Here is a 55,092-nt window from a genome sequence, read left to right as displayed (position 1 = left end):
ATCATGGCCCCGCATTCCATGACGCTGACCATGGTCGGTGCCTCGCTGCTCTGGGTCGGCTGGTTCGGCTTCAACGCTGGTTCCAACCTCGAAGCCAATGGCTACGCATCGCTTGCGATGATCAACACCTTCGTCGCGACGGCTGCCGCCGCCGTGTCCTGGTGCATCGTCGAAAGCCTGGCCCGTGGCAAGGCATCGATGCTGGGTGGTGCTTCCGGTGCTGTCGCCGGTCTCGTCGCCATCACGCCGGCGGCAGGTTTTGCCGGCCCGATGGGCTCGATCGTTCTCGGTCTCGTCGTCTCGCCGATCTGCTACTTCTTCGTCGACGTCGTGAAGAACAAGTTCAACTATGACGACAGCCTCGACGTCTTCGGCGTCCATTGCATCGGCGGCATCATCGGCGCTCTCGGCACCGGCATCCTCGTCAATCCGGCGCTGGGCGGTGCAGGCATCGTCGACTATTCGACGGCTGATTTCGCCGCTACCTATGCCGGAACGGCAACCCAGGTCCTGAACCAGGCGAAGGGCGTTCTCACGACCCTCCTGTGGTCGGGCATCGGTTCGGCGATCCTCTACAAGATCGTCGACGTCGTCATCGGCCTGCGCGTGAGCGTCGAAGCCGAGCGCGAAGGTCTCGACCTTTCGACCCACGGCGAAGCCGCCTACCACGCCTCCTGATCATAAAGTTTGCGGCGCCCGGCAGACGGGCGCCGCTTCACGGCCCGTCGCGGCCTATCTAACCATAAGCCGCATTTGGCCCGGACCTTCCAAGGTTCGGGCTTTTTTCTTTTCTGGGGCGGATGCGCCTCTCGGCACGCATGGTTAACATCGCTTTAACCCGGTTCTGGTTAGGTAGAGCGGACGCATTTTGGCATGGCGAAGCTTCGGTGATTCGCATGCCCTCAGGCAGTGGACGGGTTAGACACATGGCAAGAAGCACGTCGCCGGCGATAGATGGCCGTCCGGATCGGTTCTCCTTCTCGGCATTCATGCTGCGGCAGATCCAGGCGCTCATCGGCTTTGCGATCTTTCTGCTGCTGGCGTTCTGCGTCGCGGCGCTGGCGACCTGGAACGTCGCCGATCCGAGCTATTCCTACGCCACCGCCAACCTTCCGACGAATATCCTCGGCTACAGCGGCGCTGCCTTTGCGGATATCGTCATGCAGTTCCTCGGGCTTGCCAGCGTCGTGTCGATGCTGCCGATCGTCGCCTGGGCGCTGACGATGATCTCGGGCCGCAGCTTCAACCGCATTCCCGCCCGCATCGGCGCCTGGCTTGCCGGTTCGATTCTGTCTTCCGCCGTCATCGGCTGTTTCCCGCCGCCGCTCACCTGGCCGATCCCGAACGGCATCGGCGGCGTCGTCGGCGACATGATCCTGCGCTTTCCCGCACTCTTCGTCGGCGCTTATCCCACCGGCACCTTCGCCATGGCCGTTGGCTGCATTTTTGCTGTGCCGACCGCGTGGATGATGCTCTTCGCGTCAGGCCTCGTCGGCCGCAGTGACGCCGATGACGAAATCGAGGACGATTACGCCGAGACGATCAGCAAGGCGCGGGTGGTCGGAGACGAAGACGAGGACGAGGACGAATCGCGCTGGGTTGCGTTCAGCGGCGCCATGACGCATGCTTGGTTCATGAGCCAGGGCCGGCTGCGCCGGCTCTTCGGCATGGGACCGCGCCAGCGACGCCAGGGCGATTTCGAGTCGCCTTATGATTTCAACGACGATGAATTCGGCACGCTGAACGAACCGGTTCGCGCCAAAGCGCCGGCCGTCCGCGGCGAGCGCCTGGAGCCATCGATGGAGCCGTCAATGGCGGCAAGGGCGGCTTCGCCGCGGCGCGTCGTCGCTGCGCCGTCGCTTTCCATCGATGACGAGGATGAGGACGACGATCCGCCTTTCGATGCCGACATGCCGCCGCGTCCGGCCGACATTCTGCCCGACGACGATGACGACGACTGGATGATCCGTGCGCCGGCAAAAGCCACCGCCAAGCCGGAGCCTCGCGTTATCCCGGCGATTGCGCGTCCGAAGCCCGGTGCCCGTGTCGAGCGGGAAGCGCAGGGCTCGTTCATTCGTCCCGAGGGTTTCCAGCTTCCCTCGATGCACTTGCTCGCCGAGCCACGGAACGTGGTGCGCGATTCAACACTGTCGGCCGATGCGTTGGAGCAGAATGCCCGGATGCTCGAGGGTGTGCTGGAGGATTTCGGCGTCAAGGGTGAAATCATTCATGTCCGCCCGGGCCCCGTCGTCACGCTGTACGAACTGGAGCCGGCGCCCGGCATCAAATCGTCGCGCGTCATCGGCCTGGCCGACGATATCGCCCGCTCGATGAGCGCCATTGCCGCCCGCGTCGCCGTGGTGCCGGGCCGCAATGCGATCGGTATCGAACTGCCGAACCAAACGCGCGAGACCGTCTTTCTCCGCGAATTGATCGCGTCGCGGGATTTCGACGGCAGCAAGGCCAAGCTTGCCATGGCGCTCGGCAAGACGATCGGCGGCGAAGCCGTCATCGCCGACCTTGCCAAGATGCCGCATCTGCTCGTCGCCGGCACTACCGGTTCAGGCAAATCGGTCGCCATCAATACGATGATCTTGTCGCTGCTCTATCGCATGACGCCGGAACAGTGCCGGCTGATCATGATCGACCCGAAGATGCTCGAACTCTCCGTCTATGACGGAATTCCGCATCTGCTTTCGCCTGTTGTCACCGATCCGAAGAAGGCCGTCGTCGCGCTCAAATGGACCGTGCGCGAGATGGAAGAGCGCTACAAGAAGATGTCGAAGATCGGCGTGCGCAACATCGACGGCTTCAACACGCGCGTTGAACAGGCGCTGTCGAAGGGCGAGGTGATCTCGCGCACCGTGCAGACCGGCTTCGACCGCCATACCGGCGAAGCCATGTACGAGACCGAGGAATTCGACCTCAAGCCGATGCCCTATATCGTCGTCATCATCGACGAGATGGCCGATCTGATGATGGTCGCCGGCAAGGACATCGAAGGCGCGGTCCAGCGCCTGGCGCAGATGGCACGTGCGGCCGGCATCCACGTGATCATGGCGACGCAGCGTCCGTCGGTCGACGTCATCACCGGCACGATCAAGGCGAATTTCCCGACCCGCATCTCCTTCCAGGTCACCTCGAAGATCGACAGCCGCACCATCCTCGGCGAACAGGGCGCCGAACAGCTGCTCGGAATGGGCGACATGCTCTACATGGCGGGTGGCGGGCGTATCCAGCGCGTCCACGGCCCGTTCGTTTCGGATGTCGAGGTGGAAGAGATCGTCTCCTACCTGAAGACGCAGGGCTCGCCGCAATATCTCGATGCGATCACCGCCGACGACGACGAGGATGGCGATTATGGCGGCGGCGGTCCGACCGGCACGTCGAATCTTTCGGATTCCGAAGATCCCTATGATCAGGCCGTCGCCATCGTGCTGCGCGACGGCAAGGCTTCGACCTCTTACGTCCAACGCCGGCTTGGCATCGGCTACAACCGCGCCGCCTCGCTAATCGAGCGCATGGAGAAGGAAGGCATCATCGGGCCGGCCAACCATGCCGGAAAACGAGAAATCCTCGTTCCGACCGAGGGCGACATCCTCGACCGCTGAGACAAGCGCCATATATTTCTGATGTGGCCGCTTTGGTGGAAACGCGGAAGCATCAACGCCGTTGCTTTTGGCGCGCCGACTGCAACGCCTTGAAGACGCCGCCTTTCAGCGGCATGCAGATCGCATAAAGGAGATTTAGATGCGTAACTCCGATTCCTTCCTCTCCGGCTTGGCGATGACGCGCCGCGATCTTCTCAGCGTTTTCACTGTCGCTGCGATGGCGAGCGCCGTCCCCTTGAGCGCCATCGCACAGGCGGCGGCACCCGCTTCCGGCACGGCGCAGGCAATCGCCGATCATTTCTCCGGCGTCACGACGATGCAGGGCGAATTCGTCCAGTTCGGTCCGCGCGGTGAGCAGACCGGCGGCAAGTTCTTCATCCAGCGTCCCGGCAAGCTGCGCTTCAACTATGACGATCCGTCGCCCATGCGGGTAATCGCCGACGGCAAGAATGTCGCCATCGGCAATACCAAGCTCAAGACCTGGGATCTCTATCCACTATCGAAGACTCCGCTCAGCCTGCTCCTGGCGCAGCATATCGACCTTTCGGCCGGCATGGTGAAGGGTGTGAAGGAGGAGTCGGACCTGACGACGATCGCGCTCGGCAACAATACGGTGTTCGGAAACTCGACGATCACCATGATGTTCGATCCGAAGACGTATGATCTGCGCCAGTGGACGATCACCGACAATCAGGGCAAGGATACGTCGGTGATGATCTTCAACGTCAAGACGGGTGTGCAGTTCGATGACCGCGTCTTCCGGGTGCCCTACGAGAGCATTCCGGGCACGGCAGCTTCACGCGACTGAGCCTTTTCGGTTGATCTCCTGACGCTTTTGCACGCGGCCAGGTTCCCTCCGGTCCGCCTTTGTTCTAAAGCCCTTTCATGAAAGCGTGAAAGGGCTTGCCGCATGGGCTTTTCGATCACCACCTGGAACATCAACTCGGTGCGGCTGCGCATGCCGATCGTCGAGCAATTCGTTCTCAAACACAGGCCTGACATTCTCTGCCTGCAGGAAACAAAGGTCCCGAACGAGCTTTTTCCGGCGGCACCTTTGCGGGCGATGGGCTACGATCATATCATCATCCACGGCCAGAAGGGTTATCACGGGGTCGCAATCGCCTCTCGCATTCCGCTGATGGAGGATCACCGGCAGGATTATTGCGGCGTCGGCGATGCCCGCCACATATCGGCGGTGTTCGAGCGCGGCAACCGCCGTGTCCGGCTGCACAATTTCTACGTTCCGGCCGGCGGCGACGAGCCGGATCGCACGATCAATCCGAAATTCGGCCACAAGCTCGATTTCATCGAGGAGATGAAGCTCCTGAAAGCCAATGGCGAGGCGAATACTTCGGCCATCCTGGTCGGTGACCTCAACATCGCGCCGCTGGAGCACGATGTATGGTCGCACAAGCAGCTGCTGAAGATCGTCAGCCATACGCCTGTAGAAACCGACGGGCTGCTGGAGGTGATGAAGCGCGGCGCCTGGCTCGATCTCATGCGCCAGCACGTGCCGGCAAGCGAGAAGCTTTATACGTGGTGGAGCTACCGCGCCAAGGACTGGCAGGCGGCCGATCGCGGCCGCCGGCTCGACCACATCTGGTCGTCATCGGATCTCGGGCCGCATCTCCAGCGGATCGAGATCTTGAAGGAGGCGCGCGGCTGGGACCGGCCGTCGGACCATGTGCCGGTAACGGCGCATTTCGATTTCTGACGGCGATCAGCTGAAGCGGTGAAATTGGCTTGCCGCCTTGGCTGCAAGCTCGGCGAGGTTGTCGCGGATGCGGTTTTCGATCAGACGGGCCGCATCGGGATATTCCTCGAGCAGCCGATGGAAGAGGGCGCGGGTAATGCGGATGATGCTGGTGTCCTCGCGCGCGATCGCCGTGAATTTGCGCTCCACCAGGGTGACCAGCGCCAGCTCCGAAATCAGGGTTCCCGGTCCGGCAACCGCCTCCGCGCGCTGCATGCCGTCGCTGCTCGTCGTGCTGAGTTCCAGGCTGCCGCTCAAGACGACATAGGCGCTCTCGGCCGGCGAGCCTTGGCGGAACAGCATCTGGCCCGCGGCGATCATGCGCCGGTCGGCGCCGAAGGCGATCAGCCGCAGTTGGTCCTCGCTCATATCCTTGAACAGCGGAAGCTGGGAAAGCAGATGAATGTCGTCGGTCAGCGCCATGCCGGCTTTTTCGCCCTAGATCAATTCCAGCAAAAATGCCTGGCGTCTTTGCCAGGCAAAGCGTGAAACGCTTTTGCCGGGAATTGCGTGGAAACAAGAGATAGAACATCTCCGTGATCTGGAGAAAACGGAAATGCTCTAGGGTATGATCTTGTAGCCGCCGTTTTCCGTCACCAGAATTTCGGCGTTGGAGGGATCCCGCTCAATCTTCTGGCGCAGCCGGTAGACATGGGTTTCCAGCGTGTGCGTCGTCACGCCTGAGTTATAGCCCCAGACCTCTTCAAGAAGCACGTCGCGAGTGACGACCTTCTGTTCGGCGCGGTAGAGATAGCGGATGATCGCCGCCTCCTTTTCCGTCAGGCGGATCTTCTGGCCGTTGTCGGTGGTCAGCAGCTTCTGGCTCGGCTTGAAGAGGTAGGGGCCGACGGTAAAGGTCGCGTCTTCGCTCTGCTCGTGCTGGCGCAATTGCACGCGGATGCGCGCGAGCAGCACAGCGAAGCGGAAGGGCTTGGTGACGTAGTCGTTGGCGCCGGCTTCGAGGCCGAGGATCGTGTCCGAATCGGTATCGTGGCCGGTCAGCATGATGATCGGCGCCTTGAAGCCGCCCTTGCGCAGGAGCTTCACCGCTTCGCGGCCATCCATATCGGGCAGGCCGACATCCATGATCAAGAGGTCGACCGGCGTCGAACGGGCGGTCGCAACACCTTTGCCGGCGTTGGCTTCCTGCAGAACCGTGAATTCCTCATAAAGCGACAATTGCTCCGTCAGGGTCTGACGAAGGTCCTCGTCGTCATCCACCAGAAGAATGGTGCGTGCGGTCATGCCATTGCGTCCTCAAAGTTAAGTCCCCTAGTCCTACGCCAAATTGCAGCTTTGGCAAGGATCGGCCGGCGGGGCTGTTGCCGCGCAGCTTTTCATATGATTTCAATCAAGGCCTCAGGCAATGCAAGACATGCGAGAAAAATGGAAAAAGCAAGGCGGAGCCGGGGCATGCTGCCATCGACAATCGTGGTGCGCGCCGCTCCAGGGCGCAAGAGCCGCGCCATCGTCCGACTCGGCGCAATCATCATCCCTGCCGCGATCGGCCGTTCGGGCCGTACCATCCTCAAACGCGAGGGTGACGGCGCCACGCCGATCGCTGCGATGCGGCTGATTTCCGGTTTCCGGCGCGGTGAACGGAACGGCCAACTCATCACCTCGCTTCCCGTTCGCCGCATCCGCGCAGACATGCTCTGGTGCGACCAGCCCGGCAATGCCAACTACAACCGGCTCGTGCGCGCGCCATTCGGCGCAAGTCATGAGGAGATGCGGCGCAGCGACGGCCTCTACGATATCTGCCTGGTGATGGACTGGAACATTTCCTCGCGGGCGCGCCATCGCGGTTCGGCGATCTTCTTCCATCTCATCAAGCCGGGCTACGAGCCGACGGCCGGCTGCGTCGCTGTAAGTCTGCGTGACATGCGCCGCCTTCTGCCTCACCTTCGAAAGGGGACGATTGTCCGAGTCCTCTGATTGTCTTCAGGATGCCGCCACCTATATGGTTCCGGTGACCGGACGCTCCGGCTGAAATGCGTTCCGGGACGTCCGCAGGTGCGGGCGCAATTCATGCCTCGTCCAATTCTTCAAGCTCCCGGAGATATATTGTGACCGCACAACCCATCATCACTTTCCATGACGGACATTCCATTCCCCAGGTCGGTCTCGGTGTCTGGCAGACGCCGCAGGAGATTGCCGCGCCGACAGTACGCACTGCCATTGCCGCCGGCTATCGGCATATCGATACGGCTTCTGGTTACGACAATGAAGAGGGTGTCGGCGAAGGTATCCGCTCGTCCGGCCTCGACCGCAAGGATATCTTCGTCACCACCAAGCTCAGGAATACCGACCAGGGCTACGACAATGCGTTGCGCGCCTTCGACGGCAGCCTCAAGAAGCTTGGCTCCGACTATGTCGACCTCTATCTCATTCACTGGCCGTCGCCGCATCGCGGCCTCTACACCGAGACCTGGAAGGCATTCGTGCGCATCCGCGAAGAGGGCCGCGCCCGCTCGATCGGCGTATCGAATTTCTATCCCGAACATCTCGAGCGCATCATCGGCGAGACCGGCGTCGTTCCGGTCATCAATCAGATCGAGCTGCACCCCGACTTCCAGCAGAGGGCGGCCCAGGAAGCTCACAAGAAACTTGATATCATCACCGAATCCTGGAGCCCGCTTGGCCAGGGCAAATTCATCTCGAACGAGGTCATTGGGGCGATCGCCAACAAGCATCGGAAGACGCCGGCCCAGGTTATCATCCGCTGGCATATCGATACCGGCCTCGTCGTCATCCCGAAATCGGTCACGCCATCGCGCATCGAAGAGAACTTCCAGGTGTTCGATTTCAAGCTCGATGCCGACGACATGGCGGCGATCGCCAAGCTCGACACTGCCGGCGCCCGCATGGGGCCGGATCCAATGACAGCGGCTTTCTGATTGCCGTTGCTCAATAGCGTCGATCGGCTGTCGGCACTCCAATATAGAAACCGCCCGTTGCGCTGAGACGCATCGGACGGCTTTATCTTTCATTCCGCCGGAAGGGTCAGTTCCATTCGCGGATATCGACGAAGTGTCCGGCGATCGCGGCGGCGGCGGCCATGGTCGGCGACACGAGATGCGTGCGGCCCTTGAATCCCTGACGGCCTTCGAAATTGCGGTTCGAGGTTGAGGCGCAACGCTCGCCCGGCTTCAGGCGGTCGTCGTTCATGGCAAGGCACATGGAGCAGCCCGGCTCGCGCCAGTCGAAGCCGGCGGCCTTGAAGATCTTGTCGAGGCCTTCGGCTTCCGCCTGTTCCTTGACGAGGCCGGAGCCCGGAACGATCATCGCGTTGACAGTCGAGGCGACGGTCTTGCCCTCGACGACCTTGGCAGCGGCGCGCAGGTCTTCGATGCGGCCGTTGGTGCAGGAGCCGATGAAGACGCGATCGACAGCGATGTCGGTCATCTTCGTGCCCGGCTTCAGGCCCATATAATCAAGCGCACGCCACTTGGAGGCACGCTTCGTTTCGTCCTGGATTTCATCCGGATTCGGTACGATGCCCTGAACCGAGACGACGTCCTCAGGCGAGGAGCCCCAGGAGACGATCGGCGGCAGCTCGGCGGCGTTCAGTTTGACGATACGGTCGAAATGAGCGCCTTCGTCTGATTTCAGCGTCTTCCAGTAAGCGATCGCCTGTTCCAGCGCTTCGCCCTTCGGCGCGCGCGGCTTGCCCTTGATATATTCGAAGGTGATTTCGTCAGGGGCAATGAGGCCGGCACGGGCGCCGCCTTCGATTGACATGTTGCAGATCGTCATACGGCCCTCCATCGAAAGCGAACGGATCGCTTCGCCGGCATATTCGATGACGTAGCCGGTGCCGCCTGCGGTGCCGATCTCACCGATGATGGCCAGAACGATATCCTTGGCGGTGACGCCTGCCGGCAACTGGCCGTCGACCTGCACCAGCATGTTCTTGGCCTTCTTCTGGATCAGCGTCTGGGTGGCGAGCACGTGCTCGACCTCCGACGTGCCGATGCCGTGGGCGAGCGAGCCGAAGGCGCCATGGGTGGAGGTGTGGCTGTCGCCGCAGACGATCGTCATGCCCGGCAGGGTGAAGCCCTGTTCCGGCCCGATGATGTGGACGATGCCCTGGCGCTTATCGTTCTCGGAATAATATTCGACGTTGAACTCGGCAGCGTTCTTGGCGAGTTGCTCGACCTGGATGCGGCTTTCCTCGTTCTTGATGCCGAGATGACGATCCGGCGACGTCGGAACGTTGTGGTCGACGACGGCGAGCGTCTTTTCCGGCGCGCGAACCTTGCGGCCGCTCATGCGCAGTCCTTCGAAAGCCTGCGGCGAGGTGACTTCGTGGACCAGATGGCGGTCGATGTAGAGAAGACAGGTTCCGTCGGCCTGTTCGTCGACCAGATGGTCGTCCCAGATCTTGTCGTAGAGGGTGCGCGGTGCGCTCATGGCGGTAAGTCCGTTTTTGAAAGCTTTGGAAAATCGGAAAAAAGCGGATCAGGCTCCGCCGGCCGTCATTCGATCAACGAAGTCGGCTGTTGAGCGCACCGGAGACGCATGCGAAAAACCGCGCCGGCAGGCGATAATGATCCTGCAGCACGAAAATATGCGCGCCAGTGCATCTGAACTTGGATTCCATGGCGCTGGATATAGCGATTTTTGATCGAAACGGCAATTCGAATCGTAAGGCGGCTCAGCGCCGCGGCATCTGCTTCATCTTCTTTTCGATCCGCCGCAGAAAAAGCGACAGGCCGATCGTCAGGATCAGGTAGATATAGGTGACGATCGAATAGGTCTCGAAGAAGCGGAAGGAGCCGGAGGCGTAGACCTTGCCCATCTGGGTAATATCGGCCACCCCGAGGACGGAGACGAGCGATGAGTCCTTCACCATCGAGACGAAGTCGTTGGAAAGCGGCGGGAAGATAACCCGGATCGCCTGCGGGAAGACGACGAGCCGGAAGCGGCGGTAGCGCGACAGGCCGAGAGACTTGGCCGCTTCGATCTGGCCGATATCGACCGACTGGAAACCGGCACGGAAGATTTCGGCAATGAAGGAGGAATAGCCGATCATCAGCGCGATGATGGCGCGCCACATCAGGGACAGGTCGCGCACGAGGATCGGTTCAGCGACGCCGCTCTTCACCAAGGGCGTGATGACGAAGTTATAGGATGCAACAAAACCCGGTGCACCGACAAAGGCGACGTAGAAGAGCAGCACGAGCATCGGGATGCCGCGGATGATCTCAATGTAGAAACGGGCGATCTGGCGCAGCACGATGCTGTCGGCCAAGCCGAGCAGCGCGATACCGAGACCAAGCACCGTTGCCAGCATGAAGGCGACGAGCGTCACGAACACGGTGACGCCGACGCCGTTCACTACGGTTCGGAAGACCTGCGTGTAAATGTCGTTGGTGGTGATGACGACGGCGAGGAGGATGCCGATCAGGATAAGGACGCCCAGCCACCAGGGACGGTCGTCCTTCTCATGCCGCAGGAATGGTTGTGGCGCCATCTGCGATCGCTCGGCTTATTCGCCCATCTTGTAGTCGAGGAACCACTTCTTGTTCAGCGCATCGAAGGTGCCGTCCGCCTTCAGCTCTGCGATGGCAGCATTGATCGGACCGACGAGATCGGAACCCTTCGGGAAGATGAAGCCGAAGTCCTCGGTGCCAAGCGGTTCGCCGACCACTTTCAGCCCGCCATTCGAGGAATCGACATAGCCCTTGGCAGCGACGCTGTCGGTCAGGACGAGATCGACGTCGCCTGTTTTCAGCGCCTGCACGGTTGCGCCGAAGGTTTCGAAAAGCTTGATGCGCGGGTTCTGTTCGTTGCCATCGAGGATTTCATAGACGGCGGTATAAAAAGGCGAAGTGCCGGGCTGGGCGCCGATCAGACCGTCGTTGAAGGCGGCAAAGCTCTTGGCGTCGGTGAAACGCTTCTCGTCGCCGCGCACCAGCATGAACTGTTGCGAACGCATATAGGGATCGGAGAAGTCGACTTTCTGCTTGCGGTCGTCCTTGATGGTGATGCCGGTCATGCCGATGTTATACTGGCCGTCGGACACCGCCTGGATCATCGCGTCCCAGCTGGTGTTCTGATATTCGACCTTGAAGTTCAGCCGCTTGGCGATCTCGTTCATCGCATCATATTCCCAGCCGATCGCCTTGCCGGATTTCGGATCGACGAACTGGAGCGGCGGATAGGCATTCTCGGTGACGACGACGACGCTCTTGCCGCCGAGATCGGGCAGTTCGGCAGCCGATACGGCCAGGGGCGAAAGCGTAAGAGCGGCGAAGCTCGCAAGAACGGTGCGGCGAAACAGCATGGGATGGGCTCCAAAATTGACAGCGAAAATTGTCACGGATGATAGGTTCGAGGCAAGGCCGCCGGCTGCTCGGGCGCGCAAAAAAGAGAAAAGGCGATCCGAAGACCGCCTTTCCAGAAACAGAATTTTTCGCAGATCTTATTCTGCTGCCGTTTCAGCGGCTGCTGCTGCTTCAGCGGCGGCCTTGGCTTCCGCAGCTTCTGCCGCTGCCTTTTCGGCGGCGAGCGCCTGAGCGGCTGCAACCTTTTCAGCGTCGATGCGTGCCTTTTCCTCGGCAACGGCGGCGCGTTCGGCGTCGTTGAGCTTGCGGGCGCGAACGCCGGTGTCTTCAACGATACGAGCAGACTTGCCGCGACGGTCACGCAGGTAGTAGAGCTTGGCGCGACGGACCTTACCGCGGCGGACGACGTCGACGCTTTCGATCATCGGCGAGTAGACCGGGAATACGCGCTCGACGCCTTCGCCGTAGGAGATCTTGCGAACCGTGAAGTTTTCCTGCAGGCCGCCGCCGGAGCGGGCGATGCAGACGCCTTCATAGGCCTGAACGCGGGTACGATTGCCTTCCGTGACCTTCACGTTGACGCGGACGGTGTCGCCCGGGGAGAATTCGGGGAGGGTGCGCTTGGCTTCGATCTTGGCGGCCTGTTCGGCCTCGAGCTGCTGAATGATGTTCATCGTCTTAACCTTTGGTTCTTCTGAAACAGCCAGAGCGCTCGACACGGATCCTTTGGGCCAGCCTCAGGATTTTGCCCTTCAAGGGCGGGAGCGGATTCGCCATTCTTTGTTTGCTGGCAGACGGGGCTAACCCCATTTCCGCGTGCGCCAATACACGAAAGGCCGGAGCTTGTCATCCCTCGCACGACATTTTTGTGAAGAGGAGGGTGGAATCAGCCGTTTTTCTCTGATTCAACCTTTTCGAAGAGATCCGGCCGCCGCTCCCGCGTCAGCCGCACCGCCTCCTCGTGGCGCCACTTTTCGATGGCGCCGTGGTTGCCGGATGTCAGAATGGAGGGGATTTCCCGGCCTTCCCACTCCTGCGGCCTCGTATAATGCGGATGTTCCAGCAGTCCGCCTTCGAAGCTTTCATGCAGGCCGGAAAGATCGTTGCCCATCACGCCGGGCAGGATGCGGATGATCGCATCGAGCACGATCAGCGCCGCCGGCTCGCCGCCCGACAGCACGTAGTCGCCGACCGAGACCTCTTCCAGTCCGCGCGCTTCGATCACCCGCTGGTCGACGCCCTCGAAGCGGCCGCAGACGATAACGACGCCGTCACCCGCCGCAAGCTCGCGCACGCGCTGCTGCGTCAGCGGCCGGCCACGCGGGCTCATCAGCAGGCGCGGGCGGGGGTCATTTTCACCGGCACTGTCGATCGCGCGGGCGAGAACGTCAGCCTTCAGCACCATGCCGGCGCCGCCGCCGGCCGGCGTGTCATCGACGGTGCGGTGTCTGTCGGTGGCGAAATCGCGAATCTGCACCAGATCCAGCGACCATTGCCCACGCTCCATCGCCTTGCCGGCGAGCGAGAAGCCAAGATGCCCCGGAAACATTTCCGGATAAAGTGTCAGTACGCGCGCCCGGAAAGCCATTACTTCTTCTTTTTCGGCTTGCCCGCAGTGAACTGCGAAAGCTCGGGGTCGTCGACCAGTCCCGCCGCAAGCGGATCGATCAGGAGCGTGCCGGCTTCGAGATCGATTTCCAGCACAGAGGCTTCCGAGAAGGGAATGAGAACGGGGCGCTTGCCCGGTCCCTTGAGCTCCAGGAGATCGCCGGCGCCGAAATCGAAGACGCCGGTGACCGTTCCGTAGCTGACGCCCTTGTCATCAAGCGCTTCGAGCCCTTCGAGATCGGCATAATAGAATTCGTCGTCCTCGAGTTCCTCGTCCGGCAGGTTATCTCGCTCGATGTAGAGTTCAAGTCCGTTCAGCGCTTCGGCGGCGTTGCGGTCGTTGATGCCGCGGAAGCGGACGACGACGACGTTCTTCATCTCGCGGATTTCGAGGATTTCGAAGCTGCGTCCGTCCGTGCTGTGCAAAAGGCCGTAATCGCCGAGCGCGGTGGGATCGGCCGTGTAGGCCTTGGCGCGCACTTCGCCGCGCAGCCCCTGCGCGCCGCCGATCGTCGCCATCAGAACGGGGTTTTCAAGCTTTGTCATGGGTTCCTTCATGTGAAGCCGGAAAGACAGGTTTCTCATAAACGAAGTGCGGGTAATTGGAAATGAAAACGGGCGGCATGTCGCCATGCCGCCCGTTCGATTGGGGAAGCCCCCGATTATTCTGCGGCGTCGGCAGCAGCAGCGGCGTCAGCGGCCTTCTGAGCCTTTTCGGCGGCGCGTTCCTGGGCGCGCTTGCCGGGCTTTGCCTTGATCGGGTTGTTCTTGGCTTCGCGCTTGGCAACGCCGGCTTCATTGAGGAAGCGCAGAACGCGGTCGGTCGGCTGGGCACCGTTGTCGAGCCAGTGCTTGATGCGCTCGGCGTTCAGCTGAACGCGCTTCTCGTCGTCCTTGGCGAGCATCGGGTTCCAGGAACCGAGGTTTTCGAGAAAGCGGCCGTCACGCGGGCTGCGCGCATCGGCGAGAACGACGTGGTAGTACGGGCGCTTCTTGGAGCCACCGCGGGCGAGACGAATTTTCAGTGCCATGTTCTTTACTCCTTAGGCTTTTCTTGACCGCTTTGTGAGGCGGTAGGGTTATCGGGCTGCGGCGCTCTGTTCAGCGTGATCCGCAGCGATCTGCTCATGATGCCGGATGACTTCCTTGATGACGAAGTTCAGGAACTTCTCGGCGAAATCCGGATCCAGATTGGCGGCCTTCGCCAGCTGGCGAAGGCGTTCGATCTGGTATTCCTCGCGCGCCGGATCGGCCGGCGGCAGATTGTATTTGGCCTTCAGCACGCCGACCTCTTTAGTGCAGCGGAAGCGTTCGGCCAGCATGTGCACGAGAGCGGCATCGATGTTGTCGATCGACTGACGATAGCTCGCGAGCTGGGCTTTGACGTCTGGATCAATCATGGGGCAAGCGATCCTTTCACTTCTTCTTCGGCAAACCGGGCAATCCCGGGAAACCACCGCCGAGGCCCGGCAGCTTGGCGCCGCCGAGGCCAGGCAAACCACCCGGCAGACCGCCGAGACCGGGCATACCCCCACCCGGCTTTCCAAGCCCCGCCGCTTCGGCCTGCTTCTGCAGGGCTTCGAGCTGCCGGGGATCGATATTCGAGAGATCGGGCATGCCGCCACCCATGCCGCTGCCAAGCCCCATCTTGCCGGCAAGGCCGCTCATCATCTGCTTCATCATGCCGCCTTTGCCCTTGCCGCCCATCATCTTCATCATGTCGGCCATCTGGCGGTGCATCTTCAGAAGCTTGTTGATGGCGGCGGCATCGGTGCCGGAGCCGGCGGCGATGCGCTTCTTGCGCGAATGCTTGAGGAGGTCGGGATTGGCGCGCTCGGCCTTGGTCATCGACTGGATGATGGCAATCTGGCGGCCGAACAGCTTGTCGTCGAGGCCGGCGGCAGCCATCTTGTCCTTCATGCCCGCCATGCCGGGCATCATCCCCATGATGCCGCCCATGCCGCCCATCTTCTGCATCTGGCGCAACTGATCGGCGAGGTCGTCGAGATCGAACTTGCCCTTGGCCATCTTGGCGGCCATGGCGGCCGCCTTCTCGGCGTCGATGTTCTCAGCCGCGCGCTCGACGAGCGAGACGATGTCGCCCATGCCGAGGATGCGGTCGGCGATGCGGCGGGGATGGAATTCCTCGAGCTCGCTCATCTTCTCGCCGACGCCGATCAGCTTGATCGGCTTGCCGGTGACGGCGCGCATCGACAGGGCAGCACCGCCACGGCCGTCGCCGTCCATGCGGGTCAGCACCAGACCGGTGATGCCGACGCGTTCATCGAAGTTGCGGGCGAGGTTGACGGCATCCTGGCCGGTCAAGCTGTCGGCGACCAGCAGGATTTCATGCGGGTTCGAGCGCTTCTTGATGTCGGCCATCTCGACCATCAAGGGCTCGTCGATATGGGTGCGGCCGGCGGTATCGAGGATGACGACGTCATGGCCGCCGAGCTTGGCCGCCTGCACCGCACGGGCGGCGATATCGGTCGGCGACTGGCCAGTGATAACAGGCAGCGTGTCGATGCTGGCCTGGGCGCCGAGCTGGCGAAGCTGCTCCTGGGCTGCCGGACGGCGCGTGTCGAGCGACGCCATCAGCACTTTCTTCTTCTCGCGCGTCGACAGGCGATGGGCGATCTTGGCAGTTGTCGTCGTCTTGCCGGAGCCCTGCAGGCCGACCATCATCACGACCACGGGCGCGGGCGCATGCAGATCGATGCCGACACCTTCGCCGCCGAGCATCTCGATCAGTTCGTCATGGACGATCTTGACGACCATCTGGCCGGGCTTGATCGACTTCAGGATCTCGGCGCCGACAGCCTTTTCACGCACGCGGTCGGTGAAGGAGCGCACGACATCGAGCGCGACGTCTGCTTCGAGCAGCGCACGGCGAACCTCGCGCAGCGCTGCGGAGACATCGGCTTCCGAAAGCGCGCCACGGCCTGTCAGTCCATTCAGAATGGATCCAAGACGGTCCTGGAGGTTTTCAAACATCGGCTCTTCCTTGATACGTTTCGGGCGGGTTCGATCTGCCCGGAAACGTCGTGCTTTTCCTTGACGAAAACAAGACGCAAAGCCAAAAAGCACCCGAGGGCGCATCGCGCTGTCGGGTGTTGACCTCCGGGATCTCAGGTCCCGGTCGGCGGCTCGGAGTCATGCGGCTCGTCGCGGATTGGGCGCGATAAACAGGAAAGCGGCGGGAAAGTCAAGGCGAATGCGGGCGGATGATTCCACTGCAGGCTTTTCGGAAGCGGTGCCACGTAGGGGCGAGCGGTTAAATTCCCGCCCACAGTTCAAATTCGCTATTCAGGCGAGTTGCAAAATCTTCTGCTTGTGATTCTATTTTCTACTTAAGTGCGTCCTGTAAAATGATTCGTGAATATCCTTGATGCCGGATGATCCGGCGGAGATATCGAATGATCAATGCTGATATTGAAAGTTGGGCGCTGGCACGGGCCCATCATATTGTCCTCAACGAAGGCCTTAGTCTTGCAAAAGCGGCACAGGATCTGGATCGCAAACGGTCCCGCTCGCTGGTCTACGAGCTGAGAAAGGTCATCACCGCCGCTATCGTCGAGGCGCATGCGGCGTCGTTCGAGCCCGACGGCGGGCAGCGGTAGAAGCCGGACGGCCCGCAACCTCGGTCGGCTGCAACGCGCGCATGGCACTCACCCACTGGTAATTCCCTCGCGTTTCCGCCATATACAGCGGAAAGACGGACGGAATGATATCATGAGCGCAACGGTCGAATTCGCGAGGATGAACGGGCTTGGCAACAAGATCCTGGTCGTCGACATGCGCGGTCGGTCCGACAAGGTGACGCCGGCGGCGGCGGTCGCGCTCAATGCCGATCCGCAGACGGAGTTCGACCAGATCATGGCGATCCATGATCCGAAGGCGGACGGCACCGATGCTTTCATCGACATTTTGAATTCCGACGGCTCGAAGGCGCAGGCCTGCGGCAACGGTACGCGCTGCGTCGTGCAGGCGCTCGCCGCCGAGACCGGGCGAAAGGCCTTCACCTTCCAGACGGTCGCCGGGATCCTCAATGCCATCGAGCACGAGGACGGGACGATCTCCGTCGATATGGGCAAGCCGGTCTTCGATTGGGACAGAATCCCGCTCGCGGAAGAATTCCATGACACCAGCCGCATCGAGCTGCAGATCGGCCCGATCGACAATCCGCTGCTGCATTCGCCGTCGGCCATGTCGATGGGCAATCCGCATGCGATCTTCTGGGTGGACAAGGACGTGATGTCCTATGATCTCGCCCGCTTCGGGCCGCTGCTGGAAAACCATCCGATGTTTCCCGAGCGCGCCAATATCACGCTGGCGCAGGTGACCTCGCCGACAACGATGACAACGCGCACTTGGGAGCGCGGCGCCGGCCTGACGCTTGCCTGCGGTTCGGCCGCCTGTTCTGCCGCCGTCAGCGCCGCGCGCACCGGCCGCACCGGCCGCAAGGTAAAGATCAATGTGGCAAGCGCCAAGCCGCCGGCCATGCTTTCGATCGAGTGGCGCGAGCGCGACGACCACGTCATCATGACCGGCCCGGCCGAATGGGAGTGGTCGGGCAGGCTCGATCCTGCGACCGGTTGCTGGTCGCGAGATGATGCCCGAGAGGTCGAGGCGCAGTGAGCGGCATCGAGGTCATTACCTTCGGCTGCCGCCTCAACACATATGAATCCGAAGTGATGAAGGCGCAGGCCGAGAAGGCCGGGCTCAACAATGCCGTCCTGGTCAATACCTGTGCGGTGACCGGTGAGGCCGTGCGTCAGGCCCGCCAGGCGATCCGCCGGGCGCGGCGCGACAATCCGCATGCCCGCATCATCGTTACCGGTTGCGCCGCGCAGACTGAGAAAGAGACCTTCGCCGCCATGGCAGAGGTCGACGCCGTGCTTGGCAACGAGGAGAAGCTTTCGAGCGCCTCCTATCGCAGCCTGCCTGATTTTGGGGTTTCGGCCGAAGAGAAGCTGCGGGTCAACGATATCATGAGCGTGAAGACGACGGCGCCGCAGATGATCAGGCATATCGATGGCCATGTGCGCGCCTTCATTCAGGTGCAGAGTGGGTGCGACCATCGCTGCACCTTCTGCATCATCCCCTACGGTCGCGGCAATTCCCGCTCCGTGCCGATGGGAGCCGTCGTCGACCAGGCCCGCAGGCTCGCCGACAGCGGTTACCGCGAGATCGTCCTGACCGGGGTCGACGCCACCAGCTATGGCAGCGATCTGCCGGGAACCCCGACCCTCGGGCTTCTCGCCAAGACGCTCTTGAAGCAGATTCCGGATATCCGCCGCCTCAGGCTTTCCTCGATCGACAGCATCGAGGCCGACGCCCATCTGATGGATCTCATCGCCGAAGAACCGCGCTTCATGCCGCATCTGCATCTGTCGCTGCAGCATGGCGACGACATGATCCTCAAGCGGATGAAGCGCCGGCATTCGCGCGCCGATGCGCTGCGTTTCATTGAGGACGTACGCCGTCTTCGCCCGGAGATGAGCTTCGGCGCCGATATGATCGCCGGCTTCCCCACCGAAACCGAAGAGATGTTCGCCAATGCCGTGCGGCTAGCCGAAGAGGCCGGTATCGCGCATCTGCACGTTTTCCCCTACAGCCCGCGTCCCGGCACGCCGGCCGCCCGCATGCCGCAGCTCGACCGGTCGCTCGTCAAGGATCGAGCCGCGCGGCTCCGCGACACTGGACATAGGCTGCATCAATCCCATCTCGATGGCATGGTCGGAACCCGGCAGTGGCTGCTTGTCGAAAACAACGGCCTGGCGCATACGGAAAACTTCACGCTGGTCGCGGCCGCCGACCTTCGTCCCGGCGAACTTGTGCCGGTGACGATCACCGGCCACAATGGCAAGCATCTCGACATGCAATTGACGGCCGCAGCGGCCTGACTTTCACGGAATCCCCATGGCGCTCAGTTTCATCAAAAAGGTCTTCACCTTCGGCAAGCCGGCTGAAGAACCCGTGCCTGATGCCGTTGAAAGAGAGCTCGAGCCGCGCTCGCGCGACGAAGATCTGCCGATCGTGGACGATCCCGTTCTTCCCCAGGAAATGGATACGGCCGGCGGACCGGCAGCGGATGTCGGCGAGGGTGGGGCCGAGGAATCGGACCTCCCTGATGAGGCCTTGCCTTTGCCTCCCGCAGATCAGATGAGCGATTTCGGCTTGGTGCCGCTTTCACTGCTGGAAGCCGAGGCTGAAGCAGAAACGCCGGCAACTGCAGAGAGCGAGGTGGAAGAAACCCTCTCTGTCCCTTCGGGACATCTTCCCCACCAGCGGGTAGATCGTTCGCAGGCCGACGCGCCAGTTTCGATCGAAGAGACCGTTGAGGTAACAGAAGCGCTCTCGGAAGAAATTCCTGCTGAGATGGATGTGAAACAAGACATCTCCATTCAGCCGATCTCTCCCCCTTTGGGGGAGCTGCCCGGCAGGGCAGAGGACGGTATCTCCTCCGAACCTGCGGCGGAACAGCCAAAGCCGGAATCTCCCATCCTCCCCAAAGGTTTTGCCACTGGCCCGGCAATCATCGAACCGCAACCCATTGCCCCGCAGCCGAAACTCAGCTGGTTCCAGCGGCTGCGCAATGGGCTTGCGCGCACCTCCTCGCAGCTCACCAACCAGATCACCGCTCTCTTCACCAAGCGCAAGCTCGACGACGAAACGCTGCAGGATCTCGAAGACCTGTTGATCCAGGCCGATCTCGGCGTCGAGACGGCGCTGCGCGTCACCGACACACTCGCCTCCGAGCGCTACGGCAAGGACGTTACCGGCGAGGATGTCAGCCGCATCATGGCGTCCGAAATCGCCAAAGTCCTGAAGCCGGTCGCCAAGCCGCTGCAGCTCGACCTCTCGCACAAGCCGCATGTCATCCTCGTTGTCGGCGTCAACGGCACCGGCAAGACGACGACGATCGGCAAGCTGGCGGCGAAGCTTTCCGGTGCCGGGCTGAAGGTGATGCTGGCGGCCGGCGATACCTTCCGCGCGGCAGCGATCGAGCAGCTGAAGATCTGGGCCGAGCGGACGAACTCGGAATTCGTCGGCACCAAGCTTGGCGCCGATGCTGCCGGCCTTGCCTATGATGCCTTCGAACAGGCGAAAGCGAAAAAATGCGACGTGCTGATCGTCGATACCGCCGGCCGTCTGCAGAACAAGGCCGAGTTGATGGCGGAGCTCGAGAAGATCGTGCGCGTGCTCGGTAGGCTCGATCCCGATGCGCCGCACACCGTGCTGCAGACGCTCGACGCCACGACGGGCCAGAATGCCCTGAGCCAGGTCGAGATCTTCCGCAATGTCGCCGGCGTCAACGGGCTGATCATGACCAAGCTCGACGGCACGGCGCGTGGCGGCATTCTCGTCGCGATCTCCGCCAAGCACAAGCTGCCGGTCTATTTCATCGGTGTCGGCGAGGCCGTGGACGATCTGGAGCCCTTCGAGGCCGAGGATTTTGCCCGTGCCATTGCCGGGCTTCCCCAATGATGCCACAGATATGCCGCCGAAAGCCTGCAAGGGACGGTCGGGAATCAGGTTTTCAGGAATAGCAGGTTCGAAGAACGCATGACCACCGAAAGCGATATCACGCCGAGCGCGGCCGACCGCCATCATCCGATGCTGAAACTGGCGCTGGAACTCGGGCCGCTGTTGATCTTCTTCTTCGCCAATCTGCGTGGCCAATGGCTGGTGGAAAAATTTCCCGCCCTTTCCGAACTGGGCGGGCCGCTGTTCGTAGCGACCGGGCTTTTCATGGCGGCGACGGTGATTTCGCTTGTGGTTTCGAAGATCGTGCTAGGTCATCTGCCGATCATGCCTTTCGTGTCCGGCATCGTCGTGGTCATCTTCGGCTCTCTGTCGATCTGGCTTCAGAACGAGACCTTCATCAAGATGAAGCCGACTATCGTCAACACGCTCTTCGGGGTGGCGCTGCTCGGCGGCCTCGCCTTCGGCCGGTCGCTGCTCGGCTATGTCTTCAACGCCGCCTTCCAGCTCGATGCCGAAGGCTGGCGCAAACTCACCATTCGTTGGGGCGTCTTCTTTCTGTTCCTCGCTGTGCTGAACGAAGTCGTCTGGCGCAATTTTTCCGACGATACCTGGGTCGCATTCAAGGTCTGGGGCACGATGCCGATCACCATCATCTTCACGTTGGCGCAGATGCCGCTGGTGCTGAAACACAGCCTCAATCCCGAAATGGACGGCGAAAAGTGAGCGCTGCAGACGTCGAATATCGGGTCAGGCATCAGGCCTTCTGGTTCGTCGCGTGTCTTGCGGTCCTGGTCGCCCAGATCATCGCCGAATATCTGATGGGCCGCGTGCCGATCTGCGCCTGCGGTTACGTCAAGCTATGGGAAGGCGGGGTCAATACCAGCGGCAATTCGCAGCATCTTTCCGACTGGTATACGCCGTCGCATATCATTCACGGCTTCCTTTTTTACGGGCTTGGATATCTCATCCTGCGCCGCAAGCCGCTGGCGGCACGGCTGCTCTTGGCGCTGATGATCGAATCCGGCTGGGAGCTGCTGGAGAATTCGCCCCTAATCATCGACCGCTACCGCACGGCGACGATGGCGCTCGATTATTACGGCGACAGCATCCTGAATTCGGCGATGGACACCGTCTTCATGTGCCTCGGCTTCTTCTTTGCAGCGCGGGCGCCGGTGGCGCTGACGGTCGTGATCGCCATCTTCTTCGAGATTTTCACCGGCTATGTGATCCGCGATAATCTGACACTGAACGTGCTGATGTTGATCTGGCCGGTGGAGGCGATCAAGGTCTGGCAGGGTGGGCTATAGCCCGAACCCCTCCCCACAGGGGGGAGGGACTAACGAGTTGCGCCGACTGCGGCCACCAGCTGCCTTTCTGCGGATGAAAAGTTGAGATGGAAATTAAGTGGGAGCGGTATTCAAGCCCCTCCCCCTTGTGGAGAGGGGTTGGGGAGGGGCCTTAACCGAGATGAAATTTACGAAGCCGGCTTCGCCAGCGCCTTTTCGATTGCCGGAAACAGCCCTTCCTTCAGGCTGATATCGTCGAAGGGGCCGACGCGTTTGTAGAGGATCGTGCCGTCGGTTGCGACCAGGTAGCTTTCCGGTATGCCGTAGACGCCCCAATCGATCGCCGCCTTGCCGTTCGGATCGACGCCGATCGCCCGATAGGGATTTCCGAGTTCGCCGAGGAAGCGCAGGGCGTTGTCGTTCTTGTCCTTGTAGTTGATGGCGACGATGTTGAGCCGACCGTCCTTCGCCAGTTCCTTCAAGATCGGGTGTTCGTCGCGGCAGGGGATGCACCAGGAGGCGAAGACATTGACGAGGGTCAGCTTGCCCTTGATCGCCGCATCGGTCAGCGCCGGCAGGTTCGCGCCGTCGAGCGGCGGAAGGTTCAGTGCAGGCGCCTTGGTACCGATCAGGGCCGACGGGATTTCGGCGATGTTTTTGCCATGGAAATCCTGGTCGTAGAGCATCTTTGCGGCCGTCGCGGCAATGGCGCCGAAGACGATTAGCGGCAGAAGCGCCAGGGCGTAGCGGCTAAGTCCGCCCGGCTTGCCGGGGTTGCTTTCGGGTGTTCCGCTCATTCGCCGTCCCTCGCGGGCGCCGAGCGGCGGCGAATGCCGGCGGCTTCGAGGGCTGCGAGTTCACGCCGGCGCGCCCGGCCGTCGGCCCAGGTCCAGAGCGTGACCGCGATAGTCACGAGCGCCGCAAAGCCGTAGGAGGCGTAGACGTAGAAGGCATGCGTCATGATCTACTCCTCCCGGCTCGCCATCCGGGCGGCAATGCGGCGCTGTGCGGCGATGCGGCGGCGCCAGATCTCGTTCCTCATCGCCATGATGTGCAGGGTAAAGAAGAGGAGGGTGAAGGCGATTGCCATGACGAGCAGCGGGCGCAGGAATTCCGGGTCGATCGCCGGACCGCCTATCCTGAGCACGCTGGCCGACTGGTGCAGCGTGTTCCACCATTCGACCGAGAACTTGATTATCGGAATGTTGACGAAGCCGACGAGGATGAGCACGGCCGAGACTCGCGCCGCTCTCGACGGATCGCCGATGGCGCGGCTCAGCGCAAGCAGGCCGAGATACATCAGAAAGAGCACGAAGACCGAGGTCAGGCGCGCGTCCCACACCCACCAGGTACCCCACATCGGCTTGCCCCAGAGCGAACCGGTGACCAGCGCGAGCAAGGTGAAGGCGGCGCCGAGCGGGGCTGCGGCCTTGGCGGAGACGTCGGCCAGCGGATGGCGCCAGACCAGCGTGCCGATCGCCGAGATGCTCATGATCGTGTAGCACATCATCGAAAGCCAGGCCGCGGGCACATGGACATACATGATGCGCACGGTCTCGCCCTGCTGGTAGTCGCCTTCGGTGGAAAAGCTGAGATAGAGGCCGACCGCGAAACAGAGGGCGGTGATGCTGGCCAGCCACGGAATAACGCGCGCCGCCAGCGCCAGAAACCGCGTCGGGTTGGCGAGATCGCTGAATTTACTGATGGCAAGGCTCGGTTCGCTCATGACCGCTTCCTTATCTTGATCCGGCTTTTCCCGCAATCGAATGCCAATCAATCCGCCGTGTTTCGCAGCGCAAGGGCGGCGGCAGCCGGGCCAATGACGGCGAAGAACAGCGTGAGCGCGATAAGGATGAGAAAGGGCGGCAGGAACGGTGCGGGATCCTCCACCGCGGCATAGATGGCGCTGACGCCGAAGATCAGAACCGGGATGGTCAGCGGCAGGACCAGGATCGAGACCAGCAGGCCGCCGCGGGGGAGCGCCACGGCAACGGCGGCCCCGACGGCGCCGATGAAGGTGATGGCCGGCGAGCCGACAAGAAGCGTCAGCATGGTCGCGCCGATCGCCGCCTCGTCCATGTTCATGAAGAGGCCGAGCAGCGGCGAGGCGATGACCAATGGCAGGCCGGTGGCGGTCCAATGGGCGAAGCATTTGACCAGCACGGTGAGGACGAGCGGCGTTTCCTGCATCAGCATCAGGTCGAGGGATCCGTCGTCGCGCTCGGCCTGGAACAAGCGGTCGAGGCCGAGAAGGGCGGAAAGCAGCGCGCCGATCCAGACGATGGCGGGGCCGATGCGCGAGAGCAGCTTGAGATCGGGGCCGACGCCGAACGGGATGACGGCGACGACTGTCAGGAAGAACAGCACCCCGATCAGCGCGCCGCCGCCGGCGCGGATCGAGAGTTTGAGATCGCGGAGGAAGAGGGCGGTCATGCGGGGCGCTCCGTGTCGAGGCCCAAGTAAGACCCCGCCCCAACCCCTCCCCACAAGGGGGAGGGGCTAAACCGCGGCCCGCAATGGCCGCCAAAGGCAAAGGGTTCGCCGGCTGTTACCGTTCGGCCGACTGTGACGGTGAGGTTTGAGCGAGACAGCACGGCATTATAGCCCCTCCCCCTTGTTGGGAGGGGTTGGGGAGGGGTCTTAGATCCCTGTAAGTATCCGCAGACCATCATCCCCACACCCCCCGATCCACGCCGGCAAAGCCCGTCATCTTCAATTCCTGCGCATTCTTCAAGCCCAGCGGCTGATGCGTCGCCGCCAGGACGATGCCGCCTTTTGCCAGATGCGCTTCGATCAACCCGGCAAACAGCCGGTCGGCGCTGGCGTCGAGTGCGGCTGTGGGTTCGTCGAGAATCCAGACGGGGCGGTGGGCGACGAGCAGTTTGGCGAAGGCGAATCGGCGCTGCTGGCCGGCGGAGAGATAGCCAAAGGGAAGATGGGAAATTCCCGACAAGCCGACGGCCTCAGTGGCGTCCTCGACGGAGAGGTCGGCAGAGCTGCAGGTACTTCGGAGAAAGTGACGCCAGAAGTCCAGATTTTCTGCAACCGTAAGTTCATTTTTCATTGCGTTGCGATGGCCGAGGTAGTGGCTGACCTCGCCGGGATGCTGGCCTTCCGGGCTCTCTTTATCGCCGAAGATCACAGTGCCTTTTTCCGGCTTGAGAAGGCCGGCGACGACGCGCAGTAAAGTGGACTTTCCCGATCCATTTCTCCCCGTCAGCACAAGCGCCTCGCCAGCTGCCAAGTAAAAGGAAATGTTAATGAAAATCATATCCTCACCGCGCCTTGCGGCCAGATTTTCGGCGGTGAGATGCATGTATCGGTTCTTTCTTCGTTGCGGCTTCGGGCGGGCTCAAAAAATCTCGGATTTTGACTGTGCACGGGTATGGCAAGTTTTTAGGAAATTATCTATAAGACCTGCAACCACGCCAGCGGTCGGCGTGAATTTCATCCTTGCGCCGAACTTGGAGCATCTCTCCACGTGCGGACAGCGGAAATGGCCGTACCCGCATCCTGATGTGCATTAAGTGCATAGGCGTTCGCACGACTGTGTTGGCTATCAGAAACGGGGCCTCTCGTGTCTAAATCTCTTGACAGTTTCAATTGTCGTTCCACGCTTTCGGTGAACGGGAAGGATTATGTCTATTACAGCCTGCCCAAGGCTGAGGCAAACGGCCTGCCCGGCGTCTCGAAGCTTCCCTATTCGATGAAGGTGCTGCTCGAAAATCTGCTGCGCTTCGAAGACGGCCAGTCGGTCACCAAGGAACACATCCTGGCCGTCGCCGCGTGGCTGAACAACAAGGGTGCCGTCGAAAACGAAATCGCCTATCGCCCGGCGCGCGTGCTGATGCAGGACTTCACCGGCGTTCCCGCCGTCGTCGACCTTGCAGCGATGCGCGACGCGATGGTGTCGCTCGGCGGCGATCCCGAAAAGATCAACCCGCTCGTTCCCGTCGACCTCGTCATCGACCACTCCGTCATCGTCGATGAATTCGGCACGCCGCAGGCTTTCGCCAAGAACGTTGAGCTCGAATATCAGCGCAACGGCGAGCGTTACCGCTTCCTGAAGTGGGGCCAGCAGGCCTTCAAGAATTTCCGTGTCGTTCCTCCGGGCACCGGCATCTGTCACCAGGTCAATCTCGAATATCTCGGCCAGACCGTCTGGACGAAGGAAGAAGACGGCGAGACGATCGCCTATCCCGATACTTGCGTCGGCACCGACAGCCACACGACGATGATCAACGGTCTCGGCGTTCTCGGCTGGGGCGTGGGCGGCATCGAAGCGGAAGCGGCGATGCTCGGCCAGCCGGTCTCGATGCTGCTGCCGGAAGTCATCGGCTTCAAGCTGACCGGCAAGCTCAAGGAAGGCGTGACCGCGACCGACCTCGTTCTGACCGTCGTGCAGATGCTGCGCAAGAAGGGCGTCGTTTCAAAATTCGTCGAATTCTTCGGCCCCGGCATGGACAACATGCCGCTCGCCGACCGTGCGACGATCGGCAACATGGGTCCGGAATACGGCGCCACCTGCGGTTTCTTCCCGGTCGACGGCGAAACCATCAACTATCTCACCATGTCCGGCCGCACGCATGACCGGATCGCGCTGGTCGAAGCCTATTCGAAGGCCCAAGGCATGTGGCGTGAAGGCGACGGCTCCGATCTGGTCTTCACCGACACCCTGGAACTCGACCTCGGCGACGTTGTGCCGTCGATGGCCGGCCCGAAGCGTCCGGAAGGCCGCATCGCGCTCGAAAACATCGCTTCCGGTTTCGCCGGCTCGATGGATGCCGATTACAAGAAGCCCGGCCAGCTCAACAACCGCTATGCGGTCGAAGGCACGGATTTTGATCTCGGCCATGGCGACGTGGCGATTGCCGCCATCACCTCCTGCACCAACACCTCCAACCCGTCGGTGCTGATTGCCGCCGGCCTTCTCGCCCGCAATGCCGTTGCCAAGGGCCTGAAGACCAAGCCGTGGGTCAAGACCTCGCTGGCGCCGGGATCGCAGGTCGTCGGCGAATATCTCGCCAAGTCGGGCCTGCAGGCCGATCTCGACAAGCTTGGCTTCAATCTCGTCGGATTCGGCTGCACCACCTGCATCGGCAATTCCGGCCCGCTGCCGGCGCCGATCTCGAAGACGATCAACGACAAGGGCCTGATCGTATCGGGCGTGCTCTCCGGCAACCGTAACTTCGAAGGCCGCATCTCGCCGGACGTTCAAGCAAACTACCTCGCTTCGCCGCCGCTCGTCGTCGCCTACGCGCTTGCCGGCACGGTGCAGAAGGATTTGACGAAGGAGCCGATCGGTGAAGACCAGAACGGCAATCCAGTCTACCTCAGGGATATCTGGCCGACCTCGCACGAGGTGCAGGAGTTCATCCAGAAGTATGTGACCCGCGAGCTGTACGAATCCAAATATGCCGACGTCTTCAAGGGCGACGTCAACTGGCAGGCCGTTCAGGTCCCGCCGGGCCAGACCTATGCCTGGGACGACAATTCGACCTATGTTCAAAACCCGCCTTACTTCGTCGGCATGGGCAAGAAGGGCACCGGCGTCGCGGATATCAAGGGCGCCCGCGTCCTCGGTCTCTTCGGCGACAAGATCACTACCGACCATATTTCGCCGGCCGGTTCGATCAAGGCGGCATCGCCGGCAGGCGCCTACCTCATCGGCCATGACGTCGCGGTTGCCGACTTCAACCAGTACGGCACGCGCCGCGGCAACCACGAAGTGATGATGCGCGGCACCTTCGCCAACATCCGCATCCGCAACCACATGCTCGGACCGAACGGCAAGGAAGGCGGTTACACCATCCATTACCCGTCGAAGGAAGAGACCTCGATCTACGACGCCGCCATGCAGTACAAGACCGAAGGCGTGCCGCTCGTCATCTTCGCCGGGGTCGAATACGGCAACGGCTCGTCGCGCGACTGGGCGGCCAAGGGCACCAACCTGCTCGGCGTCAAGGCGGTGATCGCTCAGTCCTTCGAACGTATCCATCGCTCGAACCTCGTCGGCATGGGCGTTATTCCCTTCGTCTTCGAAGAGGGCACGACCTGGCAGAGCCTCGGTCTCAAGGGTGACGAGCTCGTCACCATCGAAGGGCTTGATAAGATCAAGCCACGCGAGAGGAAGATCGCCAAGATCACCTATGGCGACGGCACCGTGAAGGAAGTTCCGCTGCTGTCGCGCGTCGATACGCTCGACGAGGTGATCTACCTCAACAATGGCGGCATTCTGCAGACTGTTCTGCGCGATCTCGCTGCCTGATTTATAAGAGAGTTGATTGATAATGGCCGCCGGAGAGCAGTTTCCGGCGGCTTTTCTTTGCGGCGACAGTCTTTGCCGGAGGCTCACGATGATTTGTTTCAGCTGCGTTCCGGTCGAGCTGCGGTCTCACCCCTTCGTGATTTTTCGTTTGGACTGGGAAGGATTATTCGTACTCTGATATCTCAGAGCCTTCGGTTCCAAAACGCCGGCGCTGAAAAAGAGGTGCAGGTGAATGTCCCCCCGTTTCTTGATTTCGCTGATCGCCGGCGTTGCTTTTGCTGGCTCGCTGCATGCCGAAGACGGCAAGCCCAAAGGCGTCGTCGAGCTTTTCACGTCGCAAGGCTGCTCCTCCTGTCCTCCCGCTGATGCCGCCTTCCGCAAGCTGGTGAACCAAGGCGATGTTATTGCGCTCGCCTACCACATCGATTACTGGAATTATCTCGGCTGGGCCGATACGCTGAGCTCGAAGGAAAATACCGAGCGGCAATATGGCTATGCCAGGACGATGGGCCGCAGCAACGTCTATACGCCGCAAGCCATCGTCAACGGACGCGGCCATTTGGCCGGCGCCGATCTGAACGGCATCAACAGCAAGATCGACACTTACAGCAGCGAAGGCAACGGGCTGACCATCCCCGTCAGCGCGGCAATGCGCGGCGACGAGTTGGAGATCAAGATCGGCGCCGGGCAGGGCAAGGCCAATGTTGTGATGGTCTATTTCGACAAGGAAAAGACGATCGACGTCGAAAAAGGCGAAAACAGCGGCAAGAAAATCTCCTATCTGCACAGCGTCACCAATGTCGAAACCGTCGGCATGTGGGACGGCAAGGCGACCAGTCTGACGCTGCCGGCGAGCGTCCTGCAGCGACCGCAACTCGAGGGCTGCGCGATTCTGCTGCAGTCGGCGACGGCCGACGGCGATCCGGCAGCGATTCTCGGCGCAACCGTGGTGATGGCGGGAAAAAATATCTGATATTTCGCCCGATGACGGGTGAAATGCCGGGCGGCCCGGCCGAGCGTATTCGGGGCTGGGGTTAAGGTCGATACGCTCCGCCGGGCCCTTTGGCGCGCTGGCGCCAAACCGGGATGCATAAATCCCCTGCAAATGAGGCGCTGTTTTGACTGAAATGCGGCACAGGGGAGAAAGCATTGCTTGGTCCCCAACGAAGGTGCCTGGACGTGCGGCGCTGCGGTACGGCCAAATGTGAGGGGCCGCACTCTTGCAATTTGCGGCGGCTCGGGCAAACTGTCACTCTCCTGTCACAAGCGGAGGCCTTGGAGACCTGATGACAGATCAGCCGGATTTGCGACACGGCGAAAGCCGCTCCGTCGACAATAGTTCCTCGGTCGTCGTCGATCTCAGGGAGTACAAACAAAGCAAGGACCCGCTTCCGGTGACCTTCCAACGGCGTGAGCTGGACGCGATCCTCTGGATCTACGGCCGCATGGTCGGCGAGGGGGAATGGCGCGATTACGCCATCGACCATCTGAAGGACAGAGCAGTCTTTTCCGTCTTCAAGCGCTCCGGCGAGATGCCGCTCTTCCGGATCGAAAAGAACCCGAAGCTTGCCGCCAAACAGGGCGCCTATTCTGTCATCAACGTCAACGGCATGATCCTGAAGCGCGGGCACGAGCTGAATCAGGTCCTCAAGGTGTTCGACAAGGCCTTGAAACTCGTCGATAAATAGCTCTCATCAGCCCATAAACAGCGTACCGGGATAGGTAGAGGGATCCGGATCGGTCGTCATGCCCGCGCCGAGGCCGCGCTGCATCAGCATCGTGTCCAGCCAGCGGCCATGCTTGTAGCCGGTGCCCTTCATCAGGCCGACCTCCACAAAACCTGCCTTCAGATGGAGCGCGATCGAGGCCGGGCTCGCGCCGCCGATGACGGCTACCATCTGACGAAAGCCAAGCGCGGTGCAGCGGTCGATCAGCTCGGCCATCAGTGCCTTGCCGACGCCACGGCCGCGGGCTTCGGGCGCCAGGTAGATCGAATCCTCCACCATCCAGCGATAGGCGGGGCGGGTGCGGAAGGCCGACGCATAAGCGTAGCCCAGGAGTTTCCCGTCAGCATCGGTTGCGGCGACATAGGGATATTGCTGGCTGACGATCGCGGAAAAACGCTGGGCCATTTCGGCCTCGTAGGGCGGCGCAATCTCGTAGCTTGCAACGCCATTCAAGACCGAGTCACGATAGATCTCCGTAATGGCGGGGATGTCGGCTTGGGAGGCGTCGCGCAGGAGGAAGGACATCGGGCGGCAGGTCCATCGAAAGAGCAGGCTCCTCTAAAATCACTCCCGCGAAACCGGCGCAACAAAAAAGGCGGCCGAAGCCGCCTTTTCGATCTCAATGCGCCTGTTATCTGCGGTTGCCCATGAACTGCAGCAGGAACATGAAGAGGTTGAGGAAGTCGAGATAGAGCGTCAGTGCGCCCATGATCGCCTTGCGACCGGCGACAGCGACGTCATCGGCTTCATAATAGAGTTCCTTGATCCGCTGCGTGTCGTAGGCGGTGAGGCCTGCGAAGATCAGCACGCCGATCACGGAGATCGCGAACTGCAGCGCGGACGACGCCAGGAAGATGTTGACGAGCGAGGCGATGATCAGGCCGAAGAGACCCATGATCAGGAACGAACCCATCGCCGATAGGTCGCGCTTCGTCGTATAGCCGTAAAGCGACAGCGCGCCGAAGGAGGCGGCGGTGACGAAGAAGGTCTGAACGACGCTCTGGCCCGTATACACCAGGAAGATCGACGAGAGCGACAGCCCCACCAGGGCGGCGTAGATCCAGAAGGTGGTCTGGGCGGCGGACACGCTCATCTGATGAATGCGGAAGCTCAGGAAGAAGACGACCGCAAGGGGGGCAAGGATGACGACCCAGCGCAACGGCGACTGGAACAGAAGCACGCCGAACTGGGTGAGCTGGCCGTCCTGGACCGCGAAGTTGAAGCCGAGATATGCGGCCACGCCGGTGATCGCCAGGCCCAGCGCCATCAGGTTGTAGACCTTGAGCATATAAGCGCGCAGGCCTTGATCAATCATCTCGCCGGTCTGGACGCGGCTTTGATAGTTACGAAGATCAGCCATAGTTTCCTCTTACAAGCTCCGAAGGAGATACGGTGTCGGGGTTCTCGACCCGGGCGCCGCTGCGGAGCTCCAGCATGCCTGCAGACAATATGAGGCTTTCGCGCGGGGCAAACAAGGGGTTTGCAAGGGCTCGGCCGGTTAAATCGCCGTAAGGTGAATGCTGTTTGGCGGCGCTATCTACCTAAAGCTCACGAAGGACAGGCGCCGCCTTCTGACCGAGGATGCGCCAGGTGCCGATGAGGCCGATGCCGACGGTGAGGACGAGTGCCGTCACCAGCGTCAACCCTGCCACATCAGGCAGGAAGGTGGACGGCAGCCGCATGATGCGGGCGACGATAAACCAGGCGGCGATACCGCCGGCAATAAGCGCGAAGATCGCAGTCGCCAGCCCGAGGATCAGATATTCGTAGCTGAAGGCACGAATCAGCATCGCGCGGGTGGCGCCCAGCGTCTTCAGCACCACCGCGTCGTGGGTGCGCGCCCTGTTGCCGGCGGCGAGCGCCCCGGCAAGGACAAGAATCGAGGCGATCAGGGCCACCGATGCTGCGGCACGGATCGCGGTCGCAAGCTGCGCAACGAGCTGGTTGACGATATCGATCGCGTCCTTGACGCGCACGCTGGTGATCGTCGGATAGGTGTTGGTGACGGATTTGAGGATCGCCGCATCTTCGGCCGGCGTCGAGGCAGGATCGGTCAGGGTTGCGAGCCAGGCATGCGGGGCGCCGCGGAAGGTATTCGGCGAGAAGACCATAACGAAATTGATCGACAGTGATTCCCACTGGACGCGACGCAGATTGGCGATCTTCGCCGTGATGTTGCGTCCGAGCACGTTGACGGTGACGGTATCGCCGATCTTGAGGCCGAGCTCGTGCGCCTCTTCCGAGGAGAAGGAGACGAGCGGCTCGCCGCTGTAATCCTTGTCCCACCAGCTGCCTTCGGTGAGCGCGGCATTTTCCGGCAGCGTGTCGGCGTAGGTGATGCCGCGATCGCCGTTCAGCACCCAACGGCCGGCAGCCGGCACGTTCATCTTGGTGACGTCCTCGCCGTTGAAGGCGACGATGCGGCCGCGCAGCATCGGCACCTGCATGAGCTTGCCCTTCGGCGCTTGCGCCTGGACGAGGTTGCGGAAGGCGTCGACCTCGGCGCTCTGAATATCGACGAAGAAGAAGTTCGGCGCTCCCTCGTTCATCCGGCCGGTCAGCTGCTGGCGCAGGTTTCCGTCAATCAAGGTCAGGGTCACCAGTAATGCCAGGCCGAGGCCGAGCGACAGCACGACTGATGGCGTCAGCGCGCCCGGGCGGTGGATGTTGCCGATCGCAAGCCTGAGCGCCGGCGAGTTGACGCGCGGACTGCGGCGCGCGAGCCAGGCGATCAGAGCGGCGACGAGGCGCAGCACGACAAAGGCGAAGACGATCGCGCCGACGAAGACGATGGCGATGAAACGATCATAGGCGGTGAGGACGGCAAGGCCGGCAAGTGTTGCCATGAAAAGGGCGGCCAGCAGGATATAGGGCCAGGACGGCAGGCGGCGGGCCTCGAAGCCCTGCTCGCGGAAGAGCGCCGTCGCCGGCACTTCGCGGGCATGGCCGAGCGGCAGGATGGCGAAGGCGAGCGTCGTCAGGATGCCGAAGAGCGCCGCAAGCAGCAGGGCGCCGGGATAGAGCGTCGGCGCTGTGGACACCGGCAGGAATTGCGCCAGGAACTGCGCGGCGAAGATCGGCGAAAGGGCGCCGACGACGAGGCCGATCATGACGCCGCCAAGGGCGATGATGCTGATCTGGAAGAGATAGATCAGCACGACGACGGCGGCCGGCGCACCGAGGCATTTGAAGCTGGCGATGGTGGTGCGCTTGGAATCGAGGAAGGCACGCACCGCGTTGGCGACGCCGACCCCGCCAACGATCAGCGCGGTGAGACCGACCAGCGTCAGGAATTGCGAGAAACGGGTGATGTTTTCGGTAAGCGAGGGGGCCGCCCGGTCGCTGGTGCGAATCGCCCAGCCGGCGGAAGGGAATTCCCTGGATGCGCGCGCCTGAATGCCGGACATCGCGCTCTTGTCTTCCAGCCGGATCTTGTAAGCATGTTCGACGAGGCTTCCGGTCTGGATCAGCCCCGAAGCCTCGAGTGCCCGGCGGCTGACGAGCAGGCGCGGCGCAAAGCCGAAGCCCTCGGAGAGGGCGTCCGGCTCGGTCTTGACGGTGCCGGTGATGCTGAGTTTGACATTGCCGAGCAGCAATTCGTCGCCCACCGCAAGGCCAAGCCGATCGAGAAGCAGCGGGGCTGCGACCGCGCCATAGGTGCCGCTTTGGGCCGAAAGCAGGGCTGCAAGCGGATAAGCCGGCTCAGCCGCGAAGCTGCCATAGAGAGGGTAAGCGTCGTCGACCGCCTTGACCTCGACCAGCGCTTGGTCGGAACCATCAGGCTTGCGGGCCATCGACCGCAGACCTGTCGACACCGAGACGGTGCCGAGACTTTCGAGGAACCGCATTTCCTGCGGTGTGGTCTCGCGGTTGTTGAGCTCGAAGCGGACGTCGCCGGCCAAGAGCTCCTGCCCCTGCGAGGCGATCGTGTCGGTGATCGACTGCGAAACCGAATTGACGGCGGCAATCGCGCCTGTGCCGAGCGCGATGCAGGCGAGGAAAATGTAAAAGCCGCGAATGCCGCCGCGCAGCTCACGGAGCGCCAGGCGAAAAGCAAGCGCGGTGCGCGGCGCGATCATCCTCATGCGATTGCCGCCTCGCTGCGGCGGGCGGCGCTGTCGCCTTCGATCCGGCCGGAGCGAACGCGGATCTGGCGCGAGCAGCGGTTCGCAAGCGAGACGTCGTGAGTGACGAGCAGCAGGGTCATGCCGCGTTCGGCCTGTTTGGCGAAGAGAAGGTCGGCGATCTGGCGGCCGGTCTCGGTATCGAGATTGCCGGTGGGCTCGTCGGCGATCAGCAAAGCGGGCGAGGGGGCCAGCGCCCTTGCGATCGCCACGCGCTGCTGTTCGCCGCCGGAAAGTTGGCCCGGATAGTGGTTCAACCGTTCGCCCAGGCCGACGGAATTCAGCTCGCGATGGGCGATTTCGAAGGCGTTGCTGATATTGGCGAGTTCCAGCGGCACGGCGACGTTTTCCAGCGCCGTCATATTGGCAATCAGGTGGAAGGACTGGAAGACGATGCCGATGTTGCGGCCGCGGAAATCGGCGACCTCGTCCTCGCTGAGCGCATGGAGCGGCGTGTCGTTGATGTTGATTTCACCGCTGTCGAGCTTCTCCAATCCAGCAAGCACCATCAGCAGGGTGGACTTGCCGGAACCCGATGGGCCGACAATGCCGACGGATTCGCCGGCTAATATATCGAGGTCGATGCCCTTCAGCACATGGACGGAAGCGGCGGCACTGCCAAGGGTCAGATCGGCGCTCTTCAACTCGATGATGGTTTTTGCCAACGGAAATCGCCCTATATTAATCTCTAAGCGAATGGCCGCATGACGGCACCTCGCCAATCTAGGGAAGCCAGAATGAGATTTAAAGTTGCCGCCCTTCAATTCACCGTCATCGCCGTCTCGCTGATTTTTGCAAGTGCCGCCGCTGCCCGAACGATCAATCTCGTCGGGTTGGGGGACAGCCTGATGGCCGGCTATCAGCTGGCGCCCGGCGAAGGTTTCCCCGAAAAGCTGCAGGCGGCCCTGAAGGCGAAGGGGCTCGATGTTGCCATCGCGAATGCCGGCGTGTCGGGCGACACGACGACAGGGGGGCTTGCCCGCATCGACTGGTCGGTGCCTGACGGGACCGACGGCGTCATCCTGGAGCTCGGCGCCAACGATGCGCTGCGCGGCATTCCGCCCGAAGAGAGCGAGAAGAACCTCGACCGTATGATTAGTCGCCTGAAGGAGCGCGGTATCGCTGTGCTCCTCGTCGGCATGATGGCGCCGCCGAACATGGGTGCGGACTATGCGGAGCGCTTCAATCCAATTTATCGGAAACTTTCGGAGAAATACGAAGTTCGGCTGTATCCCTTCTTCCTCGATGGGGTGGCGCTCGATGCGGGGCTGAAACTCGATGACGGGATGCATCCAAATGCGAGAGGTATCGACGTCATGGTCGAAAAGATGGAAGCCGATGTCACAAATTTCGTCGGGACGATTTCTAGTGTGAAGAAATAGGGGCTTGCGCGCTCATTGATTGCGTGATTCCGTGTAAGCACCTGCAAAAGATTCGGGGAGTGCTCGTTATGCCGAGACTGTTTACCGCCCTCGAAATTCCGCGCAATGCGGCGATGAGTCTTTCATTGCTGCGCGGTGGCCTCCCCGGAGCACGATGGATTGATGTGGAAAATTACCACATCACGCTGCGCTTCATCGGTGATGTCGACGGCCGCACGGCCGATGAAATCGTCGAACGCCTCGACCGGATCGACCGGCCTGAATTCCAGTTCCGCCTCGAAGGCATCGGTTCCTTCGGCTCGAAGAAACCGCATTCGGTCTGGGCCGGCGTCTCGCAATCACCTGAGATGTACGCCCTGCAGGGTGAGATCGAGCGCATCTGCCAGCGGATCGGCCTGCCGCCGGATGCGCGCAAATTCATGCCGCATGTGACGCTGGCACGGCTCAAATCCTCGCGGCTCGACGATGTCGTGCAATATCTGGCCGGACGCGGCAACTTCCACACCGCGACCTTCACGGCGCCACGATTCGTGCTGCTTTCGTCGCGCGAATCGGTTGGCGGCGGACCCTACCTGACAGAGGAAGTGTTCCCGCTGCATGAGGCACGTTCGACGCCAAGCGCTTCGAGCAGGCTGCTGCAGCCGGTCAAGAGCCTGGTATAGACCAGCTCGAAACCATCAGGGCCGCCATAATAGGGGTCGGGAATATCCTCTCCCGTTCCTAGCGCGGCATCGCCGAAGAGTCGGATATTCGCCTCCGGCGGCGCGATCTTGCCAAGCGTCGCCAGATTGTCGCGGTCCATGGCGAGGATCAGATCGAAACCGTTGAAATCAGTTGGCCTGATGCGGCGCGCGCGCTGCCCCGCTATGTCGATGCCATGGCTTTGCGCGGTGGCGATCGAACGCCGGTCGGGTGGCTCGCCTTCATGCCAGCCGCCGGTGCCGGCGGAATCGACGGTGAAGCGGCCGGTGAGGCCAGCCTCGGTGACGAGATGACGAAAAATTCCCTCGGCGAGCGGAGAACGGCATATATTGCCCATGCAAACGAAGAGGATACTGATAGGCGTCATCGGTAGACCTGTCGGAAGAACGAGAGGAACATGGCATGAAATCGGAAAGACTGGAACGGACAGCAGTCGAGGCAGAGCTGGCGGGGCTTGCTGGCTGGGCGCTCAATGACGCGGCCTCCTCGATCTCGAAGACATTCAAGTTTTCGAATTTCATCGAGGCCTTCGGCTTCATGACGGAGGCAGCGATCACGGCTGAGAAGCTCAACCATCATCCCGAATGGTTCAACGTCTATTCCAGGGTGGATGTGACGTTGAATACGCATGATGCCGGCGGGCTGACGGAGCTGGATTTCAAGCTCGCCAGGGCGATGGAGAAGGCGGCGGCGCGACGTCTGCGCTGAAGGCGAACCTCGGGGTCGATTGGACGATTGAAAGCCTGGGCGCCATCACCATATGTTCGCAGGGACGAAAGGATGTCAGGGATGGACGAGGTCAAATTCGGGGAAATCCTGCTGCCGGGCGACGAAGACACCCAGAGCCGGCGGGAGAAGACGGTGCGGCAGAAGTTCTGGCCGACTTTCCGCCGGGCCGTGCGGCAGATCCCGTTCTCGCGCGACGTCGTCGCCGGCTTCTACTGCGCGCTCGATCCGCAAACGCCGACCAAGGTGCGCGGTGTGCTGCTCGCAGCACTCGCCTATTTCGTCATGCCGGTCGACATCATCCCGGATATTTTCGCCGTCATCGGCTTTTCTGACGACGTCGCCGTGCTATCCGCCGCCTTCGCCATGGTGCGTGGACATATCCGGTCAGGCCATTATGACGCGGCGGACCGCGTCCTCGCCGACCCACCTGCGGATACGATGAAAACGATTTGAAGGGCCGGCGCGGTTCAGCCGAGTTCCTGCTCCAGCACCTGGCGGAGTTTGCCGAAGGCAAGCCGGATACGCGATTTCACCGTGCCGAGCGGCAGCCCGGTCGTTTCAGCGATCTCGGCGTGCGATTGGCCGAGAAAAAAGGCGGCACGCAGCATGTCGCGCTGTTCCTCCGGCAGTTGGCCGACGGCGACACGGATCTTGGCGTCGCGATCTTCGTTGACGATGATTTCCTCGGCGCCGATGTCGGCCGGCGGCTGCAGAGCCGGGTCCGTTTCGTCGAAGATGCGGGTGTTGGCGCGGCGCTGCAGGTCGATGCGGCGGTTGCGGGCAATGCGAAAGAGCCAGGTCGAGAGTGAAGACCGCGTGGCGTCGTAGAGATAGGCTTTGTGCCAGAGCACGATCATGATTTCCTGAACCAGCTCCTCGGCCTCGCCTGATGTCATCTTCCGGCCCATCAGCCAGGTCTTCAGACGCGGGGCGAAATAGTCGAACAGGATGGAGAAGGCCTGCTGGTCGCGATCGTCTGCGACAGCCTTTGCGAGAGCTGCGAAACGCCGTCTTTCCTCGGCATCCATGTCGTCTCACAAGCCCCCTGCAGCGAATTTCGTCCCGGATTTCCAAAGTCTTAATGAGGTGCAACGGATTTTTGAAAGGTCAAACTCTTGCCTGAATCTTTGTGTCTTAGATTCACCCGAACGGCCGGCCGGTGCCATCGGCGCACCGGCATCGCAGCCGATTTCAGCAAGGGGCAAGAATCGTGGTCGAGCTGAAATGACACAGGCACATACAAATCGCAGCTATTGTTGACCATTTGGTAACCTGAATTAAGTCAAAATAAAGCAGATCGTGATTATGCGCCGCCCGCTATGATCGCTTCGGGCCTTGAATCGCAAGAACCGGCAGGAATCCATGTTTGTAAAAAGTATCGTATCCGCCCTCGCACTCACCCTTGGTATGGCCGGAGTTGCGACAGCGCAGCAAGCCGCGCCGACCCGCATTCAGCAGTTTCAGGCATGGGGCGCCTATTCCTACAAGTCGGGCGCCAGCACCGTCTGCTACGTGCTGTCCGTGCCGACGGCAAAGCAGCCGGCAAGCGTTGACCACGGCGACAACTTCTTCATCGTCTCGCAGCGCCCTGGCCAGAACATTTCGTACGAACCGCAGGCGATGATGGGCTATACTGTGAAGGAAAATTCGAAGATCAATGTCGTCATCGACAACAAGACCTTCGTGATGTTCACCAAGGACAAGGCCGGCTGGGTCGAGAACGCGGCTCAGGAGCCGGCCCTCGTCGCGGCCATGAAGACCGGTCATTCGATGACGGTCAACGCGGTCTCGCGCAAGGGCACGGGCACGTCCTACAGCTATTCGCTTTCGGGCATCTCGGCGGCGCTGAAGCAGATCGAAAGCTGCAAGTAGGCGGGACTTCCAGTCACAAAGTCTCAAGAGCCGGCCTTGTGCCGGCTCTTGCCATTTCCATCTATAGTGACGCGCGGGCAAAATGATGCTAAAGGCCGCGCAAACAGCGGACAGATCGCGATATCAGTCGCCGTCCGCCATCAATTTCTGCCAATGTGCCGTCATGCCTCCGCAAGTCTTCCGGATCAAATCCTGAAGTCCGCGGCTTGCGGAACGGTTACGTGTTTGAATTCGAGGTCAGAAGCCTATGTCCGTCATGGATGCGATCGTCGTCAAAAAACCTCAGGCCGCGCGCCCCTCTTCCGGCGCCGAGAAGCCGTCGTTGATCGGGCTCTCCCGCGAGGAAATGGCGGCGGCGCTCCGGGAAAAAGGTGTACCCGAAAAGCAGATCAAGATGCGCGTCTCGCAGCTCTGGAACTGGATCTATGTGCGCGGCGTCTCCGATTTCGACCATATGACCAATGTCGCCAAGGACATGCGCGAAATGCTGAAGCAGCATTTCACCATTGCGCGTCCCGAGATCGTCGAGGAGCAGGTCTCCAACGACGGCACCCGCAAATGGCTGCTGCGCTTTCCCGCGCGCGGTGCCGGCCGGCCGGTCGAGATCGAAGCCGTCTATATTCCGGAAGAGGGCCGCGGCACGCTCTGCATTTCCAGCCAGGTCGGCTGCACGCTCACCTGTTCGTTCTGTCATACCGGCACGCAGCGGCTGGTGCGCAACCTGACGGCCGAGGAAATTCTGTCGCAGCTGCTGCTCGCCCGCGACCGGCTCGGCGATTTCCCCGATCGCGAAGCGCCGCAGGGCACGATCATGCCGGCCGAGGGCCGCAAGGTCAGCAATATCGTGATGATGGGCATGGGCGAGCCGCTCTATAATTTCGATGCCGTCAAGCAGGCCCTGCTGATCGCCACCGATGGCGACGGCCTGTCGCTGTCCAAACGTCGCGTGACGCTCTCCACCTCCGGCGTCGTGCCTGAGATCTTCCGCACCGGCGAGGAGATCGGCGTCATGCTGGCGATCTCGCTGCATGCTGTGCGCGACGACCTGCGCGATATCCTCGTGCCGATCAACAAGAAGTACCCGCTGAAGGAGCTGATCGACGCCTGCAAGGCATATCCGGGCCTTTCCAATGCGCGGCGCATCACCTTCGAATATGTGATGCTGAAGGATGTCAACGACAGCCTCGAAGACGCGAAGGGTTTGATCAAGCTCCTGAAGGGCGTGCCGGCGAAGATCAACCTCATTCCGTTCAATCCCTGGCCCGGCACCAATTACCAGTGTTCGGATTGGGAGCAGATCGAGAAATTCGCCGATTTCATCAATTCGGCGGGTTACGCTTCGCCGATCCGCACCCCGCGCGGCCGCGATATTCTTGCCGCCTGCGGCCAGCTGAAATCGGAATCCGAACGCATGCGTAAGACCGAGCGCCTGGCCTTCGAGGCGATGATGATCGCCAATCACGGTGCCGACGACTGATCAGCAAGTTTGATCTTCGCTACAATTCTCCTGCATTGATTTAAGCATGCGCTTTTCCTAATAGTGCCGCCAAAATCATTCAGGAGGACACCCATGCGCCCGATTTTGCTCGCTCTTGCCGCCACTTTGGCCTTTTCCCTGCCCGCAAAGGCTGACGACGTGACGGTTGCCGTGACGGCGATCGTCGAGCATCCGGCGCTGGATGCCGCCCGCAAGGGGGTTCTCGACGTGCTGACGGCCGCCGGCTACAAGGAAGGCGAGAACCTGAAATTCGTGTTCGAATCGGCGCAGGGCAATCCGGCCACGGCGGCTCAGATCGCCCGCCAGTTCGCCGGCGATGAGCCCAATGTCATCGTTCCGATCTCCACGCCGTCGGCTCAGGCCGTCGTCTCCGCTACGCATGACATTCCTGTCGTCTTCACCGCCGTCTCGGACCCGCTCGGCGCCCAGCTCGTCAAGAACATGGAAAAGCCCGGCGGCAATGTCACCGGCCTTTCCGACATGTCTCCCGTCGCCGAACATCTGGCGCTGATCAAGGAAATTGTACCGAAGGTCAAAACAATCGGTTACCTTTACAATTCTGGTGAGGCGAATTCGGTTTCGCTGCTCGCAGTGTTGAAGGCCGAAGCCGAAAAGGCCGGCTTGACGGTCGTCGAATCAGCGGCCACCAAATCGGCCGAGGTTCAGGGTGCTGCGCGCGCCCTCGTTGGCCGCGCCGATGCGATCTACATCCCGACCGACAACACCATCATCTCCGCGCTCGAAGGCGCCGTCGCGGTTGCCGAAGAAAGCAAGCTGCCGCTCTTCACCGCCGATACGGATTCAGTATCGCGCGGTTCGATCGCCGCCCTCGGCTTCAACTATTACGATGTCGGCAAGCAGACGGGCGAGATCGTCGTCCGTGTGCTGAAGGGCGAGAACCCGGGCGATATCGCGGTCAAGACCGCCGCCGGCAGTGATCTGGTGGTCAACAAGGCTGCCGCGGCCAAGATGGGCGTCACCCTGCCCGAGAGCGTGCTTTCGCGCGCCAACAAAGTCATCGAATAAGCGCTCATCGTTACATCGACCATTCACATTCAGCCGCTCCCGTTTGCACGGGGGCGGCTGAAGTATTAAAAGGCTGCGGTTTCGTGACGGGCGAAACGGAAACAAAAAGGGGCTGAAAGCCTTGAGCCAAATCGCATTCTGGGGGGCCGTCGAGCTCGGCCTGGTCTATTCCTTCGTCGCTCTCGGCGTCTATCTCGCCTTCCGCGTCCTCGATTTTCCTGACCTGACGGTCGACGGTTCCTTTCCGCTCGGCGCGGCGGTGACGGCGGTCTTGATCATTGCCGGCGTCAATGCCTGGCTCGCGGCGCTGGTCGCGATGGCCGCGGGTGCGACGGCTGGCTTGGTCACGGCGCTGCTCAATGTGCGCTTCAAGATCCTCAACCTGCTCGCCTCGATACTGACGATGATCGCGCTGTTTTCGGTGAATCTGAGGGTGATGGGCAAACCCAATGTCGCCCTCATCAATGCCGACACGATGATCAGCCCGTTCTTCGGCCATGGCCTTCGCGATTTCTACGTGCGGCCGCTCTTCGTCGGCGTTCTCGTCATCGTCGCGCTCGTCTTGGTGTGGCGGTTCCTCGAAAGCGATGCCGGGCTTGCCATGCGCGCGACCGGCGCCAATGCGCGCATGGCCCGCGCCCAGGGCGTCGATACCAGCCGGCAGATCTATCTCGGCATGGCGATCTCGAATGCGCTGGTGGCTTTCGGCGGCGCCTTGTTTGCCCAGACCAACGGCTTTGCCGACGTCACTTCGGGCGTCGGCACGATCGTCGTCGGTCTTGCCGCCGTCATCATCGGCGAGACGCTGCTCGGACGCCGGGGTCTGCTGATCGCGCTCGTCGGCTGCGTGCTCGGCTCGATCCTGTATCGCATCGCCATCCAGCTGGCGCTGTCGAGCGACGTCATCGGCCTGCAGGCCTCCGACCTCAATTTCGTCACCGCAGTTCTCGTGACCTTCGCACTCATTCTTCCCCGTCTTCGCCGAGGTGCCGCATCGTGATCAGCGTCAAGGACATCAAGGTCGTCTTCGGACGCGGCACGCCGCTGCAGAAGCAGGCGCTGAACGGCGTCAGCCTGACCATCGAACAAGGCTCCTTCGTTACCGTCATCGGCTCCAATGGCGCCGGCAAATCGACGCTGCTCGGCGTGCTCGCCGGCGATGTCATTCCGACCGAAGGGCAGGTGCTGATCGGCAAGAGCGAGGTGACGCGCAAATCGACGGCGGCGCGCGCCGGCCTGGTGGCGCGCGTCTTCCAGGATCCGCTGACGGGCAGCTGCGGTTCGCTGTCGATCGAGGAAAACCTTGCTCTGGCCGCACGCCGCGGTGAAAAGCGCGGGCTCGTACCGGCGCTCGGCGGCAAGCGCCGCGACTATTTCAAGGAGCGGATCGCCGAGCTCAATCTCGGACTGGAAAACCGGCTAAAGGATCGCATGGACCTGCTTTCGGGCGGGCAGCGGCAGGCCGTTTCGCTCGTCATGGCCACTCTTGCCGGCTCGGAAGTGCTGCTGCTCGACGAACATACGGCAGCACTCGATCCTGGGATGGCCGAGTTCGTGATGAACCTCACGCAGAAGATCGTCGCCGAGCGCAAGCTGACGACGATGATGGTCACGCATTCCATGCGCCAGGCACTGGATTACGGCCATCGCACGATCATGCTGCATGGCGGCGAGATCGTCCTCGACGTAGCAGGCGACAACCGAAAGAACCTGCAGGTCGAGGACCTGATCGCCATGTTCCGCAAGATGCGCGGTCAGACGCTGGATGACGACGCTTTGCTGATTGGCTGAGCCAACAGTGTGATCGATCAACCCGTGGCGAGTTTTACCGGTCCGCCCGCGGGCGGATCGGCTAGCGCCGACCGCGATTATTTCGCCTGGGTGAGCAGGATCTTGGCTGCGAAGACCGAGAAGACGCCGGCGAAGGTATAGTCCATGCCGCGCAGCACCTTCTTGTTGTTCTGCAGCCAGGAGGCCAGCCAGTCGGCAGCGAAGATGACGCTGGCATTGACGGGCATGCCAATCAGGATGAAGCACAGCCCGAGGAAAAGCAGTTTCTGGGTGACAGCCGGATCGCCGGCGCTGACGAATTGCGGCAGAAAGGTCATGAAGAAAATGATGACCTTCGGGTTCAGAAGATTGACCCAAAAACCCGACGAGATGTTCGAAAGGGCTGTACCCTTCTGTTCCTCGACCCTGGCGACAGTGAGCTTAGAGCCGTAGCGGATTGCCTGCACCGCGAGCCAGAACAGGTAAGCGCCGCCGCCGGTCTTCAGGATCAGGAAGGCGGTCGGCGAGGCAGTGATCAGCGCCGAAATGCCAAATGCAACCAGCATCGTATGGACGACAATGCCGAGGCTGGTGCCGACGACCACGAAGAGAGCGGGCTTCTTACCCTGCGCAAGCGCCCGGCTGATCGACAGCGTCATGTCAGGCCCCGGCGTTGCCGCGAGCAGCAGCGTGGCGGCAGCGAAGGCCAGAAGGGTCGGCAGGCTGGGCAGGAAATCCATGGGCATACTCTGAAGCCGGAAGACCCGACGATCTTTATCCGGCTTTCAGAAAATTACCAATCAAACCTTCTCATGCGTGTTGCATTAAACTTGATTCATGCGACGCGCATTTGCTGTTTGGTCTATGCATGTCGTATCCCGGAACCGCTGGACACTTTCGGGCGACAGGCATCAGAGCCGATCACTTCTGATCCAGGAAGGCCTTGAACTTGTCGGCATAATCCTTGTGCCAGCGCGACAACGGCGGACGGTTTTCGATGATATCGCCCATCGCCCAGGCCATGCGGCGTTCGTCGACCGGACGGGCAACGTCGTTATCGGGGCAGAGGATATAGAAATCGCCGCGCTCCAGGCTCTGCACCATGAAATCGACCGTCTGCTCCGGCGTCCAGGCGCCGGCCGGTTTTTCCGCGCGGTCGCCCTTGGTGAGGCCCGTGAAGACGAAGCCGGGGATCAAGAGATGCGCGGAGATCTTCCCGCCTTCGATGTTACGAAGCTCGTGTTCCAAGGCCTCGGTAAAGACCTTCACGCCCGATTTGGAGATATTGTAGGCGGGATTGCCGGGCGGCGTAGTGATGCCCTGCTTGGAGCCGGTGTTAATGATCAGGCCGGGTTCGCCGTGCGATAGCATCTTCGGGCCGAAGGTGCGTGTGCCGTTGATGACGCCCATCAGGTTGACGGCGAAGATGTGATCCCAGTTCGCTTGCGCGCTGAAGATCGAGGTCTCCGGACCTATCCCGGCATTGTTCATCAGCACATGGACGCGGCCGAAACGCTGGAGCACGGCGCGTTCGAGCGCCTCCAGAGAGTCCCGGCTGGCCACGTCGGTCTCGACAGCCATCACGTCTTCTTCCCCGGCGATGGCCTTGAGTTCCTCGGCGGCAGCGGCTAGCCGGTCGCCGCCGAGATCGGCGATGACGACGCTCATGCCGCGTCCGGCGAAATATTTCGCGGCAGCAAAGCCGATGCCGGAGGCGCCGCCGGTGACGACCGCGACGTTGGATTTCTTGAAAATCTCTTGAATATTCGTCACGGGGAGCCCCTCCTTGATCATTGTTCGGACGTTGGCGAATATGGGCTCCGCTTTGGCGCTGTCAAACGCTATCGGCGCTGGCGGCCTCGCACTTGCCCTTGCGTCACGCGCCAATCTCGCTAAAAGTGCCGCGACACCGGGTTTTCGCCGGCCTTTTATGCAACGGACCTCATCACCATGGCATCATATAAAGACGTGAAGAAAGTCGTGCTCGCCTATTCCGGCGGCCTCGACACCTCGATCATCCTGAAGTGGCTGCAGACGGAGCTCGGCGCCGAAGTCGTCACCTTCACCGCCGATCTCGGCCAGGGCGAAGAGCTGGAGCCGGCGCGCAAAAAGGCCGAGATGCTTGGCATCAAGGAGATCTACATCGAGGATGTGCGCGAGGAATTCGTGCGCGATTTCGTCTTCCCGATGTTCCGTGCCAATGCTGTCTATGAGGGCGTCTATCTCCTCGGCACCTCGATCGCCCGTCCTCTGATTTCCAAGCATCTGATCGATATCGCCCGCAAGACCGGCGCCGATGCGATCGCCCACGGCGCGACCGGCAAGGGCAACGACCAGGTCCGTTTCGAACTCTCCGCCTATGCCCTGAACCCCGACATCAAGATCATCGCGCCCTGGCGCGACTGGGCGTTCAAGAGCCGCACGGAACTGCTGGCCTTTGCCGAACAGCACCAGATCCCTGTCGCCAAGGACAAGAAGGGCGAAGCGCCGTTCTCCGTCGACGCCAACCTGCTGCATTCCTCTTCCGAGGGCAAGGTTCTTGAGGACCCCGCCCAGGAAGCGCCGGAATATGTACATATGCGCACCATCTCCCCGGAAGCCGCGCCGGACAAGGCGACAGTGATCAAGGTCGGCTTTCGCAAGGGCGACGCCGTCTCGATCAACGGCGTCGAGATGTCGCCCGCGACGCTGCTGGCCACACTCAACACCTATGGCCGCGACAACGGCATCGGCCGTCTCGACCTCGTCGAGAACCGCTTCGTCGGCATGAAATCGCGCGGCGTCTATGAAACGCCCGGCGGCACGATCCTGCTGTCGGCCCATCGCGCCATCGAATCGATCACGCTCGACCGGGGTGCGGCCCATCTCAAGGATGAGATCATGCCGCGTTACGCGGAGCTCATCTATTATGGCTTTTGGTTCTCGCCGGAGCGCGAGATGCTGCAAGCCCTCATCGACAAGAGCCAGGAATATGTCGAAGGCGAAGTGACGTTGAAGCTCTACAAGGGCAATGTCATGGTCATCGGCCGCGAAAGCGAAAAGTCGCTCTATTCCGACAAGCTCGTCACTTTCGAGGACGATCAAGGCGCCTACGACCAGAAGGACGCAGCCGGCTTCATCAAGCTCAACGCGCTGCGCCTGCGCACGCTCGGCAAGCGGAACCTCGCGAAGTAATCGCGTTTCGCTTTCGAACAGAGATGAGCCCGCCGGCATCGCCGCGCGGGCTTTTTCGTGTCTCCTGAGAGCATTCGAGATGACCGCAGAGCTCACTCCTGCGCAAGCAATGTCCTTCCCGATGCAAATTGACGATCGTAGAAAATTCGCACCGACAGAACGACACCGGCGATCAGGACCGTCACCCCAGCGATTTCGATTGGGGTCGGCCAGCGGGCATGCACGACAAGTCCTCCGATGACGCCGAAGGCTGTTTCAGAAACGATCAATTGCGCGGCCAAGGCGACGGGCAGGCTTCGTGACGCAATGTTCCAGGCCCAGACGCCGCCTACGGTTGCCAGCAGCGCCAAAGATGTACCCCAAACATACAAGCTGCCGGCGGAACTCCAGCCGAATCCCAATGCGGGGAGCTTGAAGAGGTCCATCGCGGCACCGAGGGGATAGAAGGCCAGCATCAAGACGCCACCGCCCACCAGTATCAGCGCCGACCACACGCCTGAGGGCACCTCCGGTCAGGCGGCGAGTGCAGCCTGATTGGCAAGGGCGAACAAGACCCAAAGTCCTACGGCGGCGAGCGCCAGCGGTACGCCGACCCAAAAGGACTTGACCGAATTCAGTCCTTCAGCCGTGAATGCCGTGCCATTCACCAGAACAAGGCCGATCAGCACCAGCGCCAAAGGCGGCATAAGGGACCGCCACGGCAAGGATCCCTGGCGCTGATTTCCAATGACCATCAAGACGATCGGTACCAAGCCGAGGAAGGCCGGCGCAATGACGGGGCCGGCAAAGATGGCCGCTCCCGTTACCGTCAGGAAGTAACCGACATCCCACGAAGGCGAGCCAAAGGGCCTGCTGAACGTTCCGGAGGGTGAGATGGCGCGCGACGTGCTTCTCCGAAAATAGGATGAACATGCCGACCAAGGCCGAGACGAGATGACGAATGAGAGCGAAATCGAAGGTGGAATAGTCGCCGATGATAAAGGGCACGATAAAGTTGAGCGAAAAGGCAAAGGCCGCAAAGAGAGCGGCCGACACGCCGACATAGAAGGATCAGTCAATAATCTTCACCCCTTTGACGTTGCGCGCGCCCCGAGCTTTTACCTCCGTGAGCCCGAACGAATTTGATCGAGTAGCCGAGTTTACTGGCCGAGAGCCTTGGCCGGTACTCGGTGAAAATGAGAGCCACCCTCTCGATGCTCATCGGTTTCTTGAGGTTGTGCGCAACGCCCGAGCGGCCATAGCGTCGCTGAGACGACTGTATCGCCTATTCAGCAGAACCGATTTTTCATATCCTCCGACATCGCGGCTTCTAATTGTCGGGGCGTTATGGATCGGCTTGATGCAATGCGGGTTCTGCTTGCGGTGGTGGACGCCGGGAGCTTGTCGGCGGGCAGCCGGAAGCTGAACGCACCGCTGCCGAGCGTCAGCCGCAAGGTCGCCGATCTGGAGCGATACCTCGGCACGAACCTCATCATCCGAACGAGCCGCAACCTGCAGCTCACGGATGCCGGTCGCGACTATGTCGAGGCGGCGCGGAAGATTATCGCCGATCTGGAGGAGGTCGAACGCAGGGCGTCGGGCGAATATCAGATGCCGCGGGGACTGCTGAACATCACGATGCCGATCGAATTCGGTCACCGCTATGTTCTGCCGATCGCACTCGACTTCGTGAACAGGCATCCGGAGGTCATGCTGAATATTCTTTCACTCGACCGCTCCGTTCATCTGGTCAACGAGCAGGTCGATGTCGCCATCCGGCTTGGTGAGTTGATCGATAGTTCGCTCTACGCCGTCAAGGCCGGCGAGTTCCGTCTGCTGACCTGCGCAAGCCCGGCCTATCTGGAACGGCATGGCATTCCGCAGCATCCCACCGAGCTCGTGAATCACGATGGGATCATGTTTCACAAGCGGTCGTTCTTTTGGAGTTTCGAAATGGAGGGGAAGCGTCTCGAGGTCATGCCACGCAGCCGGATCGAGGTGAACACGGCGGCCAATTGCGTTGCCGCCGCACTGAATGGGGTCGGAATCGCCCGCCTGTTCGACTACCAAGTTCCGGAGGAGGTGTCCTCGGGCGCGCTCGTGCAGATCTTGAAGGGCTATGACGGCGAGCCCAAGCCGATCCACATTGTCTATTCGCGTCAGGGCTTGCTCGCTCTGAAAGTGCGCGCCTTCATCGATTGGGCGCTCCCCCGCCTTCGCGCGGCGTGCGGCAGCTATGGCGATGTGCCGTCACCGAAATGAAGCGCCTAATTCTTTGACGATGGCCGCGGCGAAGCGTGGCCATCGTCACCTTGATGGTTGCTCTTCCACGTCGCGGACAACGCGATCGATCTGCGCCTGAAGGCGAGGACCGATCAGCAGGATGGCGGGGATGACAATGAGATAGGCGATGCTCCACGAGCGGAGCCATGTCAGAACGAACCCCTTCGAGAAGCCCAGATTGAGCGCGAGCAGCGTGAAAGAGATCAGCCCTGTCGTCACGACGCCCATCGACAGAGCGAAGACGATCTTGCGTTTGAAATGCGTGTTCATGTCGGTCTCCCGGACGGATGTGAAAGCGGGATCGCTTCAGCGGTCGCGATTTCGGTTTGGTGCCCTAAAGATCGCGTAACCCCGGCGGCGGCTGTAGCGAGAGAAAATGAGAGGCTCACTCTCGCTTCTGCTCGCTACCGGAGTGCTCTTCCGAGGCTCATCTTCCCATCATCGCAGTCCAACACCCATTGATCCTGGGTGCGCAAGTCGGCCGCCGCAACATCGCCGGCTGAAATCCAGCAAGGAGTATCCGAATGTCGACAGTCATCTACACAGGCAAAACCAGCACCACCGGCGGGCGTGACGGCGCGTCGCGCAGCTCCGACGGACGTCTCGACGTGACATTGTCCCCGCCCGGTTCCTCGGGCGCCGGCACCAATCCTGAGCAGCTCTTCGCTGCGGGTTGGTCCGCCTGTTTCCTCGGCGCCATCGGAAGGGCGGCCGCGGAGCGCCAGCTCCGCGTGTCTGCCGACGCTGCCATCAATGCCGAGATCGATCTGGTCTCGAATGACGGCGGCTATGTGCTGCAGGCGCGGCTAAACGCGAAGCTGCCGGGCATCGAGATGGATCTCGCCAGGTCTCTGATCGAGCGTGCGCACCAGCTCTGCCCTTATTCCAAAGCAACCCGCGGCAATATCGCCGTCGAACTCAACGTCGCCTGATCGGTCTCCGATCAAGGCCTTCCAAATCCGATATCGCGCCGGCGTTCCGACATATGTCGGCCATGACCGGCGCGACAACCAGAGGATTTTGTCATGATCACGATCGCAAAAGTCATCGCAACGGCAGCTTTGCTGCTTGCCGCCGGCAGACCCATCCACGCGGAAACGACGACGCAGTTCCTTCCCATCAAGAACGAGCCCGCACCCAAACTCGTCGTGGATCAGCCCCTTGCGGGACCGCTCGCGAGCCGAGCGGTGGCCATTATTCCCTATCGAACCGAGAATTTCCGCATCCTGCCAATCTTCGGCGCGAGCGCCAGCGACGTCTCGCCGAGGGCCGGTCACCTTCATGTCAGCATCGACGAGCAGCCTTGGCGGTGGGCCGATGCGGGCGGCACCGGCGCTATCGTCCTCACCGCTCTGCCGTCAGGCGAGCATAGGGTGCTCATCGAAATGGCCACGCCGGAACATGAAGTGCTGGGCGGAAAAGTCGTGAAGTTTACCGTACCGGCAATCAACAGCGCGCACCATTAGAGGCGAATTCGGCGGTGGCTGCCTGAGCCGGGAGCCGCCGCCATGCCCTTGACGCATGCCGGGGATGACTTACTCTGCCGCGGTCACCCTCGGAGCTTTTCCATGACGCAGTCCCTGCTCTTCGGCGCCTTCCTGGCGGCGCTTTTCTACGTGCTCATTCCCGGGCCCGCCTTCCTGCAACTGCTCGGCATCGGCGCCGGGCAGGGGCGCAAGGCCGGCGCGTTGTTTATGATGGGGCATCTCGTCGGAGACATCATCTGGTCGTCGCTGGCCCTGATCGCGATCGTCGGAGCGAAGACGATCGGAACCTTCGTCTTCGATCTGCTCGGCCTTGCGTGCGGCTTCTACCTCGCCTGGATCGGCTGGAGCGCCGTCAATGCCAAGCCGAAAGCGGATGGGCAGGCGCTTGTCATGGTCGAGCGTCCGTTTCGCCGCGGTCTGACTTTCGGCGTCACCAATCCGAAGGGTTATCCGGTCGCTCTCGCCACCTTCACTGCACTGGTCGCCGGTTCGGCCGGCGCACTCGATTTCGAGGCGCTGCCGGTGCTTCTTGCCGCGTCCTTCCTGGGTTTCGTTACCGCCGACGTTATCCTCGTCGGCATCATCGGCGCCGGTGCGGTGCGCCGCTTCTATCGCGCACATGAGCGGCTGATCGTGCGCACATCCGGCGTGCTCTTCATGGGGTTTGCCGTCCAGGCGCTCTGGCACGCGACGCCGGGCCTGCTTGGCTGGCGCCGCGCCTGATTTAGCTATCCAGGAAATTGACGATCGATTTCAGGGTCTGGACTTCATGAGGGTCGCCGATCGACATGGCGATCTGCAGCTGGTTTCGGTAATAATCGAGGAAATTGAAGCTCGTGCCGTCGGTGACGCTGGAGAGATCGATGAGATTGCCGAGCGGATCCATCGCGTGCATCGGCAGCGGTTCGGAAATCGCGGCATAGGTATTCTGGTCGATCAGGCCGCTGTCAAAGCTTTGGCGCGCGTAGTTGCGCAATTGTCCGGGGCTGACCGCGGTGAAGTCGGGGCCCTCGTCGACATTGCCTTCAATATGAAAGGAGGCCGGCGCCGGAGCTCTGGTCTCGATTTGAATATCCGTGGTCTTCGAATTTTTTGCGTTATTGGGATTGTTTTTAAATAGCAAACTCTGAGAAGACCGCACAGAAAAAATTTCCATGGCGCATGTCCCCTGAACAAGAAGATCACCGGGAAACTAGCGCTTGCGCGTGATTCGCGTCAATCGTTAACAAATGGTTAATTTCCATGCGTCAAATTTTGTCCACCAGATTTATCTGATGTCCACCGCTTTTGCCGCTGAGGCAAAAGGCCCCGCCGGCGACATACCAATTCTGCGGCCGCTCTCCTATATTGACGATCCATTCGCATGCCAAAGAGGATTCTCCGATGCCTTCTCCCCATGATTTCAATCCGGCGCTCACCAACTGGGACGGCCTTCACGGCCTTCCGCGTTTCGATGCCTTGAACGACGGCGATTTTGCCGCCGCCTTCGAGGCCGCGCTTGCCGAGCATGAAAGGGAGATCGACGAGATCGCCGGAAACGGCGATGCGCCGACATTCGAGAATACGATCGTCGCGCTCGAGATCGCCGGCGATGCGCTGTCGCGCGTTTCGGCGCTGTTCTGGAACAAGGCGGGCGCGGATACCAATGACATGATCCAGGTGCTGGAGCGCGAGATCTCACCGAAGATGTCGCGCCACTATTCGAAGATAGGCATGAACGCCGCGCTGTTTGCTCGTATCGATACGCTCTGGGAGAATCGTGAGAGCCTTGGGCTGACGCTGGAACAGACGCGCGTGCTGGAACGCCATTGGAAGGGCTTCGTCAAGTCGGGCGTCAAGCTTGGTAAGGCCGAGCAGGAGCAGCTCGCCGCGATCAACGAGAAGCTCGCCGGTCTCAGCACGCAGTTCGGCCAGAACGTGCTGGCTGACGAGAAGGCCTGGGCACTGGTGCTTTCTGAGGGCGCCGAGCTCGATGGGCTTCCCGAATTCCTGCGCGACGCGATGGCGGCGGCGGCGAGCGAACGCGGCGAGGAGGGCAAATATGCAGTGACGCTGTCGCGCTCGATCATCGAGCCATTCCTGACCTTTTCGGAGCGCCGGGATCTGCGCGAGCAGGCGTTCAGGGCTTGGGTGGCGCGCGGGGCAAACGGCGGGGAAACCGACAACCGCGCCGTCATCAAGGAAACGCTGGCGCTGCGCCAAGAGGTGGCGAAGCTGCTCGGCTACGGCAATTTCGCCGAGCTGAAACTCGACAATACGATGGCGAAGACGGCAGATGCGGTGAACGGCCTGTTGAGGGCCGTCTGGGCGCGGGCGGTCAAGCGCGCCGGCGAGGAAGAGGTCGACATCGCGGCGCTGATCGCCGAGGAGGGCCGGAACCACGAGGTCATGCCCTGGGACTGGCGCCACTACGCCGAAAAGATTCGAGCCCGGAAGTTCGATTTCTCCGAGGCTGAACTGAAGCCCTATCTGCAGCTCGAGAAGATCATCGACGCCTGCTTCGACGTGGCGGAAAGGCTGTTCGGCATCCGTGCGGTCGAAAAGAAAGGCGTACCGGCCTATCACCCCGACGTCAGAGTTTTCGAAATCTGGGACCGCGACGACAGGCTGGTCGCCCTTTTCCTCGGCGATTATTTCGCCCGCGGTTCGAAACGATCAGGCGCCTGGATGAGCTCGCTGCAATCGCAGCACAAGCTGGAACTGAAGAACGGCCGCCACGGCGAATTGCCGATCATCTACAACGTCTGCAATTTCGCCAAGCCGGCCGAGGGCAAGCCGGCACTGCTGTCGCTCGACGATGCCCGCACGCTGTTCCACGAATTCGGCCATGCGCTACACGGCATGCTTTCCAACGTCACCTATCCCTCGGTTTCCGGCACCGGCGTCTCGCGCGATTTCGTCGAATTGCCGTCGCAGCTCTATGAGCACTGGCTAACTGTTCCCGCCATCCTCAAGAAATATGCCGTGCATTTCGAGACAGGTGAGCCGATGCCGCAGGCGCTGCTCGACAAGGTGCTCGCCGCCCGCACCTTCAACGCCGGCTTCAACACCGTCGAATTCACCTCGTCGGCGCTGGTCGACATGGCGTTCCATACGCGGGAGGCCGTCGAGGACCCGATGGCGGTGCAGGCGGAGGTGCTGGCCGAGATCGGCATGCCGAAATCGATCGTCATGCGCCATGCGACACCGCACTTCCAACACGTCTTCTCCGGCGGCTATTCGGCCGGTTATTATTCCTACATGTGGTCCGAAGTTCTCGACGCCGACGCCTTTGCGGCCTTCGAGGAGACCGGGGACGCCTTCAACGGCGAAATGGCGCGCAAGCTCAAGGAGCATATCTATTCCACCGGCGGTTCGGTCGATCCTGAAGATGCCTATAAGGCCTTCCGCGGCAAGCTGCCGAGGCCGGATGCGATGCTCGTCAAGAAGGGGCTTGCGACCTTCGAGGAATTGACAGGCAGCGACGCTTAAGACAGTTTGATGACAGAGAACCGAGCGGCATGGCGGCAGCCATGCCGCAGCTTTCGCGCGCGACCCCCTTTCGCAATGGCGAAAAAACCGGTATGAGCGCGCCAAACGTAAATGGCGCGTCCACTTGGCGTAGCGCCCCAGCCTCAGAGATTATGACATATGGCACTTCGCAACATCGCGATCATCGCGCACGTTGACCATGGCAAGACCACCCTTGTTGACGAGCTTCTGAAACAGTCCGGCTCGTTCCGCGAGAACCAGCGCGTCATGGAACGCGTGATGGACTCCAACGACATCGAAAAAGAGCGCGGCATCACCATTCTCGCCAAGGCGACCTCCATCGAATGGAAGGACACGCGCATCAACATCGTCGACACGCCCGGCCACGCCGACTTCGGCGGTGAAGTCGAGCGCATTCTGTCGATGGTGGACGGCGCGATCGTTCTCGTCGACGCGGCCGAGGGCCCGATGCCGCAGACCAAGTTCGTCGTCGGCAAGGCCCTTAAGGTCGGCCTGCGCCCGATCGTTGCCATCAACAAGATCGACCGTCCTGATGCGCGCGCCGACGAAGTGGTCAACGAAGTCTTCGACCTCTTCGCCGCCCTCGATGCGACCGATGAGCAGCTCGACTTTCCGATCCTCTACGGTTCCGGCCGGGCCGGCTGGATGAACTACGATCCGGCAGGCCCGACCGATCAAGGCCTGGCCCCGCTGCTCGACCTCGTCGTCAAGCACGTGCCCGAGCCGAAGGTCGAGGAGGGTCCGTTCCGCATGATCGGCACGATCCTCGAAGCCAACAACTTCCTCGGCCGCATCATCACCGGCCGTATCGCGTCCGGTTCGATCAAGCCGAACCAGGCCGTCAAGGTTCTCGGCCAGGACGGCAAGCTGATCGAACAGGGCCGCATTTCCAAGATCCTCGCCTTCCGCGGCATCGAACGCCAGCCGATCGAAGAGGCGCATGCGGGCGACATCGTCGCGATCGCCGGCCTTTCCAAGGGCACGGTCGCCGATACCTTCTGCGATCCGGCGGTGACGGAAGCGCTGAAGGCGCAGCCGATCGACCCGCCGACGGTCACCATGTCCTTCATCGTCAACGACTCGCCGCTGGCCGGCACCGAAGGCGACAAGGTCACCAGCCGCGTCATCCGTGACCGCCTGTTCAAGGAAGCCGAAGGCAACGTTGCGCTGAAGATCGAGGAAAGCGCCGACAAGGATAGTTTCTTCGTCTCCGGCCGCGGCGAACTCCAGCTTGCCGTTCTGATCGAAAACATGCGCCGCGAAGGCTTCGAGCTTGCTGTCTCGCGTCCGCGCGTCGTCATGCACAAGGACGAAAGCGGCCAGCTTCTGGAGCCGATCGAAGAAGTCCTGATCGACGTCGACGAAGAACATTCCGGCGTCGTCGTGCAGAAGATGTCGGAGCGCAAGGCCGAAATGGTCGAACTTCGCCCGTCCGGCGGCAATCGCGTCCGTCTGGTTTTCTACGCGCCGACCCGCGGCCTGATCGGCTACCAGTCGGAACTGCTGACGGATACGCGCGGCACGGCGATCATGAATCGCC

58 protein-coding genes and 1 pseudogene (2 of these 59 only partly in view) are annotated in these 55,092 nt (G+C 61.4%); 32 read left to right on the top strand and 27 right to left on the bottom strand.

Annotation, left to right across the window (positions count from 1 at the left end; genetic code table 11):
• The 4 genes from RHE_RS20310 to RHE_RS20295 all read left to right on the top strand — a co-directional run.
• Positions 1–678, top strand: partial view of an ammonium transporter gene (locus tag RHE_RS20310; protein ID WP_011427164.1) — the 3' portion only. The gene continues 750 nt to the left of window position 1, outside the view; the window shows 678 of its 1,428 coding nt (coding positions 751–1,428); the start codon falls outside the window, past its left edge; its stop codon occupies positions 676–678.
• 248 nt (positions 679–926) lie between these two features.
• A complete protein-coding gene (locus RHE_RS20305; RefSeq protein WP_011427163.1) occupies positions 927–3,611 on the top strand; it encodes an FtsK/SpoIIIE family DNA translocase in 2,685 nt (894 codons plus the stop codon).
• Between the two features lie 139 nt (positions 3,612–3,750).
• Positions 3,751–4,419: an outer membrane lipoprotein carrier protein LolA gene (locus RHE_RS20300; protein ID WP_011427162.1), complete on the top strand. Its 669-nt coding sequence runs from the start codon at positions 3,751–3,753 to the stop codon at positions 4,417–4,419.
• Positions 4,420–4,521: 102 nt separating this feature from the next.
• Positions 4,522–5,325, top strand: a complete 804-nt coding sequence (locus RHE_RS20295) for an exodeoxyribonuclease III (protein WP_011427161.1) — start codon at positions 4,522–4,524, stop codon at positions 5,323–5,325.
• A gap of 6 nt (positions 5,326–5,331) precedes the next feature.
• On the opposite strand, the gene RHE_RS20290 is transcribed toward RHE_RS20295, so the two are convergent.
• Both RHE_RS20290 and RHE_RS20285 read right to left on the bottom strand, forming a co-directional pair.
• On the bottom strand, positions 5,332–5,787 hold the full coding sequence (locus RHE_RS20290) for a cyclic nucleotide-binding domain-containing protein (RefSeq protein ID WP_011427160.1): 456 nt from the start codon (positions 5,785–5,787) through the stop codon (positions 5,332–5,334).
• 138 nt (positions 5,788–5,925) lie between these two features.
• Entirely contained in the window at positions 5,926–6,609 is a 684-nt protein-coding gene (locus RHE_RS20285) for a response regulator transcription factor (protein ID WP_011427159.1), read from the bottom strand.
• 168 nt (positions 6,610–6,777) lie between these two features.
• Between RHE_RS20285 and RHE_RS20280 the strand changes: the two genes are divergently transcribed.
• Both RHE_RS20280 and RHE_RS20275 read left to right on the top strand, forming a co-directional pair.
• Positions 6,778–7,299: a L,D-transpeptidase family protein gene (locus RHE_RS20280; RefSeq protein ID WP_011427158.1), complete on the top strand. Its 522-nt coding sequence runs from the start codon at positions 6,778–6,780 to the stop codon at positions 7,297–7,299.
• Positions 7,300–7,430: 131 nt separating this feature from the next.
• Positions 7,431–8,261: an aldo/keto reductase gene (locus tag RHE_RS20275; RefSeq protein ID WP_042119090.1), complete on the top strand. Its 831-nt coding sequence runs from the start codon at positions 7,431–7,433 to the stop codon at positions 8,259–8,261.
• A gap of 106 nt (positions 8,262–8,367) precedes the next feature.
• On the opposite strand, the gene leuC is transcribed toward RHE_RS20275, so the two are convergent.
• Positions 8,368–9,777, bottom strand: coding sequence for a 3-isopropylmalate dehydratase large subunit (leuC, locus tag RHE_RS20270; protein WP_011427156.1), 1,410 nt, complete (start codon positions 9,775–9,777; stop codon positions 8,368–8,370).
• On the opposite strand from leuC, the gene RHE_RS33715 reads away from it, so the two are divergent.
• The gene (locus RHE_RS33715) at positions 9,776–9,991 is read left to right on the top strand and encodes a hypothetical protein (protein WP_166486885.1); all 216 of its coding nucleotides are present in this window, start codon (positions 9,776–9,778) and stop codon (positions 9,989–9,991) included. The two genes, leuC and RHE_RS33715, sit on opposite strands and share 2 nt — an antisense overlap.
• 30 nt (positions 9,992–10,021) lie before the next feature.
• On the opposite strand, the gene RHE_RS20265 is transcribed toward RHE_RS33715, so the two are convergent.
• The 8 genes from RHE_RS20265 to ffh form a co-directional block, all read right to left on the bottom strand.
• Complete coding sequence (locus RHE_RS20265) at positions 10,022–10,840, bottom strand: amino acid ABC transporter permease (RefSeq protein ID WP_011427155.1); 819 nt, start codon at positions 10,838–10,840, stop codon at positions 10,022–10,024.
• Between the two features lie 15 nt (positions 10,841–10,855).
• A complete protein-coding gene (locus RHE_RS20260) occupies positions 10,856–11,653 on the bottom strand; it encodes a basic amino acid ABC transporter substrate-binding protein (protein WP_011427154.1) in 798 nt (265 codons plus the stop codon).
• A 138-nt stretch (positions 11,654–11,791) separates the two neighbouring features.
• Positions 11,792–12,328, bottom strand: a complete 537-nt coding sequence (gene rplS / locus RHE_RS20255) for a 50S ribosomal protein L19 (protein ID WP_011427153.1) — start codon at positions 12,326–12,328, stop codon at positions 11,792–11,794.
• 212 nt (positions 12,329–12,540) lie between these two features.
• On the bottom strand, positions 12,541–13,242 hold the full coding sequence (gene trmD, locus RHE_RS20250) for a tRNA (guanosine(37)-N1)-methyltransferase TrmD (protein WP_042119088.1): 702 nt from the start codon (positions 13,240–13,242) through the stop codon (positions 12,541–12,543).
• A complete protein-coding gene (gene rimM / locus RHE_RS20245) occupies positions 13,242–13,808 on the bottom strand; it encodes a ribosome maturation factor RimM (RefSeq protein ID WP_042119348.1) in 567 nt (188 codons plus the stop codon). The genes trmD and rimM overlap by 1 nt, the downstream gene beginning before the upstream one ends.
• 116 nt (positions 13,809–13,924) lie before the next feature.
• Positions 13,925–14,293: a 30S ribosomal protein S16 gene (gene rpsP / locus RHE_RS20240; RefSeq protein WP_011427150.1), complete on the bottom strand. Its 369-nt coding sequence runs from the start codon at positions 14,291–14,293 to the stop codon at positions 13,925–13,927.
• A gap of 48 nt (positions 14,294–14,341) precedes the next feature.
• Entirely contained in the window at positions 14,342–14,662 is a 321-nt protein-coding gene (locus tag RHE_RS20235; protein WP_011427149.1) for a chorismate mutase, read from the bottom strand.
• Positions 14,663–14,678: 16 nt separating this feature from the next.
• Positions 14,679–16,256, bottom strand: a complete 1,578-nt coding sequence (ffh, locus tag RHE_RS20230; RefSeq protein WP_011427148.1) for a signal recognition particle protein — start codon at positions 16,254–16,256, stop codon at positions 14,679–14,681.
• A gap of 401 nt (positions 16,257–16,657) precedes the next feature.
• Between ffh and RHE_RS20225 the strand changes: the two genes are divergently transcribed.
• From RHE_RS20225 to RHE_RS20200, 6 genes are all read left to right on the top strand, one after another.
• The gene (locus tag RHE_RS20225; RefSeq protein ID WP_042119085.1) at positions 16,658–16,882 is read left to right on the top strand and encodes a hypothetical protein; all 225 of its coding nucleotides are present in this window, start codon (positions 16,658–16,660) and stop codon (positions 16,880–16,882) included.
• 112 nt (positions 16,883–16,994) lie between these two features.
• Positions 16,995–17,900 carry a diaminopimelate epimerase gene (gene dapF, locus RHE_RS20220; protein WP_011427146.1) on the top strand — a complete coding sequence of 302 codons (906 nt, stop codon included), beginning with the start codon at positions 16,995–16,997 and terminating at the stop codon, positions 17,898–17,900.
• The gene (gene mtaB / locus RHE_RS20215) at positions 17,897–19,168 is read left to right on the top strand and encodes a tRNA (N(6)-L-threonylcarbamoyladenosine(37)-C(2))-methylthiotransferase MtaB (RefSeq protein ID WP_011427145.1); all 1,272 of its coding nucleotides are present in this window, start codon (positions 17,897–17,899) and stop codon (positions 19,166–19,168) included. The genes dapF and mtaB overlap by 4 nt, the downstream gene beginning before the upstream one ends.
• Positions 19,169–19,184: 16 nt before the next feature.
• Complete coding sequence (gene ftsY, locus RHE_RS20210; RefSeq protein ID WP_011427144.1) at positions 19,185–20,753, top strand: signal recognition particle-docking protein FtsY; 1,569 nt, start codon at positions 19,185–19,187, stop codon at positions 20,751–20,753.
• Positions 20,754–20,831: 78 nt separating this feature from the next.
• Positions 20,832–21,476 carry a septation protein A gene (locus RHE_RS20205; protein WP_011427143.1) on the top strand — a complete coding sequence of 215 codons (645 nt, stop codon included), beginning with the start codon at positions 20,832–20,834 and terminating at the stop codon, positions 21,474–21,476.
• On the top strand, positions 21,473–22,060 hold the full coding sequence (locus tag RHE_RS20200) for a DUF2585 domain-containing protein (protein WP_011427142.1): 588 nt from the start codon (positions 21,473–21,475) through the stop codon (positions 22,058–22,060). The genes RHE_RS20205 and RHE_RS20200 overlap by 4 nt, the downstream gene beginning before the upstream one ends.
• 167 nt (positions 22,061–22,227) lie before the next feature.
• On the opposite strand, the gene RHE_RS20195 is transcribed toward RHE_RS20200, so the two are convergent.
• From RHE_RS20195 to ccmA, 5 genes are all read right to left on the bottom strand, one after another.
• Positions 22,228–22,836, bottom strand: a complete 609-nt coding sequence (locus RHE_RS20195) for a DsbE family thiol:disulfide interchange protein (RefSeq protein WP_011427141.1) — start codon at positions 22,834–22,836, stop codon at positions 22,228–22,230.
• On the bottom strand, positions 22,833–23,000 hold the full coding sequence (ccmD, locus tag RHE_RS20190; protein WP_011427140.1) for a heme exporter protein CcmD: 168 nt from the start codon (positions 22,998–23,000) through the stop codon (positions 22,833–22,835). The genes RHE_RS20195 and ccmD overlap by 4 nt, the downstream gene beginning before the upstream one ends.
• 3 nt (positions 23,001–23,003) lie before the next feature.
• Positions 23,004–23,765 carry a heme ABC transporter permease gene (locus RHE_RS20185; protein ID WP_011427139.1) on the bottom strand — a complete coding sequence of 254 codons (762 nt, stop codon included), beginning with the start codon at positions 23,763–23,765 and terminating at the stop codon, positions 23,004–23,006.
• Between the two features lie 47 nt (positions 23,766–23,812).
• Positions 23,813–24,472 (bottom strand): heme exporter protein CcmB, encoded by a 660-nt coding sequence (gene ccmB / locus RHE_RS20180; protein WP_011427138.1) that lies wholly within the window; start codon positions 24,470–24,472, stop codon positions 23,813–23,815.
• Positions 24,473–24,707: 235 nt separating this feature from the next.
• The gene (gene ccmA, locus RHE_RS20175) at positions 24,708–25,355 is read right to left on the bottom strand and encodes a heme ABC exporter ATP-binding protein CcmA (protein WP_011427136.1); all 648 of its coding nucleotides are present in this window, start codon (positions 25,353–25,355) and stop codon (positions 24,708–24,710) included.
• 261 nt (positions 25,356–25,616) lie between these two features.
• Between ccmA and acnA the strand changes: the two genes are divergently transcribed.
• The 3 genes from acnA to RHE_RS20160 all read left to right on the top strand — a co-directional run bounded on the left by acnA (position 25,617) and on the right by RHE_RS20160 (position 29,995).
• The gene (acnA, locus tag RHE_RS20170; protein ID WP_011427135.1) at positions 25,617–28,307 is read left to right on the top strand and encodes an aconitate hydratase AcnA; all 2,691 of its coding nucleotides are present in this window, start codon (positions 25,617–25,619) and stop codon (positions 28,305–28,307) included.
• Positions 28,308–28,539: 232 nt separating this feature from the next.
• Complete coding sequence (locus RHE_RS20165; protein ID WP_011427134.1) at positions 28,540–29,280, top strand: DUF1223 domain-containing protein; 741 nt, start codon at positions 28,540–28,542, stop codon at positions 29,278–29,280.
• A 313-nt stretch (positions 29,281–29,593) separates the two neighbouring features.
• On the top strand, positions 29,594–29,995 hold the full coding sequence (locus RHE_RS20160; RefSeq protein WP_011427133.1) for a DUF2794 domain-containing protein: 402 nt from the start codon (positions 29,594–29,596) through the stop codon (positions 29,993–29,995).
• A 6-nt stretch (positions 29,996–30,001) separates the two neighbouring features.
• Here RHE_RS20160 and RHE_RS20155 read toward each other — a convergent pair whose 3' ends face one another.
• The 4 genes from RHE_RS20155 to RHE_RS20140 all read right to left on the bottom strand — a co-directional run bounded on the left by RHE_RS20155 (position 30,002) and on the right by RHE_RS20140 (position 34,823).
• Complete coding sequence (locus RHE_RS20155; RefSeq protein WP_011427132.1) at positions 30,002–30,559, bottom strand: GNAT family N-acetyltransferase; 558 nt, start codon at positions 30,557–30,559, stop codon at positions 30,002–30,004.
• Between the two features lie 106 nt (positions 30,560–30,665).
• A complete protein-coding gene (locus RHE_RS20150) occupies positions 30,666–31,394 on the bottom strand; it encodes a Bax inhibitor-1/YccA family protein (protein ID WP_011427131.1) in 729 nt (242 codons plus the stop codon).
• Between the two features lie 181 nt (positions 31,395–31,575).
• A complete protein-coding gene (locus tag RHE_RS20145; protein WP_042119083.1) occupies positions 31,576–34,119 on the bottom strand; it encodes an ABC transporter permease in 2,544 nt (847 codons plus the stop codon).
• Positions 34,116–34,823, bottom strand: coding sequence for an ABC transporter ATP-binding protein (locus tag RHE_RS20140; RefSeq protein ID WP_011427129.1), 708 nt, complete (start codon positions 34,821–34,823; stop codon positions 34,116–34,118). Before RHE_RS20140 ends, RHE_RS20145 begins: the two co-directional genes overlap by 4 nt.
• A 72-nt stretch (positions 34,824–34,895) precedes the next feature.
• On the opposite strand from RHE_RS20140, the gene RHE_RS20135 reads away from it, so the two are divergent.
• Together RHE_RS20135 and thpR are read left to right on the top strand one after the other, a co-directional pair.
• Entirely contained in the window at positions 34,896–35,540 is a 645-nt protein-coding gene (locus tag RHE_RS20135) for an arylesterase (protein ID WP_042119082.1), read from the top strand.
• A 68-nt stretch (positions 35,541–35,608) separates the two neighbouring features.
• Positions 35,609–36,202: an RNA 2',3'-cyclic phosphodiesterase gene (gene thpR / locus RHE_RS20130; RefSeq protein WP_011427127.1), complete on the top strand. Its 594-nt coding sequence runs from the start codon at positions 35,609–35,611 to the stop codon at positions 36,200–36,202.
• On the opposite strand, the gene RHE_RS31885 is transcribed toward thpR, so the two are convergent.
• Positions 36,109–36,609: a low molecular weight protein-tyrosine-phosphatase gene (locus tag RHE_RS31885; RefSeq protein WP_011427126.1), complete on the bottom strand. Its 501-nt coding sequence runs from the start codon at positions 36,607–36,609 to the stop codon at positions 36,109–36,111. The genes thpR and RHE_RS31885 overlap by 94 nt on opposite strands.
• Before the next feature lie 35 nt (positions 36,610–36,644).
• Between RHE_RS31885 and RHE_RS20120 the strand changes: the two genes are divergently transcribed.
• Together RHE_RS20120 and RHE_RS20115 are read left to right on the top strand one after the other, a co-directional pair.
• Positions 36,645–36,950, top strand: coding sequence for a 4a-hydroxytetrahydrobiopterin dehydratase (locus RHE_RS20120; protein ID WP_011427125.1), 306 nt, complete (start codon positions 36,645–36,647; stop codon positions 36,948–36,950).
• A gap of 81 nt (positions 36,951–37,031) precedes the next feature.
• A complete protein-coding gene (locus RHE_RS20115; protein ID WP_011427124.1) occupies positions 37,032–37,424 on the top strand; it encodes a YkvA family protein in 393 nt (130 codons plus the stop codon).
• 14 nt (positions 37,425–37,438) lie between these two features.
• Here RHE_RS20115 and RHE_RS20110 read toward each other — a convergent pair whose 3' ends face one another.
• Complete coding sequence (locus tag RHE_RS20110) at positions 37,439–37,999, bottom strand: sigma-70 family RNA polymerase sigma factor (RefSeq protein WP_011427123.1); 561 nt, start codon at positions 37,997–37,999, stop codon at positions 37,439–37,441.
• A gap of 334 nt (positions 38,000–38,333) precedes the next feature.
• Here RHE_RS20110 and RHE_RS20105 point away from each other — a divergent pair, with 334 nt between their 5' ends.
• From RHE_RS20105 to RHE_RS20085, 5 genes are all read left to right on the top strand, one after another.
• Positions 38,334–38,843: an invasion associated locus B family protein gene (locus RHE_RS20105; RefSeq protein ID WP_010028921.1), complete on the top strand. Its 510-nt coding sequence runs from the start codon at positions 38,334–38,336 to the stop codon at positions 38,841–38,843.
• Positions 38,844–39,090: 247 nt separating this feature from the next.
• Positions 39,091–40,320 carry a 23S rRNA (adenine(2503)-C(2))-methyltransferase RlmN gene (rlmN, locus tag RHE_RS20100; RefSeq protein WP_042119079.1) on the top strand — a complete coding sequence of 410 codons (1,230 nt, stop codon included), beginning with the start codon at positions 39,091–39,093 and terminating at the stop codon, positions 40,318–40,320.
• A gap of 93 nt (positions 40,321–40,413) precedes the next feature.
• On the top strand, positions 40,414–41,367 hold the full coding sequence (locus tag RHE_RS20095) for an ABC transporter substrate-binding protein (RefSeq protein WP_011427121.1): 954 nt from the start codon (positions 40,414–40,416) through the stop codon (positions 41,365–41,367).
• A 121-nt stretch (positions 41,368–41,488) separates the two neighbouring features.
• Positions 41,489–42,367, top strand: a complete 879-nt coding sequence (locus RHE_RS20090; RefSeq protein ID WP_011427120.1) for an ABC transporter permease — start codon at positions 41,489–41,491, stop codon at positions 42,365–42,367.
• Positions 42,364–43,158, top strand: a complete 795-nt coding sequence (locus RHE_RS20085) for an ABC transporter ATP-binding protein (protein WP_011427119.1) — start codon at positions 42,364–42,366, stop codon at positions 43,156–43,158. Before RHE_RS20090 ends, RHE_RS20085 begins: the two co-directional genes overlap by 4 nt.
• 77 nt (positions 43,159–43,235) lie before the next feature.
• On the opposite strand, the gene RHE_RS20080 is transcribed toward RHE_RS20085, so the two are convergent.
• Together RHE_RS20080 and RHE_RS20075 are read right to left on the bottom strand one after the other, a co-directional pair.
• The gene (locus RHE_RS20080; protein ID WP_020922493.1) at positions 43,236–43,877 is read right to left on the bottom strand and encodes a LysE family translocator; all 642 of its coding nucleotides are present in this window, start codon (positions 43,875–43,877) and stop codon (positions 43,236–43,238) included.
• A gap of 181 nt (positions 43,878–44,058) precedes the next feature.
• Complete coding sequence (locus RHE_RS20075; RefSeq protein ID WP_041678917.1) at positions 44,059–44,910, bottom strand: SDR family NAD(P)-dependent oxidoreductase; 852 nt, start codon at positions 44,908–44,910, stop codon at positions 44,059–44,061.
• Between the two features lie 177 nt (positions 44,911–45,087).
• Between RHE_RS20075 and RHE_RS20070 the strand changes: the two genes are divergently transcribed.
• Positions 45,088–46,311 carry an argininosuccinate synthase gene (locus RHE_RS20070; protein WP_011427116.1) on the top strand — a complete coding sequence of 408 codons (1,224 nt, stop codon included), beginning with the start codon at positions 45,088–45,090 and terminating at the stop codon, positions 46,309–46,311.
• 92 nt (positions 46,312–46,403) lie between these two features.
• On the opposite strand, the pseudogene RHE_RS20065 reads toward RHE_RS20070, so the two are convergent.
• Positions 46,404–47,346, bottom strand: a pseudogene (locus RHE_RS20065) (EamA/RhaT family transporter).
• Positions 47,347–47,637: 291 nt separating this feature from the next.
• On the opposite strand from RHE_RS20065, the gene RHE_RS20060 reads away from it, so the two are divergent.
• On the top strand, positions 47,638–48,552 hold the full coding sequence (locus RHE_RS20060; RefSeq protein ID WP_042119077.1) for a LysR family transcriptional regulator: 915 nt from the start codon (positions 47,638–47,640) through the stop codon (positions 48,550–48,552).
• Between the two features lie 45 nt (positions 48,553–48,597).
• Here RHE_RS20060 and RHE_RS20055 read toward each other — a convergent pair whose 3' ends face one another.
• On the bottom strand, positions 48,598–48,843 hold the full coding sequence (locus RHE_RS20055; RefSeq protein ID WP_011427114.1) for a DUF2798 domain-containing protein: 246 nt from the start codon (positions 48,841–48,843) through the stop codon (positions 48,598–48,600).
• 254 nt (positions 48,844–49,097) lie between these two features.
• Here RHE_RS20055 and RHE_RS20050 point away from each other — a divergent pair, with 254 nt between their 5' ends.
• The 3 genes from RHE_RS20050 (at position 49,098) to RHE_RS20040 (ending at position 50,783) form a co-directional block, all read left to right on the top strand.
• Positions 49,098–49,505 (top strand): organic hydroperoxide resistance protein, encoded by a 408-nt coding sequence (locus RHE_RS20050; RefSeq protein ID WP_011427113.1) that lies wholly within the window; start codon positions 49,098–49,100, stop codon positions 49,503–49,505.
• A 93-nt stretch (positions 49,506–49,598) separates the two neighbouring features.
• Positions 49,599–50,039, top strand: coding sequence for a DUF6130 family protein (locus RHE_RS20045; RefSeq protein WP_011427112.1), 441 nt, complete (start codon positions 49,599–49,601; stop codon positions 50,037–50,039).
• Positions 50,040–50,141: 102 nt separating this feature from the next.
• The gene (locus RHE_RS20040) at positions 50,142–50,783 is read left to right on the top strand and encodes a LysE family translocator (protein ID WP_020922489.1); all 642 of its coding nucleotides are present in this window, start codon (positions 50,142–50,144) and stop codon (positions 50,781–50,783) included.
• Position 50,784: 1 nt separating this feature from the next.
• Here the strand turns inward: RHE_RS20040 and RHE_RS20035 are convergent, their stop codons facing one another.
• On the bottom strand, positions 50,785–51,216 hold the full coding sequence (locus RHE_RS20035) for a hypothetical protein (RefSeq protein WP_011427110.1): 432 nt from the start codon (positions 51,214–51,216) through the stop codon (positions 50,785–50,787).
• 227 nt (positions 51,217–51,443) lie between these two features.
• Between RHE_RS20035 and RHE_RS20030 the strand changes: the two genes are divergently transcribed.
• Together RHE_RS20030 and typA are read left to right on the top strand one after the other, a co-directional pair.
• A complete protein-coding gene (locus RHE_RS20030; protein ID WP_011427109.1) occupies positions 51,444–53,531 on the top strand; it encodes a M3 family metallopeptidase in 2,088 nt (695 codons plus the stop codon).
• Positions 53,532–53,690: 159 nt separating this feature from the next.
• A protein-coding gene (typA, locus tag RHE_RS20025; RefSeq protein ID WP_011427108.1) for a translational GTPase TypA crosses the window boundary here: on the top strand, positions 53,691–55,092 show its 5' portion. The gene runs 419 nt beyond the window's last position; 1,402 of the gene's 1,821 nt are visible here — the first part of the coding sequence; it begins with the start codon at positions 53,691–53,693; the stop codon falls past the right edge of the window.

The organism is Rhizobium etli CFN 42, from assembly GCF_000092045.1.
GTDB classification, from domain to species: domain Bacteria; phylum Pseudomonadota; class Alphaproteobacteria; order Rhizobiales; family Rhizobiaceae; genus Rhizobium; species Rhizobium etli.
This window is presented reverse-complemented; position numbering and strand designations above follow the sequence as displayed.

What these genes read in the sequence shown, in the direction of transcription:
- RHE_RS20135 (WP_042119082.1), top strand. Translation starts at nt 34,896, where the DNA reads ATGAGATTTAAAGTTGCCGCCCTTCAATTCACCGTCATCGCCGTCTCG.
- thpR (WP_011427127.1), top strand. Translation starts at nt 35,609, where the DNA reads ATGCCGAGACTGTTTACCGCCCTCGAAATTCCGCGCAATGCGGCGATG.
- ccmA (WP_011427136.1), bottom strand. Translation starts at nt 25,355, where the DNA reads ATGCATCTCACCGCCGAAAATCTGGCCGCAAGGCGCGGTGAGGATATG.
- ffh (WP_011427148.1), bottom strand. Translation starts at nt 16,256, where the DNA reads ATGTTTGAAAACCTCCAGGACCGTCTTGGATCCATTCTGAATGGACTG.
- RHE_RS20035 (WP_011427110.1), bottom strand. Translation starts at nt 51,216, where the DNA reads ATGGAAATTTTTTCTGTGCGGTCTTCTCAGAGTTTGCTATTTAAAAAC.
- RHE_RS20305 (WP_011427163.1), top strand. Translation starts at nt 927, where the DNA reads ATGGCAAGAAGCACGTCGCCGGCGATAGATGGCCGTCCGGATCGGTTC.
- RHE_RS20195 (WP_011427141.1), bottom strand. Translation starts at nt 22,836, where the DNA reads ATGAGCGGAACACCCGAAAGCAACCCCGGCAAGCCGGGCGGACTTAGC.
- RHE_RS20285 (WP_011427159.1), bottom strand. Translation starts at nt 6,609, where the DNA reads ATGACCGCACGCACCATTCTTCTGGTGGATGACGACGAGGACCTTCGT.
- RHE_RS33715 (WP_166486885.1), top strand. Translation starts at nt 9,776, where the DNA reads ATGGCGGTAAGTCCGTTTTTGAAAGCTTTGGAAAATCGGAAAAAAGCG.
- RHE_RS31885 (WP_011427126.1), bottom strand. Translation starts at nt 36,609, where the DNA reads ATGACGCCTATCAGTATCCTCTTCGTTTGCATGGGCAATATATGCCGT.
- dapF (WP_011427146.1), top strand. Translation starts at nt 16,995, where the DNA reads ATGAGCGCAACGGTCGAATTCGCGAGGATGAACGGGCTTGGCAACAAG.
- rplS (WP_011427153.1), bottom strand. Translation starts at nt 12,328, where the DNA reads ATGAACATCATTCAGCAGCTCGAGGCCGAACAGGCCGCCAAGATCGAA.
- ftsY (WP_011427144.1), top strand. Translation starts at nt 19,185, where the DNA reads ATGGCGCTCAGTTTCATCAAAAAGGTCTTCACCTTCGGCAAGCCGGCT.
- RHE_RS20070 (WP_011427116.1), top strand. Translation starts at nt 45,088, where the DNA reads ATGGCATCATATAAAGACGTGAAGAAAGTCGTGCTCGCCTATTCCGGC.
- RHE_RS20110 (WP_011427123.1), bottom strand. Translation starts at nt 37,999, where the DNA reads ATGGATGCCGAGGAAAGACGGCGTTTCGCAGCTCTCGCAAAGGCTGTC.
- RHE_RS20280 (WP_011427158.1), top strand. Translation starts at nt 6,778, where the DNA reads ATGCTGCCATCGACAATCGTGGTGCGCGCCGCTCCAGGGCGCAAGAGC.
- RHE_RS20150 (WP_011427131.1), bottom strand. Translation starts at nt 31,394, where the DNA reads ATGGCTGATCTTCGTAACTATCAAAGCCGCGTCCAGACCGGCGAGATG.
- rpsP (WP_011427150.1), bottom strand. Translation starts at nt 14,293, where the DNA reads ATGGCACTGAAAATTCGTCTCGCCCGCGGTGGCTCCAAGAAGCGCCCG.
- RHE_RS20160 (WP_011427133.1), top strand. Translation starts at nt 29,594, where the DNA reads ATGACAGATCAGCCGGATTTGCGACACGGCGAAAGCCGCTCCGTCGAC.
- RHE_RS20290 (WP_011427160.1), bottom strand. Translation starts at nt 5,787, where the DNA reads ATGGCGCTGACCGACGACATTCATCTGCTTTCCCAGCTTCCGCTGTTC.
- RHE_RS20205 (WP_011427143.1), top strand. Translation starts at nt 20,832, where the DNA reads ATGACCACCGAAAGCGATATCACGCCGAGCGCGGCCGACCGCCATCAT.
- RHE_RS20095 (WP_011427121.1), top strand. Translation starts at nt 40,414, where the DNA reads ATGCGCCCGATTTTGCTCGCTCTTGCCGCCACTTTGGCCTTTTCCCTG.
- RHE_RS20155 (WP_011427132.1), bottom strand. Translation starts at nt 30,559, where the DNA reads ATGTCCTTCCTCCTGCGCGACGCCTCCCAAGCCGACATCCCCGCCATT.
- RHE_RS20225 (WP_042119085.1), top strand. Translation starts at nt 16,658, where the DNA reads ATGATCCGGCGGAGATATCGAATGATCAATGCTGATATTGAAAGTTGG.
- RHE_RS20265 (WP_011427155.1), bottom strand. Translation starts at nt 10,840, where the DNA reads ATGGCGCCACAACCATTCCTGCGGCATGAGAAGGACGACCGTCCCTGG.
- RHE_RS20055 (WP_011427114.1), bottom strand. Translation starts at nt 48,843, where the DNA reads ATGAACACGCATTTCAAACGCAAGATCGTCTTCGCTCTGTCGATGGGC.
- RHE_RS20040 (WP_020922489.1), top strand. Translation starts at nt 50,142, where the DNA reads ATGACGCAGTCCCTGCTCTTCGGCGCCTTCCTGGCGGCGCTTTTCTAC.
- RHE_RS20105 (WP_010028921.1), top strand. Translation starts at nt 38,334, where the DNA reads ATGTTTGTAAAAAGTATCGTATCCGCCCTCGCACTCACCCTTGGTATG.
- RHE_RS20080 (WP_020922493.1), bottom strand. Translation starts at nt 43,877, where the DNA reads ATGGATTTCCTGCCCAGCCTGCCGACCCTTCTGGCCTTCGCTGCCGCC.
- RHE_RS20120 (WP_011427125.1), top strand. Translation starts at nt 36,645, where the DNA reads ATGAAATCGGAAAGACTGGAACGGACAGCAGTCGAGGCAGAGCTGGCG.
- rimM (WP_042119348.1), bottom strand. Translation starts at nt 13,808, where the DNA reads ATGACAAAGCTTGAAAACCCCGTTCTGATGGCGACGATCGGCGGCGCG.
- RHE_RS20185 (WP_011427139.1), bottom strand. Translation starts at nt 23,765, where the DNA reads ATGAGCGAACCGAGCCTTGCCATCAGTAAATTCAGCGATCTCGCCAAC.
- RHE_RS20260 (WP_011427154.1), bottom strand. Translation starts at nt 11,653, where the DNA reads ATGCTGTTTCGCCGCACCGTTCTTGCGAGCTTCGCCGCTCTTACGCTT.
- trmD (WP_042119088.1), bottom strand. Translation starts at nt 13,242, where the DNA reads ATGGCTTTCCGGGCGCGCGTACTGACACTTTATCCGGAAATGTTTCCG.
- RHE_RS20295 (WP_011427161.1), top strand. Translation starts at nt 4,522, where the DNA reads ATGGGCTTTTCGATCACCACCTGGAACATCAACTCGGTGCGGCTGCGC.
- RHE_RS20045 (WP_011427112.1), top strand. Translation starts at nt 49,599, where the DNA reads ATGATCACGATCGCAAAAGTCATCGCAACGGCAGCTTTGCTGCTTGCC.
- rlmN (WP_042119079.1), top strand. Translation starts at nt 39,091, where the DNA reads ATGTCCGTCATGGATGCGATCGTCGTCAAAAAACCTCAGGCCGCGCGC.
- RHE_RS20060 (WP_042119077.1), top strand. Translation starts at nt 47,638, where the DNA reads ATGGATCGGCTTGATGCAATGCGGGTTCTGCTTGCGGTGGTGGACGCC.
- leuC (WP_011427156.1), bottom strand. Translation starts at nt 9,777, where the DNA reads ATGAGCGCACCGCGCACCCTCTACGACAAGATCTGGGACGACCATCTG.
- RHE_RS20235 (WP_011427149.1), bottom strand. Translation starts at nt 14,662, where the DNA reads ATGATTGATCCAGACGTCAAAGCCCAGCTCGCGAGCTATCGTCAGTCG.
- RHE_RS20145 (WP_042119083.1), bottom strand. Translation starts at nt 34,119, where the DNA reads ATGAGGATGATCGCGCCGCGCACCGCGCTTGCTTTTCGCCTGGCGCTC.
- RHE_RS20165 (WP_011427134.1), top strand. Translation starts at nt 28,540, where the DNA reads ATGTCCCCCCGTTTCTTGATTTCGCTGATCGCCGGCGTTGCTTTTGCT.
- RHE_RS20115 (WP_011427124.1), top strand. Translation starts at nt 37,032, where the DNA reads ATGGACGAGGTCAAATTCGGGGAAATCCTGCTGCCGGGCGACGAAGAC.
- ccmD (WP_011427140.1), bottom strand. Translation starts at nt 23,000, where the DNA reads ATGACGCATGCCTTCTACGTCTACGCCTCCTACGGCTTTGCGGCGCTC.
- RHE_RS20050 (WP_011427113.1), top strand. Translation starts at nt 49,098, where the DNA reads ATGTCGACAGTCATCTACACAGGCAAAACCAGCACCACCGGCGGGCGT.
- RHE_RS20300 (WP_011427162.1), top strand. Translation starts at nt 3,751, where the DNA reads ATGCGTAACTCCGATTCCTTCCTCTCCGGCTTGGCGATGACGCGCCGC.
- ccmB (WP_011427138.1), bottom strand. Translation starts at nt 24,472, where the DNA reads ATGACCGCCCTCTTCCTCCGCGATCTCAAACTCTCGATCCGCGCCGGC.
- RHE_RS20030 (WP_011427109.1), top strand. Translation starts at nt 51,444, where the DNA reads ATGCCTTCTCCCCATGATTTCAATCCGGCGCTCACCAACTGGGACGGC.